The sequence below is a fragment of the Photobacterium sp. CCB-ST2H9 genome (genome assembly GCF_023151555.2).
In the GTDB taxonomy this organism is placed as follows: domain Bacteria; phylum Pseudomonadota; class Gammaproteobacteria; order Enterobacterales; family Vibrionaceae; genus Photobacterium.
This window is the reverse complement of sequence record NZ_CP100426.1, coordinates 173,014-229,318: the sequence shown is the minus strand read 5'-3', so window position 1 is coordinate 229,318 and position 56,305 is coordinate 173,014. Positions and strand designations below refer to the sequence as shown.

Annotated in this window: 61 protein-coding genes (2 of these 61 running past the window's edge); 32 read left to right on the top strand and 29 right to left on the bottom strand. The window is 51.0% G+C overall.

The window, feature by feature from the left end:
* Nucleotides 1-1,734, bottom strand: the 5' portion of a protein-coding gene (locus L4174_RS17590; protein WP_248142612.1) for a 3-dehydroquinate synthase. It extends 195 nt beyond the left edge of the window; 1,734 of the gene's 1,929 nt are visible here — the first part of the coding sequence; it begins with the start codon at nt 1,732-1,734; the stop codon falls past the left edge of the window.
* A 470-nt stretch (nt 1,735-2,204) separates the two neighbouring features.
* On the opposite strand from L4174_RS17590, the gene dgt (L4174_RS17585) reads away from it, so the two are divergent.
* Together dgt (L4174_RS17585) and L4174_RS17580 are read left to right on the top strand one after the other, a co-directional pair.
* Nucleotides 2,205-3,719, top strand: a complete 1,515-nt coding sequence (gene dgt / locus L4174_RS17585; protein ID WP_248142613.1) for a dGTPase — start codon at nt 2,205-2,207, stop codon at nt 3,717-3,719.
* A 173-nt stretch (nt 3,720-3,892) separates the two neighbouring features.
* Nucleotides 3,893-6,370 (top strand): M9 family metallopeptidase, encoded by a 2,478-nt coding sequence (locus L4174_RS17580; protein ID WP_248142614.1) that lies wholly within the window; start codon nt 3,893-3,895, stop codon nt 6,368-6,370.
* 91 nt (nt 6,371-6,461) lie between these two features.
* On the opposite strand, the gene L4174_RS17575 is transcribed toward L4174_RS17580, so the two are convergent.
* Genes L4174_RS17575 through L4174_RS17565 form a run of 3 tightly spaced genes read right to left on the bottom strand, consistent with a single transcriptional unit; the run spans nt 6,462 to nt 7,791 of the window.
* Nucleotides 6,462-6,773 carry a cupin domain-containing protein gene (locus tag L4174_RS17575; protein ID WP_248142615.1) on the bottom strand — a complete coding sequence of 104 codons (312 nt, stop codon included), beginning with the start codon at nt 6,771-6,773 and terminating at the stop codon, nt 6,462-6,464.
* Complete coding sequence (locus L4174_RS17570) at nt 6,770-7,315, bottom strand: GNAT family N-acetyltransferase (protein WP_248142616.1); 546 nt, start codon at nt 7,313-7,315, stop codon at nt 6,770-6,772. The genes L4174_RS17575 and L4174_RS17570 overlap by 4 nt, the downstream gene beginning before the upstream one ends.
* Nucleotides 7,312-7,791 (bottom strand): N-acetyltransferase, encoded by a 480-nt coding sequence (locus L4174_RS17565; RefSeq protein ID WP_248142617.1) that lies wholly within the window; start codon nt 7,789-7,791, stop codon nt 7,312-7,314. The genes L4174_RS17570 and L4174_RS17565 overlap by 4 nt, the downstream gene beginning before the upstream one ends.
* A 215-nt stretch (nt 7,792-8,006) precedes the next feature.
* Between L4174_RS17565 and L4174_RS17560 the strand changes: the two genes are divergently transcribed.
* From L4174_RS17560 to ureG, 16 genes are all read left to right on the top strand, one after another.
* Nucleotides 8,007-8,324 carry a hypothetical protein gene (locus L4174_RS17560; protein ID WP_248142618.1) on the top strand — a complete coding sequence of 106 codons (318 nt, stop codon included), beginning with the start codon at nt 8,007-8,009 and terminating at the stop codon, nt 8,322-8,324.
* Between the two features lie 107 nt (nt 8,325-8,431).
* Nucleotides 8,432-9,346: a pirin family protein gene (locus tag L4174_RS17555; protein WP_248142619.1), complete on the top strand. Its 915-nt coding sequence runs from the start codon at nt 8,432-8,434 to the stop codon at nt 9,344-9,346.
* Nucleotides 9,347-9,718: 372 nt separating this feature from the next.
* On the top strand, nt 9,719-11,215 hold the full coding sequence (gene dgt / locus L4174_RS17550; protein ID WP_248142620.1) for a dGTPase: 1,497 nt from the start codon (nt 9,719-9,721) through the stop codon (nt 11,213-11,215).
* 271 nt (nt 11,216-11,486) lie between these two features.
* Nucleotides 11,487-12,773: an urea ABC transporter substrate-binding protein gene (urtA, locus tag L4174_RS17545; RefSeq protein WP_371929423.1), complete on the top strand. Its 1,287-nt coding sequence runs from the start codon at nt 11,487-11,489 to the stop codon at nt 12,771-12,773.
* A gap of 72 nt (nt 12,774-12,845) precedes the next feature.
* Nucleotides 12,846-14,507 (top strand): urea ABC transporter permease subunit UrtB, encoded by a 1,662-nt coding sequence (urtB, locus tag L4174_RS17540; protein ID WP_371929439.1) that lies wholly within the window; start codon nt 12,846-12,848, stop codon nt 14,505-14,507.
* A gap of 83 nt (nt 14,508-14,590) precedes the next feature.
* Nucleotides 14,591-15,607 carry an urea ABC transporter permease subunit UrtC gene (gene urtC, locus L4174_RS17535; RefSeq protein WP_371929438.1) on the top strand — a complete coding sequence of 339 codons (1,017 nt, stop codon included), beginning with the start codon at nt 14,591-14,593 and terminating at the stop codon, nt 15,605-15,607.
* Between the two features lie 2 nt (nt 15,608-15,609).
* On the top strand, nt 15,610-16,482 hold the full coding sequence (gene urtD / locus L4174_RS17530; RefSeq protein WP_248143341.1) for an urea ABC transporter ATP-binding protein UrtD: 873 nt from the start codon (nt 15,610-15,612) through the stop codon (nt 16,480-16,482).
* Nucleotides 16,483-16,506: 24 nt separating this feature from the next.
* Complete coding sequence (urtE, locus tag L4174_RS17525) at nt 16,507-17,202, top strand: urea ABC transporter ATP-binding subunit UrtE (protein ID WP_248143342.1); 696 nt, start codon at nt 16,507-16,509, stop codon at nt 17,200-17,202.
* 47 nt (nt 17,203-17,249) lie between these two features.
* The gene (locus L4174_RS17520; RefSeq protein WP_248142623.1) at nt 17,250-18,095 is read left to right on the top strand and encodes an urease accessory protein UreD; all 846 of its coding nucleotides are present in this window, start codon (nt 17,250-17,252) and stop codon (nt 18,093-18,095) included.
* Nucleotides 18,096-18,113: 18 nt separating this feature from the next.
* Complete coding sequence (gene ureA / locus L4174_RS17515; RefSeq protein WP_248142624.1) at nt 18,114-18,416, top strand: urease subunit gamma; 303 nt, start codon at nt 18,114-18,116, stop codon at nt 18,414-18,416.
* Nucleotides 18,417-18,456: 40 nt separating this feature from the next.
* Complete coding sequence (locus L4174_RS17510; protein ID WP_248142625.1) at nt 18,457-18,843, top strand: urease subunit beta; 387 nt, start codon at nt 18,457-18,459, stop codon at nt 18,841-18,843.
* A gap of 2 nt (nt 18,844-18,845) precedes the next feature.
* On the top strand, nt 18,846-20,549 hold the full coding sequence (gene ureC, locus L4174_RS17505) for an urease subunit alpha (RefSeq protein ID WP_248142626.1): 1,704 nt from the start codon (nt 18,846-18,848) through the stop codon (nt 20,547-20,549).
* A gap of 36 nt (nt 20,550-20,585) precedes the next feature.
* Nucleotides 20,586-21,065, top strand: a complete 480-nt coding sequence (gene ureE, locus L4174_RS17500) for an urease accessory protein UreE (RefSeq protein ID WP_248142627.1) — start codon at nt 20,586-20,588, stop codon at nt 21,063-21,065.
* A gap of 57 nt (nt 21,066-21,122) precedes the next feature.
* Nucleotides 21,123-21,719 carry a HupE/UreJ family protein gene (locus L4174_RS17495; RefSeq protein WP_248142628.1) on the top strand — a complete coding sequence of 199 codons (597 nt, stop codon included), beginning with the start codon at nt 21,123-21,125 and terminating at the stop codon, nt 21,717-21,719.
* Between the two features lie 2 nt (nt 21,720-21,721).
* A complete protein-coding gene (locus tag L4174_RS17490) occupies nt 21,722-22,393 on the top strand; it encodes an urease accessory protein UreF (RefSeq protein WP_248142629.1) in 672 nt (223 codons plus the stop codon).
* A 12-nt stretch (nt 22,394-22,405) separates the two neighbouring features.
* Nucleotides 22,406-23,047 (top strand): urease accessory protein UreG, encoded by a 642-nt coding sequence (gene ureG, locus L4174_RS17485; protein WP_248142630.1) that lies wholly within the window; start codon nt 22,406-22,408, stop codon nt 23,045-23,047.
* Between the two features lie 66 nt (nt 23,048-23,113).
* On the opposite strand, the gene L4174_RS17480 is transcribed toward ureG, so the two are convergent.
* Nucleotides 23,114-24,016 (bottom strand): DMT family transporter, encoded by a 903-nt coding sequence (locus L4174_RS17480; RefSeq protein ID WP_248142631.1) that lies wholly within the window; start codon nt 24,014-24,016, stop codon nt 23,114-23,116.
* A gap of 92 nt (nt 24,017-24,108) precedes the next feature.
* Here L4174_RS17480 and L4174_RS17475 point away from each other — a divergent pair, with 92 nt between their 5' ends.
* The gene (locus L4174_RS17475; RefSeq protein WP_248142632.1) at nt 24,109-25,026 is read left to right on the top strand and encodes a LysR family transcriptional regulator; all 918 of its coding nucleotides are present in this window, start codon (nt 24,109-24,111) and stop codon (nt 25,024-25,026) included.
* A 77-nt stretch (nt 25,027-25,103) separates the two neighbouring features.
* Here L4174_RS17475 and L4174_RS17470 read toward each other — a convergent pair whose 3' ends face one another.
* A complete protein-coding gene (locus tag L4174_RS17470) occupies nt 25,104-25,595 on the bottom strand; it encodes a hypothetical protein (RefSeq protein ID WP_248142633.1) in 492 nt (163 codons plus the stop codon).
* A gap of 161 nt (nt 25,596-25,756) precedes the next feature.
* On the opposite strand from L4174_RS17470, the gene L4174_RS17465 reads away from it, so the two are divergent.
* Together L4174_RS17465 and L4174_RS17460 are read left to right on the top strand one after the other, a co-directional pair.
* Nucleotides 25,757-27,310: a bifunctional GNAT family N-acetyltransferase/carbon-nitrogen hydrolase family protein gene (locus L4174_RS17465; RefSeq protein WP_248142634.1), complete on the top strand. Its 1,554-nt coding sequence runs from the start codon at nt 25,757-25,759 to the stop codon at nt 27,308-27,310.
* Between the two features lie 21 nt (nt 27,311-27,331).
* Nucleotides 27,332-28,309, top strand: coding sequence for a DUF2860 family protein (locus L4174_RS17460; RefSeq protein WP_248142635.1), 978 nt, complete (start codon nt 27,332-27,334; stop codon nt 28,307-28,309).
* A 43-nt stretch (nt 28,310-28,352) separates the two neighbouring features.
* Here the strand turns inward: L4174_RS17460 and L4174_RS17455 are convergent, their stop codons facing one another.
* The 3 genes from L4174_RS17455 to L4174_RS17445 all read right to left on the bottom strand — a co-directional run bounded on the left by L4174_RS17455 (nt 28,353) and on the right by L4174_RS17445 (nt 30,827).
* A complete protein-coding gene (locus L4174_RS17455; RefSeq protein ID WP_248142636.1) occupies nt 28,353-29,006 on the bottom strand; it encodes a DsbA family protein in 654 nt (217 codons plus the stop codon).
* Nucleotides 29,007-29,109: 103 nt separating this feature from the next.
* A complete protein-coding gene (locus tag L4174_RS17450) occupies nt 29,110-29,934 on the bottom strand; it encodes an arylamine N-acetyltransferase (protein ID WP_248142637.1) in 825 nt (274 codons plus the stop codon).
* 134 nt (nt 29,935-30,068) lie between these two features.
* Nucleotides 30,069-30,827 (bottom strand): SDR family NAD(P)-dependent oxidoreductase, encoded by a 759-nt coding sequence (locus tag L4174_RS17445; RefSeq protein WP_248142638.1) that lies wholly within the window; start codon nt 30,825-30,827, stop codon nt 30,069-30,071.
* Between the two features lie 133 nt (nt 30,828-30,960).
* On the opposite strand from L4174_RS17445, the gene L4174_RS17440 reads away from it, so the two are divergent.
* Nucleotides 30,961-31,860: a LysR family transcriptional regulator gene (locus L4174_RS17440; RefSeq protein ID WP_248142639.1), complete on the top strand. Its 900-nt coding sequence runs from the start codon at nt 30,961-30,963 to the stop codon at nt 31,858-31,860.
* On the opposite strand, the gene L4174_RS17435 is transcribed toward L4174_RS17440, so the two are convergent.
* Nucleotides 31,829-32,392: a peptide-methionine (S)-S-oxide reductase gene (locus L4174_RS17435; RefSeq protein WP_248142640.1), complete on the bottom strand. Its 564-nt coding sequence runs from the start codon at nt 32,390-32,392 to the stop codon at nt 31,829-31,831. The two genes, L4174_RS17440 and L4174_RS17435, sit on opposite strands and share 32 nt — an antisense overlap.
* Nucleotides 32,393-32,620: 228 nt before the next feature.
* Complete coding sequence (locus L4174_RS17430) at nt 32,621-33,601, bottom strand: rhodanese-related sulfurtransferase (protein ID WP_248142641.1); 981 nt, start codon at nt 33,599-33,601, stop codon at nt 32,621-32,623.
* Nucleotides 33,602-33,822: 221 nt separating this feature from the next.
* Here L4174_RS17430 and msrB point away from each other — a divergent pair, with 221 nt between their 5' ends.
* Together msrB and def are read left to right on the top strand one after the other, a co-directional pair.
* Nucleotides 33,823-34,269 (top strand): peptide-methionine (R)-S-oxide reductase MsrB, encoded by a 447-nt coding sequence (gene msrB, locus L4174_RS17425; RefSeq protein WP_248142642.1) that lies wholly within the window; start codon nt 33,823-33,825, stop codon nt 34,267-34,269.
* Nucleotides 34,270-34,332: 63 nt separating this feature from the next.
* On the top strand, nt 34,333-34,848 hold the full coding sequence (gene def, locus L4174_RS17420) for a peptide deformylase (RefSeq protein WP_248142643.1): 516 nt from the start codon (nt 34,333-34,335) through the stop codon (nt 34,846-34,848).
* 45 nt (nt 34,849-34,893) lie between these two features.
* Here the strand turns inward: def and L4174_RS17415 are convergent, their stop codons facing one another.
* From L4174_RS17415 to hisC, 11 genes are all read right to left on the bottom strand, one after another.
* Nucleotides 34,894-35,463: an NADPH-dependent FMN reductase gene (locus tag L4174_RS17415; protein WP_248142644.1), complete on the bottom strand. Its 570-nt coding sequence runs from the start codon at nt 35,461-35,463 to the stop codon at nt 34,894-34,896.
* Nucleotides 35,429-36,337 carry a DMT family transporter gene (locus L4174_RS17410; protein WP_248142645.1) on the bottom strand — a complete coding sequence of 303 codons (909 nt, stop codon included), beginning with the start codon at nt 36,335-36,337 and terminating at the stop codon, nt 35,429-35,431. The genes L4174_RS17415 and L4174_RS17410 overlap by 35 nt, the downstream gene beginning before the upstream one ends.
* Before the next feature lie 213 nt (nt 36,338-36,550).
* Nucleotides 36,551-37,870, bottom strand: coding sequence for a DUF2254 domain-containing protein (locus L4174_RS17405; RefSeq protein ID WP_248142646.1), 1,320 nt, complete (start codon nt 37,868-37,870; stop codon nt 36,551-36,553).
* Nucleotides 37,871-38,008: 138 nt separating this feature from the next.
* Entirely contained in the window at nt 38,009-38,497 is a 489-nt protein-coding gene (locus L4174_RS17400) for an ASCH domain-containing protein (RefSeq protein WP_371929437.1), read from the bottom strand.
* Nucleotides 38,498-38,594: 97 nt separating this feature from the next.
* Complete coding sequence (locus L4174_RS17395; protein ID WP_248142648.1) at nt 38,595-39,434, bottom strand: patatin family protein; 840 nt, start codon at nt 39,432-39,434, stop codon at nt 38,595-38,597.
* Nucleotides 39,435-39,578: 144 nt separating this feature from the next.
* The gene (locus L4174_RS17390; protein ID WP_248142649.1) at nt 39,579-40,304 is read right to left on the bottom strand and encodes a cyclopropane-fatty-acyl-phospholipid synthase family protein; all 726 of its coding nucleotides are present in this window, start codon (nt 40,302-40,304) and stop codon (nt 39,579-39,581) included.
* A 24-nt stretch (nt 40,305-40,328) separates the two neighbouring features.
* A complete protein-coding gene (locus L4174_RS17385; protein ID WP_248142650.1) occupies nt 40,329-40,850 on the bottom strand; it encodes a GNAT family N-acetyltransferase in 522 nt (173 codons plus the stop codon).
* A 98-nt stretch (nt 40,851-40,948) separates the two neighbouring features.
* Nucleotides 40,949-41,464: a hypothetical protein gene (locus tag L4174_RS17380; protein ID WP_248142651.1), complete on the bottom strand. Its 516-nt coding sequence runs from the start codon at nt 41,462-41,464 to the stop codon at nt 40,949-40,951.
* 104 nt (nt 41,465-41,568) lie between these two features.
* Entirely contained in the window at nt 41,569-42,606 is a 1,038-nt protein-coding gene (locus L4174_RS17375) for a S66 peptidase family protein (protein ID WP_248142652.1), read from the bottom strand.
* A 221-nt stretch (nt 42,607-42,827) separates the two neighbouring features.
* A complete protein-coding gene (locus L4174_RS17370; RefSeq protein ID WP_371929436.1) occupies nt 42,828-43,583 on the bottom strand; it encodes an ABC transporter substrate-binding protein in 756 nt (251 codons plus the stop codon).
* A gap of 30 nt (nt 43,584-43,613) precedes the next feature.
* On the bottom strand, nt 43,614-44,720 hold the full coding sequence (hisC, locus tag L4174_RS17365; protein WP_248142654.1) for a histidinol-phosphate transaminase: 1,107 nt from the start codon (nt 44,718-44,720) through the stop codon (nt 43,614-43,616).
* A gap of 185 nt (nt 44,721-44,905) precedes the next feature.
* Between hisC and L4174_RS17360 the strand changes: the two genes are divergently transcribed.
* Nucleotides 44,906-45,793, top strand: a complete 888-nt coding sequence (locus L4174_RS17360; RefSeq protein ID WP_248142655.1) for a LysR substrate-binding domain-containing protein — start codon at nt 44,906-44,908, stop codon at nt 45,791-45,793.
* On the opposite strand, the gene L4174_RS17355 is transcribed toward L4174_RS17360, so the two are convergent.
* Both L4174_RS17355 and L4174_RS17350 read right to left on the bottom strand, forming a co-directional pair.
* Complete coding sequence (locus tag L4174_RS17355; RefSeq protein ID WP_248142656.1) at nt 45,785-46,864, bottom strand: hypothetical protein; 1,080 nt, start codon at nt 46,862-46,864, stop codon at nt 45,785-45,787. The genes L4174_RS17360 and L4174_RS17355 overlap by 9 nt on opposite strands.
* 56 nt (nt 46,865-46,920) lie before the next feature.
* On the bottom strand, nt 46,921-47,967 hold the full coding sequence (locus tag L4174_RS17350; protein ID WP_248143343.1) for a hypothetical protein: 1,047 nt from the start codon (nt 47,965-47,967) through the stop codon (nt 46,921-46,923).
* A 557-nt stretch (nt 47,968-48,524) separates the two neighbouring features.
* Between L4174_RS17350 and L4174_RS17345 the strand changes: the two genes are divergently transcribed.
* The 3 genes from L4174_RS17345 to L4174_RS17335 all read left to right on the top strand — a co-directional run bounded on the left by L4174_RS17345 (nt 48,525) and on the right by L4174_RS17335 (nt 50,228).
* The gene (locus tag L4174_RS17345) at nt 48,525-49,103 is read left to right on the top strand and encodes a glutathione peroxidase (protein WP_248142657.1); all 579 of its coding nucleotides are present in this window, start codon (nt 48,525-48,527) and stop codon (nt 49,101-49,103) included.
* Nucleotides 49,104-49,273: 170 nt separating this feature from the next.
* On the top strand, nt 49,274-49,804 hold the full coding sequence (locus L4174_RS17340; RefSeq protein ID WP_248142658.1) for a hypothetical protein: 531 nt from the start codon (nt 49,274-49,276) through the stop codon (nt 49,802-49,804).
* Nucleotides 49,794-50,228 carry a lysozyme inhibitor LprI family protein gene (locus L4174_RS17335; RefSeq protein WP_248142659.1) on the top strand — a complete coding sequence of 145 codons (435 nt, stop codon included), beginning with the start codon at nt 49,794-49,796 and terminating at the stop codon, nt 50,226-50,228. Before L4174_RS17340 ends, L4174_RS17335 begins: the two co-directional genes overlap by 11 nt.
* A 68-nt stretch (nt 50,229-50,296) precedes the next feature.
* Here L4174_RS17335 and L4174_RS17330 read toward each other — a convergent pair whose 3' ends face one another.
* Nucleotides 50,297-50,749: a GyrI-like domain-containing protein gene (locus L4174_RS17330; protein ID WP_248142660.1), complete on the bottom strand. Its 453-nt coding sequence runs from the start codon at nt 50,747-50,749 to the stop codon at nt 50,297-50,299.
* A 64-nt stretch (nt 50,750-50,813) separates the two neighbouring features.
* Complete coding sequence (locus L4174_RS17325) at nt 50,814-51,557, bottom strand: sulfite exporter TauE/SafE family protein (protein WP_248142661.1); 744 nt, start codon at nt 51,555-51,557, stop codon at nt 50,814-50,816.
* A 175-nt stretch (nt 51,558-51,732) separates the two neighbouring features.
* On the opposite strand from L4174_RS17325, the gene L4174_RS17320 reads away from it, so the two are divergent.
* On the top strand, nt 51,733-52,113 hold the full coding sequence (locus tag L4174_RS17320) for a PH domain-containing protein (RefSeq protein ID WP_248142662.1): 381 nt from the start codon (nt 51,733-51,735) through the stop codon (nt 52,111-52,113).
* Nucleotides 52,114-52,151: 38 nt separating this feature from the next.
* Here L4174_RS17320 and L4174_RS17315 read toward each other — a convergent pair whose 3' ends face one another.
* Nucleotides 52,152-52,817 (bottom strand): alpha/beta hydrolase, encoded by a 666-nt coding sequence (locus tag L4174_RS17315; protein ID WP_248142663.1) that lies wholly within the window; start codon nt 52,815-52,817, stop codon nt 52,152-52,154.
* A gap of 115 nt (nt 52,818-52,932) precedes the next feature.
* Between L4174_RS17315 and L4174_RS17310 the strand changes: the two genes are divergently transcribed.
* Genes L4174_RS17310 through L4174_RS17300 form a run of 3 tightly spaced genes read left to right on the top strand, consistent with a single transcriptional unit; the run spans nt 52,933 to nt 55,135 of the window.
* Nucleotides 52,933-53,685 (top strand): CPBP family intramembrane glutamic endopeptidase, encoded by a 753-nt coding sequence (locus L4174_RS17310; RefSeq protein ID WP_248142664.1) that lies wholly within the window; start codon nt 52,933-52,935, stop codon nt 53,683-53,685.
* Nucleotides 53,686-53,707: 22 nt separating this feature from the next.
* A complete protein-coding gene (locus tag L4174_RS17305; protein ID WP_248142665.1) occupies nt 53,708-54,343 on the top strand; it encodes an HAD hydrolase-like protein in 636 nt (211 codons plus the stop codon).
* A gap of 27 nt (nt 54,344-54,370) precedes the next feature.
* Nucleotides 54,371-55,135 carry a class I SAM-dependent methyltransferase gene (locus L4174_RS17300; RefSeq protein WP_248142666.1) on the top strand — a complete coding sequence of 255 codons (765 nt, stop codon included), beginning with the start codon at nt 54,371-54,373 and terminating at the stop codon, nt 55,133-55,135.
* A 47-nt stretch (nt 55,136-55,182) separates the two neighbouring features.
* Here L4174_RS17300 and L4174_RS17295 read toward each other — a convergent pair whose 3' ends face one another.
* Entirely contained in the window at nt 55,183-55,518 is a 336-nt protein-coding gene (locus L4174_RS17295; RefSeq protein WP_371929422.1) for a tRNA-binding protein, read from the bottom strand.
* Nucleotides 55,519-55,646: 128 nt separating this feature from the next.
* On the bottom strand, nt 55,647-56,305 hold the 3' portion of the coding sequence (locus L4174_RS17290) for an AraC family transcriptional regulator (RefSeq protein ID WP_248142668.1). The gene runs 49 nt beyond the window's last position; the window shows 659 of its 708 coding nt (coding positions 50-708); its start codon lies beyond the right edge, outside the window; its stop codon occupies nt 55,647-55,649.

The window sequence follows — 56,305 nt, the reverse complement described above, 5'->3', positions numbered from 1 at the left end:
AAAAATCAGAGGCTGTCCGTTCTGATCACAGAGATCGAGTGCCGGGTGCCACAACGTAAAACCCAGCTTTTCCAGCAAACCGGTCAGCCGTCTCAGGTCATAACGACTCAGCATTCCGGCCTCGCTGGCATAGTAGGCATCTAAAGCCATCCCTATCGCCACCGCTTCACCGTGCCGGACGTCATACTGCGTGAGTGATTCAAGCTTATGCGCGGCCCAGTGCCCATAATCGAGCGGGCGTATGTTGCCCGTTTCAAAAGGGTCACCGCCCTGAGTAATCTGCTGGATATGAAGTTCGGCACAACGTGCAATTGCATGTTGTGTCACCCGGCTGTCGAAAGCATTCAGGGCCGGTACATGCTGCTCCAGCCACTGGAAAAATCCGGCACTGCGAATCGCGGCCACTTTCACCGCCTCAGCCAGTCCGGCCCGCTTATCCCGCTGCGGCAGCGTATTCAGTAAAGCCAGATCATTCAGCACGGCGAAAGGCGGGCAAAAGGTGCCAATCAGGTTTTTACTGCCATAGGCATTGATACCGTTTTTCACCCCGACCCCAGCGTCATTTTGCGCCAGGACCGTACTGGGCATCCGCAGCAATTTGATCCCGCGATGGAAGGTTGCACAGACATATCCGACGGCATCCAGCAAGGCACCGCCGCCCATCGCGATCACCATATTGTGGCGATCGACTTGATGCCGCTGCAGGTAACGGTAAAGGATATCGAGCTGTTCCGGCTGCTTGATGGCTTCTCCACCCTGAACGACGAAGGGCTCAGCCATCAAGTGGATATATTGCTGATGCTGAGAGAAATACTGTGTAGCCTCATCCAGTACTTCAGGATTTCCATCAATAACCCCCTGATCCACAATCAAAACACAACCCAGTGACAGGACGTCCTCGCCTGAATTCATCCGTGATCGCAACAATATCGTGAGCAAATCTGAATTATTCCGGGCGAATACATGCCGGGTAAAACACACAGGGTATTGATGCTGAACACTAAATGCCGCTTTAATCGTCTGAATCTCCCCCGATGCAGCATCTGATTCAGCATCAGAAACTGACGCTGAGTCAGCCAGCTGTTGCCAGGTCCATTTCAGCATCCATCCCAGCGCCGGCACCACAATACTTCCAGCCACCACCAGCAAAAATGGATCCTGAACGCTGGCATAGGTGCCGACATAGGCATATGCCGTGGCCAGCCCGATATTGGCCAGAGACGTCATGAGCAGGAATTTGCCGAAGGGATACTGAATCATACCGGCAGCGATCACAGAAGTTTCTGCCAGCACAGGAACACCGCGCATCACCACCAGCGTACTGCCGCCTAACTGACCTGCCAGACGACGGGCTTTCTGGCGTTCCCGGTGACTGAGCCAGCGGGCACCCAGCAAGCGGTCTGAGCGAATACCCAGCCAGTAACCAATACAGCAACTCAGGATTAATCCAATACTGATATTCAATGCCCCCCACAACGGACCCAGTGAGGCGACTGCAAACATAGCAACCAGACTGGACGGAATCGGTAAGACGATATCAAACGTCAGTAACACAATGATGAACAGTGAGATCAGCCAGAAACCGGCTGGGGCTTTTTCAGACAGGAAAGTGATGGTAGAGGTAACGAAAGACTGGACATCCTGTTCGAACAGAAGAAATGAAAGAATCATCAGCGCCATCACGCCAACGACGTAAAACAACAGACCCGCGCCTGTGCGATGAAATGTATCCATATTGTTCAACCTTGCCCAACTGAAAATGTGTCTGAGATTCAACGACAACCCGCAGCTTCACGCATGACGGTTCCCTGTCTGCGAATGCAAAGTCAATAAACTTTTCATTCAAATCACAATTGACACTGAACAACGATGAGTATTTCCGTCAGGAATACTTCTACTGTTTTTTGTTGAATATAGTCTTGTCTGCAAGACACAAAGATTTATCTGCTTAACGTGCATCATACAAAGATTCATTGCGTGATTGACATCAATAAATACTATGTAAAAAACAAATGAATCAATTACCAAAATATTGATGACAGATAAATACGGCTTCTCATAATGAAACAACAGCTTATTTCACATGAGAAAGATCCCGCCTGAGCATTTCCATCTGTTATTGATCTCGCATTTTTAATTAAGCTCCTCCTTCACGAACGCCCGATCGAGTAAATTGAATCCGTTTGAATGTTGGGAGAATGGATATGGCGGTCAATTTTGAAGTAAAAATACGGTTCAACCGGGTTTACAAGACGGATGGTACAAAACATGGCTTACGACCTTATCGTGAAGGCGACGGAAGCCCTGAACTGAGAGTTTTTGAAAGCGATCGGGGACGTATTCTCAACTCGGCTGCCGTCAGACGGTTACAGCAAAAAACCCAGGTCTTCCCATTGGAAAGAAACGCTGCGGTCCGAAGCCGTCTGACCCATTCTCTCGAAGTTCAGCAAGTGGGCCGTCACATCACCCAGAAAATTTTTGAAACTTTGAAAAAACGCGAACTCATCAATCAATACGGTCTGAATGAGCTTGAAAGACAAATGGAATCGATTGTCGAAATGTCCTGCCTGATGCACGACATTGGAAATCCGCCATTTGGTCACTTTGGCGAAGCTGCGATCAATGACTGGTTCAGGAAAAATCTTAAAGCTATCGGTCAATCAGCCGGGATTCATTTACCTGATGCATTACAGCTTGATTTACAAAACTTCGAAGGCAACGCGCAAGCGATCCGGCTGGTTCACACTTTACTGGGATTAAACCTGACTTATTCTCAGGTTTCCGGGATCATGAAATACACCCGCCGGGGCGATCAGCCAAAACCCGAAAAAAGCAATGACCTGAGCTATTTAAAGAAAAAAGTCGGATATTACTTAAGCGAACATCAGTTTATTGAAGACTTAAAAACTTCGCTTCGTATTACAGACGGTTGCCGTTCACCTTTTGCTTACATCATGGAAGCAGCAGATGATATTTCTTACGGACTCGCAGATCTCGAAGATGCCGTCGAAAAAGGAATTCTGGATATTCAAAAACTCAGTCAGTTACTAGTCGAAGAATATCAAACCATCGCCCGGGATTTTGACATTGATGGTCAGGGTCTGAAAGAAATGGAAACCATCGTCGGCATTGCTCAAAACAGCGCAAGACGAGCCAGCATTTGCGGTGACAGCCAGTTTTTCATTTTCATGCGGGTTGAACTGAGCAAACGCCTGCCAGAACATGCCGCGAATAATTTTATCGATCATATTGAGGCCGTCTTTGATGGCCACTACAACGCACATCTCATCGAAGATCGTTCAACAAATCATGCTTTAGTTAAAACCTTAAAAAATATCGCCGTCAAACATGCTTTTGGCACCAAAGAAGTCGAATCCCGGGAATTGCAGGGCTATAAAATCCTCTCCGGTCTGCTGGACACATATCATGAACTACTGACACTCAGTGCCGGACAATTTCAGCAACTGGTCGAGGGCGCAGATAAACCCGATGTAACCGCTTACCAGCACCACCTCTACAAGAAATTACCCAATAAACATATCCGCGCCTATCAGGCTGCTCTAAGGCAAGAGAACCTGGGAAATCTCCCCCTGGCATGTGACCCTCAATGCTGGGAACTGTATTTCCGCATTCGGTTAATTCAGGACTATATCAGCGGCATGACGGATCAGTTTGCCTTTGATGAATACCGAATGTTGCACGTCATCGACGAATTATAATGCTCTGTTGCCACAATAGCCCGGTGAAACATCGGGCTACTTTCTTTCATTACTTATATACGCTTTTGTTTATTTGTGAACTGACCTCTGAATTTCATATTCAACCCAATGCATTTTGATATCTGATTGGTATAACGCCATTTCCTGTTCCATCAAAATCAAAGGGTTATCTAATGAAATACATTCACTCCGGTTTTCAGCGCTCTGCACTGACGCTGTTGATTGCTGCGGGTCTGTACTCGAATACCGCGGCGGCTGCACCGTTTTGTGAAATCGATGCACTTTCTACTTCACCTTCCCCTGTCACTGAGATCGAGAAAGCTGATATCGATTGCCGAAACGCCTGGTTTTCTGCACCGGCAGAAACGCTGAATTCGCTTTTCAGCGAAAACAGCATTCACCAAATCCAGCAACAACTGATGCTGCACATCAACCAATACCAGGGGGAAAAGCAGCAGGCCGTTGTCATTGAAAATCTGGGTGAATTCGTTCGTGCGGCCTACTACGTCCGCTACGCACACAAAGCGCAGTATGGTGATTTTTCCGATGCGCTTGATGTCGCTCTGGCAAATACCATCAATGCATTTCTCACCTCCCCCGGCGCCACGCAAAGCGGCCGCGAGCAGGTCGCTGCACTGAAAAGTATGACCATCATGGTCGATAATATCCGTCAGTTACCGCTGACCATGGCCAGTCAGTTACAGCTGCTCAATCACTTCAACGCAGAAACCGCGAAGGATCTGCAATTTGTCGATGCGCTCAACAACCTGTTCCGCGCCATGAGCGGTCATATCAGCCTCGACCCGTTTTATGACGATCTGGCAAAGCACCCTGAATATCTGGAACAACTGCACCAGTTTATTCTGGATAACGAATGGGCGCTGGGCACCGATGCCGATTTCATCGTGAGCAACACGGCACGTGAAATGGGACGGTTACTGGTGACACCGCACGAATCGACCCGCAAACAAGTACTTTCCATTCTGGAGTCCCTGCTGGAACGCTATCCGTTAGGCGGCAAGAGCGACAAAATGTGGGTCGGGATTGCAGAAATGATCAATTATTTTGCGCCCGATAAAGCAGAAGCACTGGGACTGAAAAATGCCAAAGCTCAGCTCGAAGCACGTGTCATGCCATTCCGTTATGAGTGTAACGGCCCGGCGATTGTCCGCGCTCAGAAGATGACTCAGGCGCAGGCGGCTGACGTGTGTGACGTGCTTTCCGGCAAAGAAGCTGATTTTCATCAGGTAGTTAACAGCGGTGACCAGCCCGTTGCGGATGATCTCAACAACCGCGTTGAAGTGGTGGTTTTCGATAACAATGCCGACTATGTCAGTTTCTCTAACTTCCTGTTCGGTAATAGCACCAATAATGGCGGTCAGTATCTGGAAGGAAATCCGGCAAACCCGGATAATCAGGCGCGCTTCGTGGCCTATCGCAATGAATATGCAGAAGGCTACAGTATTTTGAATCTGGAGCACGAATACGTGCATTATCTGGATGGCCGCTTCAATCTGTACGGCGATTTTAACGACGTACTGAGTCCGGGACACACCGTCTGGTGGCTGGAAGGTTTTGCCGAGTATATGCATTATAAACAAGGCTATACCGCAGCGGTTGAACTGGCCCGCGAGCAGACCTACACCCTGTCTGAAGTGCTGGCAACCACCTATGATCATGATCTGAACCGCATTTATCGCTGGGGTTATCTGGCCGTACGGTTTCTGATGGAGAACCACCCGGATGAAGTGAATACCCTCTTGTCCTATGGACGGCAAGGTCAGTATTCACAATGGACAGACACAGCGAAAAGACTGGGAAGTGCTTATTCAGCAGAATTCCGGGACTGGCTGCTGACCGTTGAATCCACCGGGAATGAGCCGGGCGAGCCGACGCCAGACCCTCAGCCGGAACCTCAGCCAAATCCGGATGAAGTCACATCACTGACCTTCGATCAACCGATGACACTGGCTGGCGAAGCCTACAGCGAACACTTGTACTATGTCGACATTCCGGCTAATACCCGTGAATTCTCACTGTCAATCACAGGCGATGGCGATGCCGACCTCTACGCCAGTTATGGCCGAATCGCCCATTACTATGATTTCGACTTCACCGATTTTCAACGTGGCAGCAACGAAACACTGGCGTTTACGCCGGAAGCCAACGGCTACATCAAACCCGGACGCTATTACCTGAGTGTGACGGGTCGTGAAGCATTCCGTTCTGTCACGCTGAAGGCTGCAGCAGACATTGCGGCACTGGATCAGGGCGATGATCATCACGATTCCAAACCTGCGGATGATTTAACGCCCATCGTTCTTGAAGCGGACAAACCACAGGCTGTCCGTGTTTCCGAACAGCGCTATCTGGCATTTTATGTGCCACAAGCCGGCCAGACACTGCGGGTCTGGGTCAACCCGACTCAGGAAGCAACCGGCACAGATGCATCCAACAGCAATGTGAGCTTATACGCGGCCAGCGCTCACTGGCCTACCGCAGAGAAGTACGACGTTGCATCAACTTACACCGGAAACCGTGAATTCATTGAAATCACCGCAGAACAGGCAGGTTATGTCCATCTGATGCTGAGCAATGAAGGCGAAACGGCGAATGTTGAGGTTTATGCAAGTGCGGCAAGCGCGTTCTGACACCCTGAACTAAAACCGTAAAATCTTCGTGCTTTCACCTTGGCGCCGCACGGTCACTCCCCTGACCTGCGGCGCCTTTTTCATTCTTCCATTAAACGCTGCCAGCAGTTTCAATGACCAGAACCCGCGCCTCCCCTAGCGGGTGTGCAACGTGCTCGGTACCCACAGAGGCATAGAAAATGTCACCCACGTTCAGCAAAACCGACTGCTCTGCCCCGTGTTCCCGGTAATACATCTCGACCTGTCCATCGAGCACGACGAACACTTCTTCACCGTCATTGACGTGCCATTTGTAGGGCTGATCCGTCCAATGCAACCGGGTTGTTATCCCATTCATATTGGCGATGTCCATCGCTCCCCATGCCCTGTCGGCCTGAAATTCATTGCTGCGGATTATCTTCATTTGGCTTCACTTCCCTGATGAACAACTGATTGATCAGCTTGATGAACAATACGTTCAGATTCACGGCCTGATGCAAATGCCTCAAGCACATCTTCAGCAAACCGGTAATATTCTTTTTCCTGAATCAGCGACGCACCAATGGCCCGGTAAAACTGCCCAGCAGATGGATTCGTAGTTTCTGCGGTCCAGTCCAGCCGACGACATCCTTTCTCCAGTGCCTCCCGGGCTAAATACCGCATCAGCGCCTGCCCTACTTTCTGGCCTCTGGCACTGGCCGACACAAAAAGATCTTTCATAAACATCTGGCCCGAAAGCTTTGGGGCCGGATAGAAAATGGAGTAAGTGGCAAAACCGACCACGTTTCCCTGCATATATGCCGCAATCACCCTGACACCAGAATGCGGTGCAAACAGGGAGCCTGACAGATAAGCTTCAATGTCATTGCGGGATGCCGCTGCATCACCAAAATAATACGTCTCCAGTTCCTGAAAAATTGGCAGTAATTCAGGGGCCTGCTCACATGTCACTGCTTGAATCTTCACGCGTGATCTCCCTGACGCTCCGGCTGACACACCATGTTGAACTCCGTTTCAGACTCGCTGATACAACGAAAACCAAGTTTTTCATACAATCGCTTCGCCGGATTGCCTTTCAGGACACTGAGCGCCACAGACTCATGATTTGCAAAGGCCCGCGTGATCAAATCACCAATCAGCTTTTTGCCGATACTGAGATTCTGAAATTGAGGATGAATCTGAATCTGGCTCAGATACCACTGTCGTTGCTCCGGCTGATGAAACGCCTTAAACAACCCGGCATCCTGACCATTCACTTCAATGATCTGAGCCGCATCGAATTGATATTGAATACGACTGAGAAAAGACGCTTGATCCGTCGGTTCTCCCGCTTTCTCAAGGTACCGTGTCATCGTCAGTTCACGCAGTAATAGCAAGAACGGCATATCCTGCTCACCCGCTTTTCTTAATCCGATCTGATGATCTTCCCTGATATCCATCATTTACCTGTCCTTCTGCCTGTCCTTTCGATAGCTATCGCAACCGGAATCATATCAGAAGCTTACGTTCAGAGATGCATACAAAAACCTGAAATTCAGTTGTTCAGTTTTTTAGAATGACATGAGCAACAAATCGCTATAGATAGTGACTCAGATCACGATTAATATCTCTACATGCTTTTCGAGAACAAAAAATTTTCCCTGAAGGAGTTAGAATCATGAAAACATTCATCGCTGCACTACTAGCTGGTACGTTCACATTTTCCGCTTCAGCCTTTGCAGATTTAACGAACACCTTATCTGTTGAAGTCACACCAATGCGAGGTGGTGCCTGGGTTTTCGTTGAGAAAAATGGTGTCCCACAGGCTAATGTTGATGTGACAGTTCCAAGTCAGAAATCAGCCTACAAAACAAAAGCTGACGGTCGTGTATTCGTCTACGCGCATCGCGAACACGCGCACACTTTAGCCATCAACATTTCTGAACAAGGTGGAAAACCATTCACTGTACGCCGCCTGATCCCTTCCAGCCGGTAAAATACAAAAGTGACAAGAGGCGCCATCACTGGCGCCTGATTTGTATCCCTCGCGAAATTCTTGTGTTCTTCCATACTTAATGACAAACCGTTACATGGAAGAAGCTCATGAGTAATGCATTGAAAGACGTGGAACAACCTTGTGACGCCATAGATGCCTGCGGCGCCATTCAGCTTGTTCTGACCCCCAAAGATAAAGATTTGGGCGGATTTTCAGTCCGTCGCCTGCTGCCAACCGCCAGACAAAAAATGGTCGGCCCCTGGATCTTCTTCGATCATATGGGCCCGGCACACTTCCCTGCGGGCGAAGGCATTAACGTGCGCCCTCACCCACACATTGGCATCGCCACCGTTACTTATCTGTTTGAAGGCGAAATACTCCATCGGGACTCTCTGGGCAACCTACAACCCATCAAACCCGGCGATATCAACCTCATGGTGTGCGGTCGAGGCATTGTGCATTCCGAGCGGGAACGGTATGAAGTCACCTCGGTCGACCATAACCAGCATGGTCTCCAGCTCTGGCTGGCACTGCCCGTTGAAGCCGAAGAATGTGAACCTGCGTTTTATCATTACCCAGACGACAACATTCCTGCCCTGAACGTTCACGGCGTCCCGGTTCGAGTCATGATGGGGACGGCATTCGGCGTCACTTCCCCGGTCAAAACCTTTGCAGAAACCCTGTATGTTGAGGCAGCACTCGAGCCCGGCCAGCGCCTGACGCTCCCCATGGCCGATGAACGTGCCGTCTATGTTGCACAAGGCCACTTAAAAGCCAAAGACACCGATTTACCCGAACACTGCATGGCCATCCTTTCACCTCAGGAAGGCGTTGAAATCGAGGCAACCGAACCCTCCCGGATCGCCATCATCGGCGGTGAAAATATCGGCCCGCGATTCATCGAATGGAACTTCGTCTCCAGCCGGAAAGAACACATTGAACAGGCCAAAGTAGACTGGCGTCATCAACGTTTTCCCCTGGTGCCCGGTGATGAAACGGAGCTTATTCCGTTACCGGAGTGAATAGAGCACCGATTTCATACAAGGTAAGGCAGTGAAATTTTTCTGCCTTACTCTAATTTTATTTTTCCTTTTAGAGTAAGGCGTCACTGAATTCAGTAAAAATGTACTGCGTGTTTTACATTTAAAAGTGGAATCGATCATAACTCAGCGCCATGACTTTTCGTTTAGGAACTTACATCTCAAACTTTTTGATATATTCATCCGCATTCGGCTCTTCCATCACCCTCAAAGATTATTCAAATTGTAAACATTTCCAAAAACAGCAACGCATCAAAGTCCATATGCACTTTATTTAACAGAGAACACAGCTATTTAAATCGGCGATTGATACGGGCCAGACCTCAACATAAAAAACTAAGCGGAGAATCAGAAATGACGAGATTTAATTTCAGAACCAAAATAAACATTACACGCCCAAACGACGAAACCACTTCATCAGAAATTAAATCAACAGCATTTGAAAGTGATCGTGGTCGTATTATCAACTCAGCTGCCATTCGTCGCTTGCAACAGAAAACTCAAGTATTTCCATTAGAACGAAATGCAGCGGTCCGGAGTCGGTTGACGCATTCACTGGAAGTACAACAAGTCGGGCGATTCATTGCTAGGCAGGTCAGTTATTGGTTAGACCGTGAGGAAACTGTTGAAAAAGATGAACTTCAATCGCTATTACCTGTAATGGAATCCGTGGTTGAAATGGCTTGTCTGATGCACGACATTGGTAATCCTCCGTTTGGTCATTTTGGTGAAAAAGCCATAGCTGACTGGTTCAGTTCAAATGTAGAACTGATTTTTAAAGCCCAGGACAAAGCCCCGGCTGAGCTAACAGCCGTGCTTCAACGCGACATTTCTAACTTTGAAGGCAATGCTCAGGCCATAAGACTGATTCACTCTCTGTTAAAGTTGAATCTCACTTATACACAAACGGCAGCAATTCTTAAATATACCCGCCCGGCTTACGAAGAGTATGATTCTCAGCATTCTGAGCATAATATGTTGAAAAAGAAACCAGGCTATTACTTATCTGAACAGCCGTTTATCGAAGAAATGCAAAAAATACTTGAGATGGATCCCGGCTGTCGACATCCTCTGTGTTATATCATGGAAGCCGCAGATGATATTTCTTATTGCCTCGCTGACATCGAAGATGCGGTAGAAAAGAAAATATTAACTGTCCCCGATTTAACCAAGCTCATCACGGAATCTTATCTAAGCTTAGGGAAAGACCCTGCAGCCGAAGAGCATTTCTATTTTCGAAAAAGAATTAGTCTGACCGATATCCTTAATAAAGCTTTTCAAAAATACGCAGATGAAGACATCGATAAAAATAATCAGTTCTTTATTGAATTGCGGGTGTATCTTCATCACATTCTTGTCAACTATGCGGCCAGACAATTTAATGAAAATTTAGAATCCATATTCCATGGTACCTACAACAGCAGCCTGCTCAATGAAGGCAGTTCAGCTCATTGTCTTTCTGAAGCTTTCAAAACCGTTGCTTTTAAAGAAGTTTTCAGCCATCCGGAAGTTGAAATGCAGGAACTCAGGGGACATCGCATTATTCAGGGATTGTTGGACATTTACAAACCTTTGCTGATCTTAAGTGAAGATGAATTTTCAAATTTGCTGAGCAGAAATAAAAAAATGATGAGAAAACTGCCACTTGAGACCCGTTTACTCAATAAACTGCCTGGAAAACACATACGCGCATACCTTGCAGCCATTGAAGATGCAAAAAATGACAGTCCGACCCTATATTTGAGCGCTTGGGAAAAATATTATCGATGCAGATTGTTGCAAGACTATATCAGTGGCATGACAGATCAATTTGCCTACGACGAATATAAGCGTCTGACGGTCAAGGATTAAATGAAACATCAAGCATAACGGGACTGGAACTTAATTTTCAGATAAATTTCAATCCCGTTTCTTACTGCCGCGACACCTGACTCTTAAGCGTGCACCACTCGCCCAAGTTGCACTAAAAATGAACGTCACTCAGGTTTTCTCTGCACCTTCATGAAAGAACGACCGCATAACACATTGTTTTTCAATCAATAAATTTAAAATCTAACCACACCTTACATCTGGCCTGCCCCTTGCTTCTGTGAAAACAAACAACACAATAAGGAGCAACCTCATGGTCCAAAAAGCAGTGACACTGAAATGGGCGGCCCTCGCAGCCACAATGATGTTTTCATTCAACGCCTTAGCCGCCGAGACGATTAAAGTCGGCATTCTCCACTCCCTCTCCGGCACCATGGCTATCAGCGAAACCACCTTAAAAGACACCATGCTGATGCTGATCGACGATCAAAACAAGAAAGGGGGCATCCTGGGTAAAAAGCTGGAGCCTGTTGTCGTCGATCCAGCGTCGAACTGGCCGTTATTTGCAGAAAAAGCAAGAGAACTGATTGAAAAAGACAAGGTGGATGTCGTGTTTGGCTGCTGGACGTCAGTTTCCCGTAAATCTGTCCTGCCCGTATTTGAAGAACTCGACAGCCTGCTGTTTTACCCGGTGCAGTACGAAGGGGAAGAGTCGTCGAAAAATGTGTTTTATACCGGTGCTGCCCCGAACCAACAGGCAATTCCTGCCGTCGATTATCTGATGAATGACATGGGCGTCAAACGCTGGGTGCTGGCAGGGACCGATTACGTCTACCCGCGCACAACCAATAAAATTCTGACCGCTTATCTCAAAAGCAAAGGGGTCGCCGATATTGACATCATGGTTAACTACACCCCGTTCGGCTATTCCGACTGGCAGTCCATTGTCTCTGACATCAAGAAATTCGGCGGGGCTGGAAAGAAAACCGCGGTCGTTTCAACGATCAACGGTGATGCGAACGTGCCGTTTTATAAAGAGCTGGCGGCTCAGGGCGTGAAAGCTTCAGAGATTCCTGTCGTCGCTTTCTCCGTCGGTGAAGAAGAACTGTCCGGGATGGATACTTCAGCGCTGGTCGGTCACCTGGCCGCCTGGAATTACTTCATGAGCGTCGACACCGAGCAGAATCATCACTTCGTTGAACAGTGGCACAAATTCATCAAAGATGACAAACGCGTCACAAACGATCCGATGGAAGCCCATTATCTGGGATTCAACATGTGGGTCAAAGCCGTCGAAAAAGCAGGTACTACAGATGCTGATGCCGTTCAGGATGCCATCATCGGGGTGACGGTCCCCAACCTGACCGGCGGCTACGCGACCATGATGCCAAACCACCACATCACCAAACCTGTCCTGATTGGCGAAATTCAGGATGACGGCCAGTTTGTGACCGTGTGGGAAACCAAAGACGTGGTCGCCGGAGACGCCTGGTCAGATTTTCTGCCGGGATCCAAAGATCTGTTCGCCAGTTGGGAAAAACCGATGTCGTGCGGCAGCTTCAATGTCGTGACGGGTAAATGTGCAGGCAGCAAAGAATAAACTGGCCTGATATCCCCTGCTGGTTCTGATCTCAGGACCAGCAGTAACTTTTCCCTCCTACGGACGACAATGATGATCAGACAGCAACAGCACAGGCGACAACTGACTCTGCGGACATGCTTTCAGAAATGTTTCACCCTGTTGTGCCTGCTCTGCCTGTTCGCCTCAGCACACGCCAGTGAGGTGAACAGCTTTGAGGATGTTGAACGCAGTTTTGCGCAGCGTAACTTTGCGCAGAAAGCGACAGCCATTGAATGGCTGATATCCGCACATCACCCGCAAACCAAACCGATTCTGCAAGGACTGCTGGACCGGGAGCTCGCCTATCAGAAAGGGACAGGCACTTTAGTGTTACTTCAGGGTGACGCCATTCTGACCTTCAACACTGAAGGAGCCGTGCCTCCGCACTCAGCACACAAACAGGATTACAAAAAAGTCACGATCAACAACAGCCTGCGAACCCTGATTCAAAGACGGCTGTCGACGCTGGACATCAGCGCAGCGGATCCATCTGTCCGCCTGAAGGCAGTGAAAGCACTGACAGGAAAAACGGAGCCTGATCTGATTGCAGCCCTGCAGCATCAGCTTGAGACAGAAACGGACCCGGCAAATCACAGTGCCTTAGAGACGGCCATTGCTATCGGTGAGTTTCATCAGCATATTCAGACGCCGGTGACTGCCGAAAACAAATCACAGATTCTGACGCTGATCCAAGTCCTGAACGATGCGGGACATCCGGCGGCTCAGCTCATTTTACAGCAGGCCATGCCGACAACAGATGATCCCGACATCCGTCAGCAAATCAGGCAGGCACTAAGCGACTATGAGCAGCGCCAGCGATTGTACAGCAGCATCGAAACCCTGTATTTCGGGCTGAGTCTGGGATCAGTCCTGGTGCTGGCCGGGATCGGGCTGGCAATCACCTTTGGCGTCATGGGCGTGATCAATATGGCGCACGGCGAGCTGATCATGCTGGGGGCTTATACTACCTATGTGATGCAGCAGCTGATGCCATCGCAACCCGGTACTGCACTCCTGCTGGCGATTCCGGCTGCTTTCATGGTCTCCGGACTGGTCGGCGTCGCGATTGAACGGAGTGTGATCCGTTTTCTGTACGGCCGGCCGCTGGAAACCCTGCTCGCAACATTCGGGATCAGCCTGATCTTACAGCAAGCGGTCCGCAGTATTTTTTCACCGCTGAACCGTTCTGTCGCAACGCCTGATTTCATGCAAGGCATGCTGGAAATCACGCCCATGCTCAGCCTGACCTGGAACCGCCTGATCATCATCGGGTTCAGCCTTCTGATTTTTACCATCCTCCTGCTTGTGCTGAAAAAAACTGCGCTGGGTTTGCAGGTCCGGGCCGTTTCGCAAAACCGCGCCATGGCACGGGCAGTGGGCGTTCGCTCTGAACGGGTCGACGCCATGACCTTCGGCTTAGGCGCCGGTATCGCAGGTATTGCCGGCGTCGCGCTGTCTCAGCTCACCAACGTGGGACCGAACATGGGCCAGAGCTACATCATTGATTCCTTCATGGTGGTGGTCTTTGGCGGCGTGGGGAACCTTTGGGGCACCCTGGTGGCCGGGCTGAGCCTTGGGATCTTCAACAAAGTCCTTGAGCCCTGGGCCGGTGCCGTACTGGCCAAAATCCTGGTGCTGATTTTCATCATTCTCTTCATCCAGAAACGTCCGCGCGGCCTCTTTCCGCAACGGGGACGCGCTGTCGAGAGTTAACAAAAGGATTCATAATGCTGACTTCAATTCTCCGGCAGGATCGTGGCGGGCAGGTGCTTCTGAGCATTTTGCTGGCTGCCGCCATGGTCGTGCCTGTCCTCAATCTGCTGGTGCCTCAGGGGCATCCGCTTCATCTGGAAACCTACACGGTTTCCCTGCTCGGGAAATATCTTTGCTATGCGCTGCTCGCGCTGGCGGTCGATCTCATCTGGGGTTATCTGGGGATCCTCAGCCTGGGACACGGTGCTTTCTTTGCACTGGGCGGCTACGCCATGGGCATGTACCTGATGCGTCAGATTGGCGATCGCGGTGTGTATGGCAACCCAGAGTTGCCTGATTTCATGGTCTTTCTCAACTGGCATGAACTGCCCTGGTTCTGGCACGGATTCGATCATTTCGGCTTCACCTGTCTGATGATTGTTCTGGTACCCGGCCTGCTGGCCTATGTTTTCGGCTGGCTGGCGTTTCGCTCGCGGGTCTCAGGGGTTTATCTGTCGATCATGACACAGGCCCTAACGTTTGCTCTGATGCTGGCCTTCTTCCGCAATGAAATGGGCTTTGGCGGCAACAATGGCCTGACGGACTTCAAAGACTTACTCGGCTTTGATTTACAGGCCGACGCAACCCGGATGGCGCTGTTTGTTGCGTCCGTGCTCACATTGAGCCTGAGTTATCTGCTCTGTCGCGCTATCATCACCAGCCGACTTGGCAGCCTGATCATCGCCGTGCGGGACGCTGAATCCCGGGCCCGTTTTCTGGGCTACCCGGTCGAACATGCCAAACTGGCGGTGTTTGTGATCTCGGCCGCGCTGGCCGGCATTGCCGGAGCACTGTATGTCCCGCAGGCGGGCATTATCAATCCGGGCGAATTTGCACCGCTGAATTCAATCGAAATCATCGTCTGGGTTGCCGTGGGCGGACGCGCCACACTGTATGGTACCGTTGCGGGGGCACTGCTGATCAACTATGCCAAAAGCTGGTTCACGGTCGAGTTCCCTGAGGTCTGGCTGTTTGCCCTTGGCAGCCTGTTTGTACTCGCCACCATTTTCCTGCCCAAAGGGCTGGCCGGTCTGCTGCAACGCCGGGAGGTTTCTGCATGACAATGTCCACCATCCCTGCCACCGAGACCTCCCGTCTGGACAGGCTGCTGGCACACAATCCGCTTCAGCCTTTCCTCCGTCGGGATGAAGTGTTCGGCTTTCTGAAGCCGCAACAGCATCCGGCCATTCAGACCCGCCACAATATGCTGTTGTACGTCGAAGGCGTCTCAGTCACCTTTGACGGTTTCAAAGCAATTGACGATCTCAACCTGTACATCAAAGAAGGTGAACTGCGCTGCATCATCGGCCCAAACGGGGCCGGTAAAACCACCATGATGGACATCATCACAGGGAAAACCCGCCCTGACACCGGACAAGTCTGGCTGGGTTCCAATCTCAACCTGCTCAACATGGATGAAGCGGCCATCGCTTCGGCTGGTGTCGGACGCAAATTTCAGAAACCGACAGTCTTCGAGTGCCTGTCTGTCCGGACCAATCTGGAACTGGCGATGGCTGGCCCCCGAAGCGTCTGGCAAACCTTCAGAGCGCGTCTGTCCGGTGAGCAGAGTGACCGGATTGAACAGGTGATGGCACTGACAGGTCTGGCGGATCACCACCAGCAAATCTCCGGCAACCTTTCTCACGGTCAGAAGCAATGGCTGGAAATTGGCATGCTGCTGATGCAGCAACCCAGACTGCTGCTGATTGATGAACCCGTGGCGGGCATGACGCATCAGGAAATGGACCGCACGGCAGAACTACTGACAGCGCTGGCAGGTCAGCACGCTGTGATCGTCGTAGAACATGACATGGACTTCGTTCGTTCCATCGCCAGCACAGTCACCGTTCTGCATCAGGGGCATGTCCTGGCAGAGGGCAACATGACCGAGATTCAGAACAACAACAAGGTCCGTGAAGTGTATTTGGGCCAGTGACCGGACGAATCAAAAGGAATCATGATGTTAGAGATACACCGCTTAAATCAATTTTATGGCGAAAGTCATACCCTGTGGGATCTGAATCTGTCTGTTCCTGAAGGTCAGTGCACGGTCCTGATGGGTCGCAATGGCGTGGGAAAGACCACCCTGCTGCAATGCATTATGGGGCTGAACAAAATCCAGAGCGGACAGATCACCTTCCACGGAAAAGCACTGCTGCCCCTGCCTGTTGAGGCTCGTCCCAGGCTGGGTATCGGCTATGTCCCGCAGGGACGACAAATCTTTCCCCTGCTGACAGTGGAAGAAAACCTGCAAATCGGCCTGCCTGTCCGGCCCCGCGGCGACCGGAAGATTCCGGACTTTCTTAACGATCTGTTCCCGGTCCTGAAAGAGATGCGGCATCGCCGGGGCGGTGACCTGTCCGGCGGCCAACAGCAACAGCTGGCGATCGCCCGTGCGCTGGTGCTCGATCCGAAACTCCTGCTGCTGGATGAACCCACAGAAGGCATCCAGCCCAATATTGTTCAGGAGATAGGCGACATTATTCGCAAGCTGAACCACGAGTTGGGTCTGACTGTGCTATTAGTTGAACAGAAACTCCCCTTTGCGCGCAAAACCGCAGACCGCTTCTGCCTGCTCGATCGCGGACGAAACGTCGCCAGCGGCGCGATGGACAGCCTGAGTGACACACAGATCAAGGAGTACCTCACCGTATGACCGCCAGCACTCACCTATCGGAGGCCAATCTGACGAGGACAGCAATATTGTCAGAAAACCAATCGGGCTGGCAGGCAGAGATCCGCCTCGGCTTTGCGGATCGGGGCGATAAGACCGTCCTCAGGGAACGCAGTCAGAAAGGGCCGCTTGCGGTGCAGCGCCCCCTCTATCCCGAAGGCCCGGTTTGCCATACCTATCTGCTTCACCCGCCGGGCGGCGTCGTGGGCGGTGATCAGCTCACCATCCAGGCTCAGGTCAGCGAACGGGCGCACGCGCTGGTGACCACCCCCGGTGCAACCAAATTTTACCGCTCAGCCGGACAGTATGCCCGCCAGCATCAGGTACTCCGTGTCGCGCCGGACGCCGTGCTGGAATGGCTGCCGCAGGAAAACATTCATTTTCCCGGAGCACAGGTCAGATTCAGCACCGATATTCACATTGCACCGGGCGGACGCTTTATCGGCTGGGAGATGCACTGTTTTGGGCGGCCTGCACTGAATGAGTGCTTCAATGTGGGGCATGTCTTTGGAAATTGCCGGGTTTTTCTTGGTGAAACCTTAATGCTTGCAGAAGGAATTAACCTCGAGACGCAAAGCGCCGATCCTGCCAGAGCCGCCAGTCTGCGGGATTTCGCCATGAATGCCACCTTGCTGATAGCCGGAGATACCGAAGGTTTGCTCACCGTGGTACAGGATTTGCTAAATCAACAGAAACTGGCCGGGAATCAAAGCAATACCATCGCAGGCGTGACGGAAATCGACGGCCTGATCGCCGTCCGTGCACTGGCGCAGGGCACAGAGCCGCTGTTCCAACTGTTCACCCGGATCTGGCAGCACACCCGTGCGCACTGGTATGGCACCTGGCCGCTGCCGCCCCGAATCTGGGCCACTTAATGGAATCAAGGACATCGAATGGAACTGACACCCAGAGAAAAAGATAAGTTACTGATATTCACTGCGGGACTGCTGGCAGAACGCCGTAAAGCCAAAGGGCTGAAGCTGAATTACCCTGAAGCAGTTGCACTCATCAGTGCCGCCATCCTGGAAGGCGCCCGTGAAGGCCAAACCGTGGCCGAACTGATGGATTACGGACGCACCATTCTGACCCAGGACGATGTCATGGACGGTGTCGCCGCCATGATCCACGACGTGCAGGTCGAAGCCACGTTTCCGGACGGCACCAAGCTGGTCACCGTTCACGAGCCGATTGTTTAAGCCACATTTTCTCAGGACTATTTTCAGGACAGGCACCATCATGACGAAGGACAGACACCCAACGACAACACCTCTGATCCCCGGTGAACTCCGGACTGCAGCAGGTGAAATCACCCTCAATGCCGGGCGGGAAACCTGCACCATCAGCGTCGCCAATCTCGGCGATCGTCCGGTACAAATCGGCTCGCACTACCATTTTTACGAAGCAAATGAATCCCTGCAGTTTGATCGGGAAACAGCCCAGGGATTTCGTCTCAATATCGCCGCCGGAACAGCTGTACGCTTTGAACCGGGTCAGCGCCGCACTGTAGAGCTGGTTGCTTTTGCCGGTGATCGCAAAGTGTTTGGTTTTCAGGGCAAAGTCATGGGTGAGCTGGATACTGCCACGTCCGTTGAAGTGTTCAATAAACCGCAGGGAGAGAACTGAATATGGCAAGGATGTCCCGACAAGCTTACGGGGAGATGTTCGGCCCGACAACAGGTGACAAACTGCGGCTCGCAGATACTGAACTGTGGCTGGAAGTCGAAAAAGACTTCACCGTTTACGGTGATGAAGTGAAATTTGGCGGGGGTAAGGTGATCCGTGACGGCATGGGCCAGAGCCAGCGCCCGTCCTCGCAGACTCCGGATCTGGTGATCACCAATGCCGTGATTCTCGACTACTGGGGAATCGTCAAAGCCGATATCGCCGTCAAACATGGCCGGATTCAGGCCATCGGCAAAGCCGGAAACCCGGATATTCAGCCCAATGTCGATATCATCATCGGCCCCGGCACAGAAATCATTGCCGGTGAAGGCCAGATCCTGACGGCCGGGGGCATAGATGCGCATATTCACTTCATCTGCCCCCAGCAAATTGAAGAAGCGCTGATGTCCGGCATCACGACCATGATTGGCGGCGGAACCGGCCCTGCAACCGGCACCAATGCGACCACCTGTACCCCGGGTCCGTGGAACATCCACCGGATGCTGGAATCTCTGGACAGCTTTCCCATGAATTTTGGCCTGCTGGGCAAAGGAAACGGCAGTCTGCCGGAAGCACTACACGAACAGGTCGCCGCAGGCGCAATCGGTCTCAAACTGCACGAAGACTGGGGCACCACACCTGCATCCATCGACTGCTGTCTGAACGTGGCTGAACAAACCGATGTCCAGGTCGCGATTCATACCGATACCCTGAATGAGTCCGGCTTTGTGGAATCCACGCTGGCTGCAATCGGCGATCGTGTCATTCACACCTACCACACCGAAGGGGCCGGCGGTGGTCATGCGCCCGATATCATCCGTGCGGCCGGGATTGCCAACGTGCTGCCTTCCTCAACGAATCCGACCCGGCCTTACACCATCAACACCGTAGATGAGCACCTCGACATGCTGATGGTGTGTCATCATCTCAATCCGTCGATTGCGGAAGATGTCGCCTTTGCGGAGTCCCGTATCCGCCGGGAAACCATTGCAGCCGAAGATATCCTGCATGATCTGGGCGCCTTTTCGATGATTTCTTCCGACTCTCAAGCCATGGGGCGTGTGGGCGAAGTGATCACCCGCACCTGGCAGACCGCCCATAAGATGAAAGTCCAGCGCGGCAGCCTGCAAGAAGATCCCGCGCAGCATGATAACTTTCGCCTGAAACGCTACATTGCCAAATACACCATCAACCCAGCCATTACGCATGGCATCAGCCATGAAGTCGGCTCGGTGGAAGTCGGCAAGCTAGCGGATCTCGTGCTCTGGAAACCGGCATTCTTCGGCATCAAGCCAAGCGCCATTCTCAAAGGCGGAATGATTGCCGCCGCACCAATGGGCGATCCCAACGCCTCCATCCCGACACCACAGCCCGTGCATTACCGCCCGATGTTCGGCAGCTTCGGCAAAGCCAGCCAGCAGACGTCCATGCTGTTCCTGTCTCAGCAAGCCTATAAAGAAGGCGTCGCACATTCACTGGGGCTGCAAAGCAAGATTGGCGTGGTCAAAGGCTGCCGCACCCTCCGTAAAGCAGACATGAAACTCAACGACTGGCTGCCGAAAATTGAGGTCGATTCCCAGACGTATCAGGTCCGCGCTGATGGCGAATTACTGGTGTGTGAACCCGCCACCGAATTACCGATGGCACAACGCTATTTCTTATTCTGACTCCTCTTCCTCTGATAAACATTGCAGGATGCAACCATGATTGAATTAACCCGCTTCATCCCGGCTGCTGAACGGCCGGACAGCCACTTTGATGTGACGCTGAGTCTGCCGATAGATGCCCGGATTAAAAGCCGTCTGAAAGTCACGCTGGATGATGGCCGAGACGCCGGACTCTTCCTGCCCCGCGGCTACATTCTCCGGGACGGTGATTTGCTTACCAATGACAACGGGATTGCGGTGACTGTCCTCGCAGCGCCGGAGTCGGTCTCGACCGTGTACTGCGCCGACCCTCACCTGCTGGCACGCCTGTGTTACCACTTGGGCAACCGGCATGTTCCGCTGCAAATCCAGCCGGGCTGGCTGCGGTATCAGCATGATCATGTGCTGGATGACATGGTTCATGGCCTTGGCGGCACCGTCACGGTAGAACAGGCACCGTTTGAGCCGGAATCCGGTGCTTATGGCGGCCAGCACGGTGGCCACAGCCATCATCACCACCCTGAACACGAACACTAAATTGCGCAGCCCGCAGCACCTTGTTCAACACCACCCAAATCAGAAAAGGAACTTCACATGAGCCAGCTTTCAAATCAGCACCGTCTTGTCATTTTTACTCTTGGCGCCTTAGTGGCAGCCCCCGCTTTCGCCCATGTCGGCCACGGTCAGGAAACCGGTGCCATCGTTGATTCTTTCATGGCGGGCGTGACACATCCCCTCACCGGGTTGGATCATCTCGCCATGCTGCTCGGGATCGGTTTCATTTCGGCTCAAACGCCGGGACTGAAGAAACAGCTTTCCCTGATCGTCAGCGCGCTGCTGAGTATTCTTCTTGGCCTGTCATTCGGCGCCCTGACCGGGGCTTTTACCGGGATGGAGAGCCTGATTCTGGGGTCAGTGTTTGTGGCCGCCGCCGCACTGGGATTCAAAGCTTCCGGACGCAGCCATCTGGCAACCGTCGGTGCAATCCTCTCGGTGGTGATGTTACTGGCGCACGGCTGGGCGCATGGGGTTGAAGCACCGGCATCCGCGTTATTGGCTTTCGCACCGGGAATGCTGGTCAGCGCCACCGGTCTGCTCATCACCGGCCACCTGATCGGTCGTGCAGTCCCGGCACGCTGGCTGAGCCCGGTCCTGGCATTCAGTGGCGTGATGCTGGCACTGGCTTCGTGAAGATGCACGATCCAACGGCCGAGTTCCGGCTTTTTCAGCTCATCAGCCCTTCCCTGCCGATTGGCGCTTTTACTTATTCGCAAGGGCTGGAGTGGGCAGTTGAACGCGGCTGGGTCTCTGACAAAACCTCGCTGGGGGACTGGCTGAAAGACATGCTCAATCAAAGTCTGGTGACACTCGAACTCCCCGTGCTCAGGCGACTTTATCGGGCCTGGAAATCGGAGGACCTGCCGGAAGTCGCCCGCTGGAATCAATGGTTGTATGCCAGCCGGGAAACCAGAGAACTGAGACTGGAAGAAAAACAGCGAGGAAAGGCAACGGCCACCCTGCTGCAACAACTGGACATTCCGTTGCCAACGCATGCGGGACTGGTGGAAGACAATCAGCTTTCCGGCTTTGCACTGGCAGCCACACACTGGGGCATTGAGATAGACGCCCTCTGCCGGGGATATCTGTGGAGCTGGCTGGAAAATACCACCATGGCAGGCGTCAAACTGATTCCGCTCGGCCAGACTGCCGGTCAGCAACTGTTGCTCGATCTCGCGACGGTGCTGACCGATGCTGTTGCCCGATCCGCCCTGATTCCAGATGACGCCGTCTGCAGCTTTGCACCAGCGCAGGCGATTGCTTCCAGTCAGCATGAAACCCAATACACACGCTTATTCCGTTCCTGAGGAGACAAGAACATGGATTACAAACAACCTTTGCGCATTGGTATCGGCGGCCCGGTCGGTTCAGGTAAAACCGCACTGCTGGAGGTCCTGTGTAAGGCGATTCGAGATACCTATAACATTGCGGTCGTCACCAATGACATTTACACCCAGGAAGATGCAAAAATCCTGACCCGGGCCGAAGCGCTGGATGCCGACCGTATTCTAGGCGTTGAGACCGGCGGCTGCCCCCATACAGCCATTCGTGAAGATGCCTCGATGAATCTGGCCGCGGTAGAAGAACTGGCCAAAAGACACAAAAATCTGGACGTGGTTTTTGTCGAAAGCGGCGGTGACAACCTGAGTGCCACCTTCAGCCCGGAGCTGGCCGATCTGACTATCTACGTCATTGATGTGGCCGAGGGTGAAAAAATTCCCAGAAAGGGCGGCCCGGGGATCACCCGTTCAGATCTGCTGGTGATCAACAAAATTGACCTTGCCCCTTATGTCGGCGCATCGCTTGAAGTCATGGAAGCAGACACACAGCGGATGCGTCCGAATAAGCCCTATGTATTTACCAATCTGAAAGAAAAACAGGGGCTGGAAACGATTATTGAATTTATTGAAACCGCAGGCATGTTGAAGCAGGCAAATGAACCTGATGCCCGGGTTTCCTGAGGAAAGTTCGGGGACAGGCCGTTTGCAATGCGGTCTGTCCCCTTTGATTGACTATCGTTTTCTCACTTAAGCCGTCTGCCCCTTCTGACGGATAAACGGCACCAGTGAAGTAAACAACATCCCGACAAGCACCGTCACCATGCCCAGCACCTGCACGGGGGCCGGGAACTGTCCCAGTGCCATGCCAATCAGCAAAGTACAAACAGGAACCAGGTTAAACGCCAGTGTGGTTTTCTCCGGCCCCAGACACAGATTCCCGTGAAGCCAGCTGTAGTAAGCCATCACCGTCCCTGCCACCGCCATATACACCAGCAACAAGCCGGACTGAATATTTAACTGCATCACCTGTGACACCACATCTTCTCTGAGCCAGGCAAATACGCCTATCATCAGCGCGCCTGAGGTGATCGTCCATCGTGTCAGTTGCCCCGCCGGAACTTCCGGCAGCCATCGCTTCACCAGTACGGTAAATAAACAGCCCGACAGACATGAGATGGCAATGAAACTATCCCCTGCGGATAACACGACACCCAGAACCTGCCCCTTAGTCACAACCAGATACACACCGATAAAGCCAATGAGTAATCCAAACCACTGCCAGTTTCGGATACGACTGCCAAAAACCAACCGAGACAGAATTAATCCGACAGCCGGGGTTGCCCCCATAATCAGTGCGCCATTCAACGCACTCGTCATCGTCAGGCCAATAAACATGGCTGAATTAAAAATGAAAACGCCAATCCCTCCCAGAATAATGAGTTTGAGCTGCTGACTGAACGTCAGAACCGACTCCGGCTTTTTCCGGAAGGCACGCAACAATAAAAGAATGACCGCGGCCAGCAGAAAACGAAAAGCTGCGGCACTGAGCGGCGTCGGGGAATGATTCAGCCCGGTGATCGCATGAAAATTACTGCCCCACAGAAAGACAGCTGAAAACACCATCAGCCAGGCAAAAGTTTGAGATTGCATCTGTATTTATCCACATCAGTTCAGGGTTGGCGTAGATTATCGATTTCACATATGGTAGTTAATGGTGATTATTCGGAAGTTTAATCCCATATATGAGAAGTAATTATTCCCTGGATGACATGCGGCTGTTCGTCAAAGCCGCTGCCTGTCAGAGCCTGACTCAGGCGGCCGAGATCACAGGCATTCCGCTGGCAACACTCAGCCGCAGGATCAAAAACCTTGAAACTCAGCTCCAGTGCCGCTTGCTGAACCGCAGCGCGCACTATTTCTCGCTGACCAAAGAAGGCAAAACTTATTTTTCGCTCTGTCAGCCCCTGATCCATGAACTGGAACAGGCACAGGTTCAGACAGACCATCAGAAACAAAGGTTAACCGGTAAAATTCGCATCACAGCGCCAGTCAACATGACACAGGAATGGCTCAAACGCTGTTTTTACGACTTTATGAAGCGTTACCCTGAAGTCCAGCTGGAACTGGTCCTCAGCAATGAGCTCGAAAATCTGGTGATGAAAGAATTTGATGTAGCCTTCAGAGCTGGTGAACTGGCAGATAGTGAATGGATTGCGAAGAAGCTGTGGCAAACCCCTTTTGTGCTTTGTGCGTCGCAAATGTATTTAAGTCAGCACGATCCCATTCTGCATCCTCGGCAATTAAGCAGCCACAGGCTGATCGCGGCCGGTCATACTCCCTCGTGGTTGATGACGAACGGCAAAAGCGGTGAACGCTTCAACCTGCCGCTTGAAGAAACAGCCCTGACCGTGAACGACATCCATGTTGCCCGCGACGCAGCAGCAGAAGGTCTGGGCATCACCTGGATGCCCGCTTACTACTTCGAAACCGATGCGTTAACCCGGGCAGGTCTGACCCGCCTGTTACCGGACTGGGCTGGTGAAGCAAAGTCGATTTGGATGATGTACCGGGACCGGACCATGCTGTCGGCAAGAATGAAGGCGTTCATTGAACATGTGCAGTATCTGGAGGTGCCGCCCGCTTTCAGAACAAGCCGTTGAAATGATGTTTCAGGCAAGCCGCCCCTGGCTCATCGTTCAGGAATCAGGGGCGATTTTTCACGTAGGAGAGGCCGAGACTACTCTTTCTCTTCTTCGTCACTGAACTCTTCACTGGCTTTCTGCCAGGCTTCACTCAGGCTGTCGTAAGCGCCTGAAAAACCTTCTTTGACATGTTCCCATGCCCCGGCAGAACTGCTTTTCATGCTGCCATACCATTCGGCAAGCTTCACACGCTGTTCCTGCATCAGTTTCAGGCTGTTGCGCGCTTTTTCCCGGGCCGCCTGATCCATATTGTCCCAGTCTTTATCAATTTTGGCCTGAAGCTCCTCAATATGCGCGTCCAGCGTGTCCAGACCGTCTTTGGTCGCCTTCATGGCTTCATCTTTCTGCTCAATCGAATAGTCTTTCAGCGACGTCAGCAATTGCTGGGTTTCCTGGCTGATTTCTTCGGCAGACGTGGTTGTTTTTTCTTTCTCTTGCTCAGCGGCACTCACTGAGACCGGAGCCAATCCCAGGAACAAGAAGAATGCAGCGACAGAAGCGTAACGTTGAATCATACGGGCTTTCATATTTCCTCCAAGCCTTATGTCATCAGTAAAAGTCTGATCGAATGAACCAGGTCGATCAATCAAACTCTGTTCAGATTGTGTCAATCATGTGTTTTCTGGCGAATCGCAATGATTGTTCCATACTTTATAGCATTGGTTTCAACAATGAAAAACAATCAGTTATGGAAGAGAATAATACAACATTACTGAACCTTCGTCCGATAGAGCTCACCGACTACAAAGAGCTGGCGACACTCATGGATCTGGTCTTTCCGGATGTCGGGGGTGCCTGGCCCAAGTCCACCATTCAGCAACTCATCAAACAGTTTCCTGACGGGCAAATCTGTATTGAAGACAAAGGCAGGCTGATTGCCGCCGCCCTGACAATCAAAGTCAGTTATAACCGCTATTCACTCAATCATACGTACCTCGATATTGTGGATGCCAACGATGTGGCCTGCCACAACCCCAATGGTGATGCTTTATACGGACTGGATGTGTTTGTGCACCCGGATTACCGGGGACTGAGATTAGGACGTCGTTTATATGAAGCCCGGAAAGAACTGTGCAGGGCCAATAACCTGAAAGCAATTCTGGCGGGCGGCCGCATTCCCGGATACCACAAATATTCAGATGATATGCCCGTTTCTGAATATATTGAGAAAGTAAAACGGCGGGAAATTCACGATCCCATCCTCTCTTTTCAGCTGGCGAATGATTTTGATGTCAAACGTCTGATGAACCGTTATCTTCCGGAAGATGCCAAGTCCAGAGGCTATGCAACGTTGCTGGAGTGGGACAATATCTTCTACGAAGAAGATATCTCCGTGCATCAGACGGAAAAAACACTGATCCGCCTGGGGATTGTGCAGTGGCACATGCGTCGGGTCGTTTCGGTCGACGACCTGATGAATCAGGCTGAATTTTTTGTGTCTTCGCTGTCGAAATACCAATCGGATTTCGCCCTGTTCCCGGAGTTTTTTAATGCACCGCTCATGGGACTGGCTAGAGACAAAGATTCTGTCGAGGCCATTCGTTTCCTCAGTCAGTTTTCGGATGAAATTCGACACCGGTTTTCACAACTGGCTGTCACCTATAACATCAACATCATTGCAGGCAGTATGCCCTGTCTGAAAAACGACAAGCTCTACAACATCTCCTATCTGCTGCACCGGGACGGAGATATTGATGAGCAGTATAAAATCCATATTACTCCGCATGAAGTCAGAGACTGGGTGATTGACGGGGGCGATAAAGTCAAAGTCTTTGAAACTGATGCCGGACGGATCGGAATCCTGATTTGCTACGACGTAGAGTTCCCTGAACTGGGCCGGCTTCTGGCGGATCAGGGTGTACAGATTCTGTTCGTTCCCTTTTGGACGGATACCAAAAACGGTTATCTGCGCGTGCGAATCTGCGGTCAGGCCAGAGCGATCGAAAACGAGTGTTACGTGGCGCTGGGCGGTAGTGTGGGTAACCTGCCCCGGGTCGACAATGTCGACATCCAGTATGCACAGTCAGCAGTATTTTCCCCTTCTGACGTCTATTTCCCCCACGATGCCATCATCACGGAAGCCGATGCGAACACTGAGATGATTATCTTCGCAGATGTTGATCTGTCCAAGCTAAAACTATTGCATAACGAAGGCTCTGTCACTAACCTAAAGCACCGTCGGCTTGATCTGTACAAAATGAAAAAGCCCAAAAAACGAAAAAAAATAAGTAACAATCACTGAGACTTATCACAGGAAGTGACGATGCAACGTACATTTTGTCAGGCAGCGCTCATGCTGGGAGCGCTGGCTGCATTTTCGGCTTCAGCAAAGCAAGCAGTCCAGCCTGGATTCTCAGGCAATGTCAGTCTCCACCTCACCTGGATGCAAAATGACTCTAACCTGAGCACAGAACAGCCCTCCGTGCTGAACTCACTGAATGATTCGGGTACGCAAGAAGAAAAGACACTCCCTTTGCCCATGTGGGATCTGCAATTGGGCTTGTCTCCTGCCACCGCCCTCTACTTCAAGACCGCGCTGGGCGGTATGGCCAGCAGTTTCTACCTGCAGGCTGGCGTCAATTATTACCTGAATGATGGTTCCAGCATCGGACTGGGTGTCATTCCGGGTTTTCTGGAGAACGAAGTCTGGGAAGATCCATTCCTGACCGCTTCTCCCCGAACTGAAACCGACCGGACGATTCGGGGAGGCGTGTTCGAGTACAACCATATCGGCGGCAGCAATGTGTCGTTTGAGTTTGCAGGCGGAAAACGCCGGGTCGAGAACGAGCAAAGCGGATCGGCGTATGATGCTGCCACGCAGGAAGCATTAAAGCGCGAGGGAGATCTGTATTACACCGCACTCAGTCAGAGCATTGATTTCAACCGCGGGTTCGGCATTGACTGGAAATTGCATTACATCAAAGACAAAGCTGAAGGCCAAGCTGTCGCGAACAATCGCTATGGTGTTGAACTGTCTGCCAAACATCGTTTTCAACGTTTTATCTTTATGCTGGGTGCCAGTACCGCCAAAGTGGATTATGAAGACACGCATCCGATCTTTGCCAAAACCCGGGAAGATAATCGCTATGGTCTGTCAGCAGCCATGATCTATCTGGCTCCCTTCCAGTGGCGGAATGCCAGTATCATCGCCAGGGCCGGGGTTGATGAACAGTCTTCAAATATCGACTTTTACGACGAAACCCAAACCCTCTACACCCTCGGAATGGCTTACCGATTCTGAAACGATTGGGGGGATATCCCCCCTGCATCCCGCTTGCATCAGACTATTGAGAAAACCATCCTGCTATGGTTGCTTTCGTTTTTACCCAACGCAGCTTATCGCTGATGTCATTGAGTGTGGTCAGTTCATTTTGATAGGCCAAAGCAACCGGCCGGCGCTGACCATTCACTTCCAACACCAGCGAGGGAAAACCTGAGACACCCAGTGCTGCGGTCAGCGCGAGCTGCTGTTCCAGTAATGCCTGGACAACTTCACTGGTCAGGTCCTGAGCAAACTTGGCGGTATTTAATCCCAGTTCTTCCGCAAGCTGCTCATGCGTGTCCACATCGGAAGGATTCATAGCCCGGAGATAATAGGCTTTTTGAATCGCCTCAGTCATGGCTTCCCCCTGCCCTTGCAGCTCAGCCGCGATCACCGCCCGGCAAGCCGGATAGGTCGAACGCCGGGGCCGACAATGCGTCCAGAAGTCATGGTTAAATGGAGTACCCAGTTGCCCTTCGATCCGGCGCCAGGTGTGTTGCAGCATCTGCTGCATCTCTTCCGGCATGGGCTGATCACTGTCTGGTGCCAGTCCGCCCAATACAAACCTCACCTCAATATGCTGTGGTAATTGCGCCCTCAGTCGCTGGAGGGCAGGCCGATAACCCCAGCACCAGCTGCACATGGGATCGTGCACGTAGTAGAGAATTGCATCCACAGAATATCTCCTGGTTTTCGTGATGAATATTTATAAACGATCATTCTAAATATTCTGTATTGGAAAACCAGCACCGAATCCGGTTTCCTTCTCCAGCTCCGTTTTATCGCTGCAACTGACGTAATTTTACGGACTGATGTGCATATAAGGTTGCCGCTTCCTGCTCAGACACCGGCAGCTTAAACTGAGTCGTCAGTAAATGGTGCAGCATGGTGCCGTCACTGATACTAACTTCTTTGTCATCGCGGGTTACATCATCGTATTCAAAAAAGGTCAGGTTACGAATCAGGTAGCGGCGTCCTTCCAGAATGCGTGACACCACCAGATGATTCACAAATGCGGCATCCGGGGCCTGGTGACTGTAAAAATGACTGATATTACAGTCTGATTCCAGGTATTCAGCAAAGTCAAAGCGATACAGAATCTGAGTTTCCTCACCGCTTTTGGCAAGGACCATCAGGCCACCCCGGCCATCCCGTTCCAGATAGTAGTCATAGCGCACACCCGGCTGAGCCTCGTATTCATCCAGCGAAATGATCCGGCGCGGCGTCATCACCCCAAACCCGCCATCAATCAGATACTGACCGTCGTTCAGCGTCAGCAAAGTCAGACGGTGTGAACGGCCATTCTCAGGATTTCCATTCAGCATCACCCGGCCAATCAGCGGCCGGACATCAAACCCCAGCTGTTTCAGGGTCAGGTAAATCAGTTTGTTGTGCTCGAAGCAATAACCGCCACGGCGTTCTGTCACAAGTCGTTCAAATAACGCTTCAGGTTCCAGGCTGAGCTCCCGGCCCAGAATGACATTGGTGCTGGAGAACGGATACCGTGCCAGATGAGCTGACTGCAACGACTGTACCCACGCCAGGGTATGTTGCGGTGAGGGCAGATCCAGGGTCTTCAGGTACTGATGAACTAATTTTTCCATTGCTTTGCTCCATAATCCGAAGTTCATGGCGCCACGATAAAACCTCAACTTAGCTTGAGGTCAATCGTTTATTTAATTATTTATCAAAATGTTCGAAAGCGGAGACAAAGCCCCGCCCTCTGAATGACTCCGCTTTACAAAAACATACCGCCGGATGCTTCAATACGTTGCGCTGTGACCCAGCCATTTTCCTCTGCAACCAGCGTAGCAATCATCCCGCCAATATCATCTGGCAGTCCCACTCTGCCCAGAGCCGTCTGTGCCGCCAGATAATCATTGACCTCACTAACATCACGAACCGTTCCCCCGCCAAAATCAGTCTCAATGGCTCCCGGAGCAACAACATTCACGCGAATCCCCCGGGAACCCAGTTCTTTGGCCAGATAGCGGGTATAGACTTCAATTGCACCTTTCATCGCTGAATAGGCACCGTAGCCCGGAATACAAAACCGCGTCAGACCGGTTGAAATATTCACGACCCGGCTGCCGTCTTTGAGCAGAGGCACGAGAGCCTGCGTCAGAAAAAAGACCCCTTTCAGATGAATATTGAATAACTGATCAAACTGAGCTTCGGTCGTTTCCATCAATGAAGCATGAATGCCAATTCCGGCATTATTCACCAGAATATCGAAGCTATCACGCTGCCAGTGCTGATTCAGGGTTCCTTTCACCTGCTCAGCAAAGTCAGGGAAATCCAGACTGCGTTCCACATCCAGCTGCAGTGCGACGGCATTACGACCCAGTGCCTGGATTTCGCTGACGACAGATGCAGCCTCACTCTCCTTGTTCCGGTAAGTCAGAATGATATCGATCCCCTTTCGCGCCATCGCTAACGCCGTATTTTTTCCCAGCCCCCGACTGCCGCCTGTGATGATTGCGATACGTTGTGCCATCTTTCCATCCTCTTTCAGTTGCTCTGAACTCAGTATTTGAATGTCTGAACTCAGTCTATTAGTCATTCAGAAAGAGATAAATATGATAAAAATGATTACACTGTTTATCAAATACGAACAATAGGGATACACCATGGACCGACTCAGTGCCATGCGTGCCTTCATCCGCGTCGCTGAACTTGCCAGCTTCACCCGTGCGGCAGATGAACTGCATTTACCCAAAGCCAGTGTTTCCAACTATATCCGGCTGCTTGAAACGCAGTCTGGAACACGACTGCTTCATCGTACAACGCGCAAAGTCACTCTGACTCAGGACGGAAAGGTCTACTACGAACGGTGTCTCGACCTGTTGTCAGAGTTTGATGAACTGGACAGCCTGTTCCGTCAGACCGGGGAACAGCTTTCTGGCCGTATTCGGGTGGATATGCCGACGGGCACCGCCAAAAACGTGGTGATCCCGCATTTGCCAGATTTCCTGGCAAGTCATCCGGGCATCTCGCTGGAACTGAGCAGCACCGATCGCCGGGTTGATGTCATCAGAGAAGGCTTTGACTGCGTGTTACGTGCGGGAAAGCTCGAAGACTCTTCGCTCATCGCCCGAAAGCTGGGGGAAATGACCCTCATCACCTGCGCCAGCCCGGCTTATCTGAAAAAACATGGGATTCCCCGACAGGTCGGGGATCTCAGCCACCACCAGCTGATCCACTACCATCAGGTTATCGGCAGTGAGACGGACTGCTGGGAATATGAGGAAAACGGAATCACCCGGGAAGTCAGTATGAAAGGGGCTTTAACCGTGAACAATGCAGAGTCGTATACTGCCGCTTGTCTTGCCGGCATCGGTCTGATCCAGGTTCCCGCTATGGGCGTACGGCATCTGACAGAACAGGGCAGACTGGTTCAGGTACTTTCCCAGCACAGCTCTGCGCCGTTACCAGTCTATTTGCTTTACCCGCACCGCCGCCACATGGCGAAAAGGGTCCAGATTTTCATGGACTGGCTCAGTCAGTTGCTGACGAAGTATCTGGACTGACAGCCAGCTCAGAATCCGGATCAATCGTCGACTGCTGAATGACATCCCGTTTATTGCCATCAACATAGGCACCAAACTGTTTCAGCAAATAGTTCAGCTTGGGACTGATACGTGCCTGACAAAATGGCCGCTGCGGATTGCGGTAAAAGTAATCCTGCAGTGCCTGCCGCGAAGGTTCAAATGTGTCGATACGTAAAGCCTCCGTCAGAACATGCTGGTCAAATTCAGACTGAAGTGCTTTCAGGCAAATCTGCGAGGCGCGCTGCTGCTCAGGGCTGAACGCATAAATTGCGGAACGGTACCGGTGACGTAGCGCATGATCCGAGGTACAGCTATGGGTATGCAGATGAATTTGGATCAGGGTATACAGGTCGATACTTGCAGGCTCAAAACGGACCAGGATACCTTCTGACATCCCTTCCAGCCCCTGCGCAGACAACCAGCCCTGCTCCACCTCACGAACGCCCTTCAATGACCGGAAAATTGCCTCCGTGCACCAATGGCAACTTCCGCCTAAGCCGACTGATTCCATCCGACATCTCCTCCGCTGTTTAATCAGTTGGACCCACACGGCGGAAGAAAGGTTTCGTGCCCCGCCGGAAATTCAGCCATTCACCGGGCTGAACCGAGCTAGCCATTTGAAATTTCAGGCAGGCAGAGAACGCAGAACGAACAAAGACAGCAAACGCAGGCGAAAAAAATCCCCGGCCAGACTGACCAGGGATGTTCTTGTTTTCAGACGAAAGACAGTGACAGCGAATTAACGCTGTTCGCGTTGCTGCTTCTTCCGCTCAATCTTTTGCTGGCGGCGTGATTCGATGGTTTTCATCGCATCACCACCTACGTGCTCTTCACCACGCTCCTGAGCCAGCTGAACCTGCTTTTCACGCTCACGGAAACGGGCTTTCTGTTCTTCCGTATGTTTGTCAAAACACTTCGGACAACTCACACCTTGCTCGAAGTGTGCATTTTGCTTGTCCTGCTCAGTGATAGGCAGACGGCAGGCATTACACAGGTCATAAGAGCCTTTTTCAAGCTGGTGGTTCACGGTGACCCGGCCGTCAAAGACGTAGCACTCACCTTCCCACAGGCTTTCTTCAGCCGGCACTTCTTCCAGATACTTCAGAATACCGCCTTCCAGGTGGTAAACCTCTTCGAAGCCTTGCTCTTTCATATAGGCCGTTGATTTTTCACAACGGATCCCCCCAGTACAGAACATGGCAACTTTCTTGTGTTTGGCTGGGTCCATGTTCTCTTTCACGTAATCCGGAAACTCACGGAACGTTTCAGTTTTCGGGTTCACCGCATGCTTGAACGTGCCGACTTCAATCTCATAGTCATTGCGGGTATCGACCACAAATACTTCAGGATCAGCAATCAGGTCGTTCCAGTCTTGGGGTTTTACATAAGTGCCCACCACATGGCGCGGGTCAATCCCTTCAACACCCATGGTGACGATTTCTTTCTTCAGCTTCACTTTTGAACGATTGAATGGCTGATGTTCGTCAAAAGATTCTTTATAGACGATGTCTGCGAGACGGCCATCTGCTTTGAACCAGGCCAGCAGTGCATCAATGGCTTCACGCTTGGCGGCAACCGTACCATTGATCCCTTCTCTTGCCAGCAGCAGGGTTCCGCGGATTTCTTTTTCTTCCATCAGATTCTGCAGCGGCTGGCGCAGGGCTTCAAAATCTTCCAGTGCAACAAACTTGTACATTGCACAAACTACATATTGAGACATCGTTTTTCCTCAGTGCGGGCTGGATCGTAAATCCAGAGCATTGTGATAAGAGCTTAGATCATTGAGCGCGGCATTATAGCGAAGACTTCCGCCGTGAAACACACAGGAAAAACAAGGTTATTTTCAGCCCGGGGGCCGGTCTGTTCCAAATGAAACACAATGCTTGAAATTCCGGGCATTCCCCCCTATGAATAACCAAACCCTGTTATTCGGAGAACACCATGCTCACTTGGGAAAACGTCATTGAACATGCGGCAAAAGGTAATCTGCCCGCTGACCGCCGTGTTGAAAAAAGCGAGGAAGAATGGCGTCAGATGCTCAGCGAAGACGCGTATTATGTCACCCGCCTGAAAGGAACGGAGCGGCCATTTGGCTCAGAAATGTGTGAACTGTTTGAACCGGGTGAGTATGCCTGCGTCTGTTGCGGGAACATGCTGTTCGATGCCGGTGAAAAATTTGACTCTGGCTCAGGCTGGCCTTCCTTTACCCAACCCGTCAAAGCAAATGCCATCAGCTATCATCTGGACACGTCGCATGGGATGCAACGTATTGAGACAACCTGCTCTGTCTGCGATGCTCATCTGGGTCATGTTTTCCCTGACGGACCAGCCCCCAGCGGCTTAAGATATTGTATGAATGCCGTTGCGCTGAAAAAAGTCAGTGAGTAGCCGCTTGCAGTGACTGACCATTAGCGATATAACGCCCATATCAACACAAAAGGGAGACACAGGATGAAGATTGCACAGCTCGGAAATCCAATTTTACGCCAGCAGGCCAAAGCGTTAACTTCGGCTCAGTGGAAAGAATATGCTCCCTTTTTCAGCGAACTGCAGGACCTGATGCTGTCTCATCAGGGCGTGGGGATCGCAGCGCCTCAGGTCAGTGAATCCGTTCGTGCCTTTATTGTGGCTTCCTCGCCCAATGCACGCTATCCGCTCGCCCCCGCGATGGAACCCACCCTCATGCTGAATCCGGAAATTTACTGGATGAGTGAGGACATTGAAAAAGACTGGGAAGGTTGCCTGAGTATTCCGGGCATGCGGGCACTGGTGCCCCGCTCGACCACAATCAAAGTGGGATATGAGCAACTGGACGGCCAGAAAATACAATGTGAATTGACCGGTTTCATTGCCCGGATCTTCCAGCATGAATTTGACCACCTCAATGGCATTGTCTTTCTGGACCGTGCTGACTCTCAGGATTATGCCACGGAATCAGAGTTCAGAAGACAGCTCGGACTCAACTGAAAAAAGCGGCAACAGCCGCTTTTTCTCAATTTCATCTTCTTCTCTTTATCGGTTCAGATGGGCCACGAACCTTCTGAGTTGCGTCTGAAGCAGTTCTGCCTGACGGTTATCTGTCAGTTCACCCTGCCCGTTGAAGGCCTGATTCGCAGCTGGAATCGCCAGCTGATCCGGCATCACCATCACCCCGATATTGCTCAACAGCATGCGCAACATCACCAGCCCCCGGATTCCCCCCAGTGAACCCGGCGACGTACTGAGCAGATAAGCCGTTTTCGAATGATAGGCTGCCAGTGCCGGCACATCCCCATCCGGGCGGGAAAGCCAGTCGATGGTATTTTTCAGTAACGGAGAAAAACTGCCGTTATATTCCGGTGATGCAATACATATTCCGTTGTGTGCCATCAAAATGTCCCGAAGCGCTTTGACTGTCCCAGGAATCCCCTCAGCAGACTCCAGATCGCCGTCATAGAGTGGCATCGGATAATCTGCTAAATCAATCAGCGTCACCTCAGCATCCATTTCAGCGGCCATCCGGTATGCCTGTCTGGCCAGTTGCTGATTCAGTGAGCCCTTTCGGCTGCTACCGGACAGAAACAGAATTTTTGCTTTGCTCATTCAGATCAATTCCTTCTTGATGATTCATTTCATGGTTCATTTTCCGGCCCTTGCCGGACGTTTTTTTCATCAGCAACAGTGCGACCAGAATCAAGCCAATCCCTGCCCATTGCAAAAGCCCTAAACTTTCACCGACCAGACCGATTCCCAGCATGACGGCAGTAACCGGATTCACCAGTGAGAGCATCGACATCACATTCGGACCCAGTATTTTCACGGAGCGGACCCAAGCCCAGTATCCAAATGCGGTATTCAGCAAAACCAGCCATAACAGTCCGGGGAGCGCGTCTACAGACAAAGCCACCGGTGCGCCAGCAACAAACCAGGCGAAAGGAATGAGCATGATGCCTCCCAGCACAAGCTGCCATGCAGCAAAACTCAAGGCGTCATTGACTGGCCATCGCTTCATCCAGATAGCCGACTGAGCCACCAGTGCCGTCCCGGCTAAGGCTGCGAGGGTCCCAATCGGGTCCAGATCAGCAGACGGATTCAGTAACAATCCCACCCCAATCAGACCCACCACTGCCAGCAAAACAGAACGGGGATCAGGTTTTTTTCCCTCCCCAACCCACTGTAACAACATCAGCTGCAGTGGCATTGTGGCGCCCAAAGTACCGGCCACCGAGCCTGGCAGGCGATAGGCTGCAATAAAAAGCAGAACAAAAAAAGCAGCAATATTGCAAAAGCTCAGGAGTGTCATGCGGCCCCAGTTGAGTGGCGGCAGCTTCGGACGAAGCATGAGCAGGACTAAACCTGCAGGCAATGCACGCCAGACAGCCACCCAATAAGGTGACATATCCTGCAGAAACAGACCGACAGCGGCATAGGTACTGCCCCACAGCATTGGAACGGATAGCGCAATCAGATAATTCATTTCCCTTCCCTCAGGTGACTTTCAAGAAAATATCTTTCCTGAAAGGTAATATAGCGGCACACATGCTCTTTATCAAGTATCTTTTTGGAAAGATATATAGTTCAAGTTTATCCTCTCAGGCTACTTTCTACCTCACCACGAACAACAAGCTCATCCGGGAAACTTTCACTTCCCGGTCAACGCTGACGAATCAAGCAATAAAGATGTCAGCCTTCAGCCAAGCTGACGCAATTCATCTTTCAGGGCCTGATATCGCTGCTCCACATCAGCGATATCTTCAGCTTCGGAGAGACTTTCCCGGCGTGTCTGGACAATCATATCCGCCTGACGCAGAACAGCTTCTTGCTGTTCAGCTGTCCGGCAGTGACTGGCAATCCGGGACAGACCTTCCAGCAAACGGATAGACACAGCAACATCGGTCTGACTGTGCTGTCTGATTTGATCAAAAGACGCATTCAGCATACCGGAATAATCCAGTGGCTGTTCCACCAGCTGCAGCCGCCCGTCATCGCGATACCAGCTGACAGGATGAAAAGCACGCCCGGTCAGCGTGCAGAGCACAGCACTTAACCGATCGATACAGGTCATCGCGGTAAAGGGATCATTTATCCCCGGTGATAACGCCCGGACGGCGACTTCCACCAGTTGATGGATGGCAAATTCCGGATCCTGTTCCGGCGTTCTGAGTTTGCCGATGATGAAACACGACTGCAGCTCCGAATCCAGCGACTCGTCCAGTTCCGTATCCGACAACACGACAGCCAGTGAACTGCCTTTGATCACAAAACTTCCGGCACGATGACTCAGGGCAATCTGACAGTCCAGCTGTTCAGACAAACGGCGCAGTGATGCTCTGTCCACCGCCTGTAAATAACCTTCATGATTAGCCGGGACGATCCGGTGAAACAGACCGGTCAACGGTTGGCCTGTTGTCTGATCACGTGCCGGGTGCGCACCCAGTTCATCCGGGAAAAACTGTGCGATATGCTGATTCAGTTCTTCATAAACACCATTCACTACATGATCCGCCTGAATTGATGTCGCGACATGATGGATGAAAAAAATCAGAACCCCCACATTCAGCAAAGCCAGCAACAGTGAGATGTTGACCGCCAGCCGGGGAACAAAGGCATTATCGTGATTACTGGTGACGCTGCTCAGGACCAGCAGGCAATAGATGAAGGTCGCAATAAAAGTACCCAGCACATACTGATTCCCGGGATCGCGCATAAAGTTCCTCAACAGTCTGGGACCAAACTGAGAAGACGCCAGTGTCAGGGCAACAATGGTGATCGAAAACGCTACCCCGGCGACAGTCACCATGGAACCGGCGATCGTTGACAGCACACTCCGGGCACCTTCTGCCCCGCCGGTAAAACCAATATCGGGAAAAGCAAAAGGAAATTGAGTCAGTTGGTGATCCAGCGTCACAGCAATGCGGGCCAAACCGACAGCGATCACCAGAAGCATCGCCGGAACAAACCAAAAGCTGTTTCGGATTGTTTCCCAGCGATTGAGCCAGTATGTTTTCATGTCCCGCTCTGCCATCACTGAATCGTCAATGAGATTAAAGATAGCAGAGCAGGCGCTCAAGTCCCTGAAATCAGGTCAGATGACAACAAGACAAATGAAAAATGGCAAGAGAAATGCCTCAATTCATTTTCATCGCATTCAGGCTGCCGCTTTCGCCCAAACGGTCTTGAACCGTTCCAGCACCAGAGGGATCTCTTCCGACATCTCGATGCCCAAAGCTTCACATTCTGTACTGAAAAACTGCCAGTGCGCCTTCCGCCACCAGCTTAATGACTGATCGCCCTCGCCTTCTGCGGCCGCAAAGTCAGCGGTGACATCTTTAAACCTGGCTTCTGACACTGAGGTAACCTGAGTAATTGCGACCGGCTCTCCATCCCAGTTCGTCACCACAAGTAAATGGCCTGTCTGAGGCATCGGCTCAGGGCCCTGTTCATCTCCGGTGAGGTACCAGTATTTCATACTGCACGTCGCTTGTTTCTGACCCATCCGAACCAGTTCGGCACAGATGTCGGCATTTTCTTTATCCGCACAAAAATAATCAGCACTCACACTTGGGATCAGCGGAATCTGAGCCTCCGGCAATGACACCAGATAAGCGGACAGACATTCCGCTGCCTGCGGTGTCAGGCTGAATTGCTGAGCCAGCGTTGCCGGTGCAAAATTTTCAAAAATCATTGTCTTCCCTGTTGATTCAACGCCTTCACTTCATTGAAGCCAGATAAACTCAGGCAGATTCCACCACAGCCGTTGCTGCCAGCCCCATCTGATAACCAGCATCCAGCCGCTTCTTATCTGTTGTGATTCGCCCGACATCAAATTCTGCAGGCGGAGCGATCACCCGGATTTTACAATCAGCCGGCGGGTTCTCGATAAAATCAATGGCCTGATTATAACTTTCAGCACGATTCATCATTGCGTGAGCCAGATGCGGCGTATCAGCCAGCATGCGACGCACCAGCCAGGAGGCCTTACTGGCTTTCTTTCTGTATCCTAAAGGACGTGACAGGATCACGGTAATCTCCCGGGCTCCCATCTCATAGGCTTTCATGACCGGAATCGAATCAGCCACTCCGCCATCGGTCATGGCAATACCATTCAGTTCAGGAAAATCCCGATAGGCAACCGGCACCGAACAAGACGCCTTTAGGAGCTGCTCCAGATTTCCCGCAGTTCCCCGGGTATAAACCGCTTCACCCGTTGTGACTTGAGTGGTCACCACATATAACGGGACAGGCTGTGCCGCGAACGCATCCAGATCCAAACGAATTTCGTTGATGGTAATCTTCCACAGCCAGTCCAGATCCAGCCAGTGCCCGCCCCGAACGAACCTGCGCAGACTGATAAATTCAGGTCGGCAGGAATAGTCGGTAATCACCCGATAATTACGTCCATGCTGGTTTGCCAGCCACGCAGCCAGATTCGTTGAACCGGCTGAAACACCAATGCAGAAATCAAACGGCCGGTAACCTTTTTCCAGAAACCCATCCAGCACGCCCGTCGCAAATATTCCGCGCATCGCACCACCTTCGACCACCAGAGCGCGTTTCGTGCCTTTGTGTTCCATGACAGTCTCCTTATCACCGTTTTCACTTCACGTTCGATAAAGCCACTTCCTATATCGAAACGATGAAGACCGCCTCACGGCGGCCATCTCATTACATTCAGTTCAAAATGCAGCATATCCAACGTCTGGCAGGTTGCTCACGCCTCATCTTTCATCCTGAACTTTGAACATCAGGTAAAAACCAAAACCCATCGTTTCACGGCCATAGCGATGGTAATAAGTATTCCACGCTCTCACCGCATCACGCTTTTTCATTGCTTCTTTATCTTCCGGATTGGCCATGGCAGCACGCTCTGCTTTTACACGAAAACTGCCTTCGAAATGATCCCATTCATCCTGATTACTGGTGGCAGTATAGGCCACGATGAAACCGTGAGACTCTGCCACTTCAACATTACCCTGATGGCTGTGATAAATGCCCACGGGCTCACCAATAAAGTCCAGATAAGCCTGAGCTGGTGTTTGTTTCCAGTAGCCTTCACCGACAAGAAGCTGACCATGGGGTTTCAGCCAGCGTTGCATTTGAGTCAATGCTTCCGGGTAAGCTGCCTGACCTGATGCAAACGCATAGACAGCCCCCAAACAAATAATGACGTCGAACTCAGCGCCAAACTGACGCTGGTTCACATCTGCAACTTCAAAACGAACACGCTCAGTCAGGCCCAACTGAGTTGCTTTGACGGCTGCCGCCTCAATATTTTCACCGGAAATATCTACCCCGAGACATTGGGCCCCTGTCGCCTGACTCAAACGGAGCAGAAATTCACCATCACCACATCCGATATCAAGCACTTTACTGTCTGGCGTGAGGTTTAAAATATGAATCAGGCGCTCGGCCTTTTCTAAGCTGTAAGGGTTATTAAATAACATCCAATGTCCTTCCCAAAAATTACATCAACCAGAAACTGGTTTAAGCGGAGTGTCGAGCGTCAGCTGATAAAAATCCAAATCCAGCCAACGGTCAAATTTATAGGCTGCCTGCTTGATGGTACCTGAATATTCAAAGCCTAATTTCTTGTGTAAAGCAATACTGCCTGTATTCGAGGCGTCAATGCCGCCAACCATGACATGATAATTCTGTGCCCGGGCAGATTGGATTAACGCTTCCATCAGCATTTTGCCTAATCCTTTCCCCTGATGTTCCGGATGAATATAAACCGAGTGTTCAACAGAATATTTAAAAGCTGCCCAGGCCCTGAATGTACCGTAGCTGGCAAATCCCATGAGTGCACCGGTTTCATTTTCTATTCCGATCACCGGAAATTCATTTGCTGTTTTAGTCGCAAACCAAGTCTGAATGACTTCCATGGAGCGAGGCTGATATTCATATAAAGCCGTGGTATTACAAATCGCATCGTTGAAAATTGCCTGAATGGCTGCGCCGTGTCTTTCAAAAGTACAGTGAACGAATTGCATCTTCCCTCCTGATGCTCACACAATCTGTCACATTCGCACACTGTATCACTAAGGCGCCGCCTGAGGATCGAAAACATTTCACTCAACCCGCGTGTTTATCAGTCCGTTCCTAAATATTTTGCTGCCAGCAGAAACAACAGCGCGATTGCAATTAACCAGGCGGAGAAAACAATCTCATGATATGCCTTTTTCAGCAGCGCATTTTTCTGCTGATTGTTCTGATTCAGCTTTTGCCAGACGGAGTAACACCGAACGATTGCCAGATGTGCATTCTGATTCGCACCCTGCTGTTTCATATCTTCAAGCCAGGTTTCCGGCAATTCAACACCGTAGGCGTCGGATGGCCGAAGCAGACGAAAAAGGAGACTCCAGGCGGATATCAGCCCCACATAAGTCAGCAAAACGAAGATGCCGGCCAACCAGCCAATCGCATGTTGTGGTGGCAGAAAGAGTGAGGATGCCATGAAAACCAGAATGGTGAAGCCCGCAATCACAGCAGAGTGCAACGCCAGCAGATGTGCCGCTTTCTCATCCAGGTGACGGGCATAGCCTTGCTCATCTGACAGCGCTGAACGCACATGCTGATACAGCACTGCCGTATTGTCATCTCTCATAACTCAGTACTTATCCGAAGCGATTGCGGTCGCCGAGACGCATTTCCTGAGAGTATAGACGTTCTGGCAAGCCAATTCGTATCAATCACTTGCCACAGTATGAGTTACCTGAATGTTTGAATGACCTGCCCCTTTCCGTCAGACAGCATCACTTCGGCGTACGCCCCATTCACCAGCGGCAAGTTCGGTGCCACATGTCCAATATCCGTATCCGTCAAGATCGGCACCGGTAAATCCCCCAGCACTTTGGCAATGACCTGGGCGTGTGAAATCGCTTTATCATGCGCCTGAGCCAGACCGTCCCGTCCAAACAGCACGCCGTCAACCGCATCAAAGACGCCATTGAATTTCATGGATAACAACAACCGGGCCATCGCCGTCGGGGACAATTCACCATTTTCCAGAAACAGGATCAGTCCGTCATGAGCATACGCTGATTTCATCTGTTGGATATCCAGATAAGACGTGCCTGACAGCAGACCGAATGTATCCAGGCATCCGCCGATCAAGCGCCCGGAGAATTGCACCGCCCCTGCAGTCTGTCCTGACGACAATACCTGCCATTGTGTCGGTTGGGTCAGTGACAGTGTCGCGTCTGGCACCTTCGAATAATCTGGTGCGGCGGCCTCATAGTAATCTGACTGAGTTAAGGTAAGGGATTCTCCTGCAGGTAAGCCCAGCAACGAAAAAACCGCACTATTCAGCACGTCATCCTGCGTCGGATGAAGCTGCATCAGATTAGCACTGTGCAAACTGGCCCAGCCGCACCGGGCCGTCAGTACTGCAGAAATGGTGCTGATATCTGAAAATCCGACGAGCCATTTGGGTTTGGCGTGTCGCAGCAGATCCCAGTCCAGCAGCGGCAGAATCTCCATCGCCAGTTCCCCGCCCCAGGGCGGAAAAATCGCATCGACCCGGTCATCCAGTAAAAAGTTCATGAACTCATTCGCACGGACTGCTGCAGGCGCACTGACATGCTCGTCACTGTCACGCAGGCATTGCCCCTCCAGCACTTTAAACCCGCGGTCCCGCAGGCCCTGAATCACCAAATCCAAACGTTCATGACAAGCTGCCGGAACACCCGCGGAGAATGCTGTCACCGCAACCGTACTGCCGGGTTGCAATGGAGATGGGTAATGCATGAGACCTCACAAAACAATATGAAACAGAGGGGGCAACACTACGACATCAAAAAAATAAATCAAGCAGATTCAACGCTGAGTACGAACAGCTCAGATAAAGACAATGGCAAGTTTTCCGGACACTGCGCTGTGTGAACAGCAGTGAAGCACAGAAAGCAGAAACGCCGGTCATCTGACCCGCGTTTCTGCTCCGGTATGAAAAAGACAATCAACCTGATCGATTATTCGCCATAAATGTCGAATTTAAAGTATTTGCCGGCAATCCGATCATAGGTTCCGTTCTCACGAATCGTCTGAATCGCTTTGTTAAATTTCTCGGCCAGCTGTTTATCGGTTTTCCGTAATGCCAGTGCCGTCCCTTCACCGATGTAAGCTTTATCCGTCACAGCGGCGCCCACAAATTCAAAGCCTTTCCCTTGCTCCTTATCCAGAAACGCCAGTGCCAACTGATCGGAATTACCAAAAGCGGCATCCAACCGGCCCGACGCCAGATCTAAATAGACTTCATCCTGTCCGGTATATCGCTGAATTTTCGCAACATCGCCGTACATATCAGTCACGTAACGATCGTGAATCGTCCCTAACTGAACCCCGATCCGCTTCCCGTCCAGCCCGGTTTTATCAATACTGAGTGCCGCATCTTGTCGGGCCACAAAACGGGCAGGTGTCTGGTAATACTTGTCGGTAAACAGGACGCGCTTTTTACGCTCTTCCGTAATGCGCATTGAAGCCATGATGGCATCTGATTTACGGGCCAGTAATGAAGGAATCAATCCATCCCAGCTTTGTGACACCCACACACATTCCAGCTGCGCTTCCTGACACAGTGCATCCGCGATTTCGATATCAAACCCTTTCGGTGTACCTTGCTCGTCTTTGTAGTTAAATGGCGGATAAGTAAAGTCAGATGCCAGACGCACGGGTCTGTCTGCTGCCTGAACATTGCTGATCAGCGCTGTCGCCAGGATCAGGCCCATTCCCAGTTGTTTTTTCATTCTCATTCCCTCTTACACCGTCGTTATCTTTGTTGGATCAAATGGATAATCTTTTAACGCCTGAAGTGTTTCCGCCATACTGGCCTGCGTTCCGATTGAAATCCGCACACAGCGAGCCAATCGTGGATCATGAGCCTGATTACGGGTCACGATGCCCTTTTGCAGCAAATAATCGTAAAGGCAGTCATCCGTGTTAAACCTGACCAACACAAAGTTGGTCGAAGACGGATAAACCTGCTCCACAAAAGGTAAGGCAGATACGGCTTCTGCAAACCAGTTTCTTGTTGTAATCAAGGTGTCAGCCTGTCTGCGCATGGCTGCAAGACCCTCTTCCTGCAACGCTTTTCTGGCAATCAGTGCACTTGGATCAGCAATCGGATATGGCGGAATTAACCGGGCCACATAATCCATCACACTCTTGTCTGCCAGCACAAAACCGACCCGAATCGATGCCAGACCAAAAGCTTTTGACAATGTACGAATCACAATCAGATTGGGATAGTCTGCAATCAGGTGCGACACACTGGTCTGAGGGGCAAACTCGATATATGCCTCATCAACGACCACCAGCGTGGAGTCCTTGCCGGCTTCAAGCAGAGCGACAATGTCTTCCTGCGGGATTACATTACCTGTTGGATTATTCGGTGAACACAGAAACAGAATTTTACTGTTTTTCAGGTGCGGTTGAACGGCTGCCACGTCCAGACCAAAATCATCCGTCAGAGGTACCTTCACCGTCGTCACCGCAATTGAATCCGCACAAAACTCATACATGGCATAAGTCGGCGGACATATCACGATTTGATCGTGTCCCGGCTGACAAAAAGTACGAATCAGTAAATCAATGGCTTCATCCGCCCCGCGCACGGCCATCGTTTCACACTGCAACGCAGGGGCGCCGAAGAAAGCGCTGTCACTATATTCCAGGTAAGCCTGCTCAATGATCTGAGGCAGAAAATCAGGGTAACGATTGTAACTTGCTGATTCACCATAGCGCTCACTCTGCTCGAGTTCATTGGCATTCAGCCAGATATGTCCCTGACCGCCAATGCGTCTTGCAGACTGATATGGTATGAGATTTTTTACCACCTCTGGAACTAGTTTCGTAGCTAACGACATCACAGCACACCTCTTCGCAATGCATGAATAGCAAGCTCAAGCGCTTTATTTCGATTAAAAATTCAACCTGAGCGTCTTTATATCTTTCCTTTACATAAATTAAACAAATTAATTTGAAATAAGAATCGAAAAGTCGGCATACTAGCCATGAGAAAAATGCATAGCTAACCGAAATGGTGTCACCGATGAGATTGCCTTCAACCCGAGAGCTCCACGCCTTTCTGATCACAGCAGAACACTTAAACTTTACTGCGGCGGCAAAACACCTCAACGTCACTCAGGGTGCGGTCAGCAGACAGATCCAGACCCTGGAAGAACAGCTCAGAGTCCGCCTTTTTCAGCGACATGCCCGCGGCCTCACCCTGACGCCCAAAGGACTTGAATTTCTGCCGCTGGTCCAGCAAGTCCTGACTCAATTGCAAAAAGCCGTTGATCAGGTCTCGAATGAGAAGCAACAGATCAAGCTCAAAGCACCAAGCTGTATCACCGCCTGGCTGTTACCCAAACTGATGTCATTCCAGCAGGCGCATCCGGAGATTGATGTGGAGCTGACTTCCGCCATCATGCACAGTGTCAGTTTTGCCTCTGAGCCTTTTGACGCGGCGATCTGTTATGCAGAGCAGCCCCCGCAGAAAGACACGAAAGCATTCAGACTCTTTGATGAGTATTTATCCCCCATGTGCTCCCCTTCGCTGTTCGGCCGGGAGTCACTCCCCGTCGAACTGGACGCATTGCACAGATACACCTGGCTGCATGCAACCCCTCAGCACTCTGACTGGAAATTGTGGCTCGAACATATCGGGTATCAGGGACAGGTTGCGGTCCAGAACCAGCGTTTCGCTACGCTCGATCTGGCCGTCAGTGCTGCAATCCAGGGGTTTGGCATTGCGGTGGGTGATGTGACGCTGGCGCAGCAGGACCTGAATGCAGGCCGGTTGATCCTGCCTTACCCGCAGCGTGTACCGTCAGGAAAGTGTTATTATCTGGTTCGGCCAAACACCGCACCGAATCCTTCCCTGACGCTACTGTTCGACTGGATACTCAGTGATGTGTCACAACAGGCATTAACCTGACGCAGCACTTTCCAGAAAATTCATCCGCTGCTGTTCTGCTTTTGTTGGCACATAAGGCTCATCCGACAGCAGCGAGGTATCAATGTAGCCCAAAGGCCAGCCCGGCTGCTGACTGATACCATACTGACTTTTCTCACCGGGAAAACCGGACATTTTTTCGACCTGAAACGTCCGAAGCTCAAATTCACCAGCACCAGCAAACACCTGATGATAAGCCTGCAGAGTCATTATCTGTTCCCCTGCAGCCAGTGTTTGCTTTGCTGTTAACACAGCAACCGGCTGACCGCTGGCCGTAAACAGGTTGGCCCGGATCCGGTAAATCCCGGCTTTCTTCACGGTTAACATGACAGGAATTTCGACGTTGGCCCCGGAAATGACAGGCTTGGCCACCTGGGTCACTTCAGCAACGGGCACAAAGAATTGAAAGTCTGCGGTCAGAATGTCTGTCCCGGTCGAAAAATCCACGGTGGCTTTCGCTCTGATTTCATCCGGCCAGTGCTCCTCAGACGGAAAAACAACCTGATTCTCCAAAGTCTTCTTCCCGGTCAATCGCTGATGTGTCTGCAGATCAAACAGTTCCACCGTCATGGCGGCTACAGGTAAACCACTCTGAATACTGAGCCGGATATCCTCAGGAAAAAAATGCCGGTACTTTTTCAGCACTAATGCCGCTGAATCCTCGCCGTCCAGCACCGGAGCTTTCACCGGCATATACCGGTTGGGTTCCAGCCATTGTTTGTCTTGCGCCGTGATCGGCCGGGAATATGCCGGATAGGCCAGCTCAGCCGCATAAACCTTCGATAAGACCGCAAACTGGGTTTTCATTTCAACCGGCAACCGCAACTCTGGTTCAGTGCTCAATTCGCTGTGTTCATGATTCTCCGAAATCGCACCCCGGGTCATGGTTTCCCCCCGGGGTCCTGCTTCCTGCTTCATCTTTTCCGGCGTACGCTCAGGTGTTTCATCCGGAGTGATCTGAGTCTGAAATTGTTTTTCCGGCCACAAAGCCGCAGCTCCCCATAACAGCACGCAGCCCCCGGTCAGCGCAGCAGCGATTTTCCTTTTCTTCATAGTCACGATTCACGAAAAAAGGCTTTGGTCAGAACCAAAGCCAGAAAAAGACATGATTAAAAGTTGTATGCAATTTCAGAGATCGTTTTCGAGTCTGAACCATCGACGTAACGATAGTAGTGGCCATTGAGCCAGTACCATTCATCCGTCGAGTTCATCCGGATCACTTTGCCGTCCAATAAAGTGGCCTGAGCTGCGGCGGTCGTTACCTCCCCCTCATGCTGAGAACTGATCACCCCCCGATGACTGTAGTCCTCACCCATAAGCAGCGGATAGTGATAAGGCATGAAACGGCTCACGCCTTTCGGCTGGGTTGCCAGCTTGCCGCTGTAGGCCACATGCACTGAGCAGCTGCTGAAACCCCCGGCTTCGCTGGCTCCACAGGACGAATGGCTGGCAACCACGCCATCATCATTGCCCGGCAGGAAACCTGATGTCGCCCCCAGGTAGTCACTGCTGTCCCCGGCAAAGCGTAATCGCGGCACCCGGCTGTCAGGGAGTGCTGCAAGCTGACGGGCATTTGCAACACGCAGATCGTTGAGCACCCCGGTATTTTGACTGTCCGGTAACTCACCAAGCCAGAGCGAGAGCGCATAGCGTAGCGTTGTGTTCCAGGCTCCGCCGCCTTCGGCGACATTCACGACCAGGTCACCTAACTCAGAGCCGCCGCCGGCACCGGCAAAGTCATACGTTGCAACAATATTTAAAGGTTCCAGCCCCGCATTTGTCAGCCAGTTCGCCTGATTATCAATTAAATAGCGTGTAACCAGATCACCCGTGGAATGGGTGACAAAAACACACCCGGGCTTACACGTCCCTTTTTGTGAGAGTTCCTTAAGTTTCGGCCACAGGTAATCAGTGGAAATTTTCCCTTCGATCCGCTCATGAGACGGCCAGTCGATCCGGGCATCTGCATGGGCAAGCCAAAAATCCTGCCAGTATTCTGCACCTTCCACACCAACCTGATCCCGGTCGGGTTTCGATTTTAACTGGTCAGGCTGGAAGCCATGCACCAGTACAATGGCATAATCGTTTAGTGCCGCTTGCGCAGAGCCTGTCATGAGGACTGCTGCCAACGAAAGGTAGATTGGATGTTTCTTCATCATCGTCATTCTTCTTAATTATTCATCTGCTCAATTTGGGAAACATGATGTGCATTACGCCTCATTGCACGCCTTGAGTATTTGCCAACTCGAGCATTTTTTTACATACAAATGTTAAATAAATTGATCAATATCATGACAATTTTTAACAAATGAAAAACAAAAAAGTGCGCTAATGCGCACCTTTAAAAGGAATTCTGTTTTATTGAATGAGCTAAACTTTTGTTTAGAGGCGGATTAAAACACAAGCGTCGTTTTAAACAAAAAAATCGATAAATTTCATCTGGATTGAGCAAAAAGTGAGAATTTTATGTCCCCGAACAGCGTAGACATTCCGTATGAGTCCCTTACACGAAAAATACCAGTCTTCATTCTTGGCGCAGTCAAGACACACCCGCTTCACAGTAAATCACGCACAAACTGCCTGTGAATCAGACAGCCACATCAGAAAAATCTGCTGAATTTACTCCGTGACTATCATTCAGTGCTTAAATTGAACACAATACTGATATGAATGGTCATCAATCTGAATTGGCCGCTATGGACAGGAAATGCATATGCAACGCTCAATTGCCAGATATCTCATTAAAGCAACGCTTTTCGCCTCGTCACTGATGGCCGTTGTTCCGGCTCAGGCAGCTCGTTCAGACTGCCCCCCGTTGCTGAATTATGAAATTGGCAAACTCAACAGTACGGATACCGTTAACTTGTGTCAGCAATATCAGGGACAGGTATTACTCCTGGTCAACACGGCCAGTCAATGTGGATTCACGCCGCAATTTGAAGGTTTAGAAGCACTTTACAAGACCTATAAAGATCAAGGGTTTGCTGTCATCGGCTTTCCTTCCAATGACTTTTTTCAGGACAGAGGCACTGAAAAAAATACCGCCAAAGTATGCTACCTGGACTACGGCGTTACTTTTCCGATGATGACCCGGAGCGCAGTGCGTGGCAGTGATGCGAATCCGGTCTTCCGGCAACTCGCCGAAGACTCAGGTGTCACACCAAAATGGAATTTCTATAAATATCTGGTCGATCGTCAGGGCAAAGTCGTGACCGTCTTCGCCAGCACCACCAAACCGGACGATAAAAAACTGACTCAGAGCATTGAACGACTGCTGACTCAGCCACGCTAACAATCGTGCTTCTGGCCTGTTTCAGCTATCTTTGACGAGATCACTCGCAACAGGCCGGATTATTGCTTCATACCCCTTGTTCTTTCACGAACAACCTGCGATCGTATCGGCACACTTTCCGATTCACCATACACCCGACTATGTCAGGACACGCCATTAAAGGTTTCTCTGTGAAGGCTTCAGCCCTTTCCCTGATCACACTATTTATTTCTCTGCCCTCTCTGGCCAATCAGTCGCCGGTAAATGTCAATCTCGATCCCGGCACGAAACAACTGTGCGCACAAGCCGGAAATCTGAAACCAGAAAACCTGACAGAAGCCGACAGAATGGCCTACAACAAAGCTGTTTCAGACAATTCGCTTTATCAGATATGGGAAGTGGCAGAACAGATATCCCGCAATACCCGATACCTGCAACAACCAAAAAATGAACAGACACTGCAATTGATCTGTCAGGGCGGTTTTGCCCCGGCTGAAGTGAAATATGCCGTTCTGGATGCCTACGATCACTGGCAGCATCAGAAACCGTTTCAATTCGACTTATGTCAGTACGTGACCAGCGGAGTTGGCACCGCCTTTTGTACCAATCGCTTTGCCGGCGAACAACAACTGGCCAGAAATAATCGTCAGGAAGGGGCCATCCGCCACCTTTTCACCTTCGCAACAAACTGCCATCAAAAATGCGGTTCAAATGGCGAATGATTTTTTTGAACACAAAGCAAGGCATGAAGAATTACACAGCGGGAGCAGCCATTCCGCTTTTCGGATTGAGTCCGTTTCTGTACAAAATGACAGGTATCTCTCACAAATTATCGACACACTGTCTGGTTCAGAACCTGAAGATATTCCGGCCCTGGAGGAAGCAGATTTAACGCTGGAACAGACTTTCAGCAACCTGACGCAACGATTAAAAGCTGAACCCATTGAAGATATCAATCTTGAGGTCAGCGCTGAAGATCTTGAGAGCGTGCAGCGAGCCTGGCGAAGTTATCGCGATCAGACGGCAGCTTTGCTGACATCACTGAATCCAAACCTGACGCAGGAAGACTGGCTTGGGATATTAGCTGCCGAACGCATCCGGCAGCTCTCAGAGTTACAGGAATATCTTGATTTATCAGAGGATTAACCTCGCACTACCTTTGCAGCAAACAGACTGAATACAGGCACAACATAAGAGTCTGTTTGCTGCGAATTCTATTTCACCGGCATGCAAAAGCTGGTATCACAGATATCCTTTTCTTCATCCACACTGTGATAAAGCTCAAAGCAAGGTCTTTCTCCATCAAAACTCAGCGAGGAAACAGCCGCTAATTCCTGATTCAGTTGCTGCCAGTAAGCGCCGTACTGAGACTTATCTGTGACTTTTTCCCGCAGGGTTGCATATTCCCCCCCCGGTAAATGCATCAGCGCAACTGCACCACCCGTTATCGTTCCTTCAGGAACAGTCATCCCCACTCGGGTCCGGCATTTCTGCGCAGGGGTCGTTTCGACGTCATCCAGATAAACAAAAATACACTGACCGTCTTCAACTCCGTGCTGACCTGCCCAGGAAAACAGGGTCTGTAAAGCTGGCTCATAATTCTCGCCATACGGACCCGTCACCTCAACATAGGCCAGCCAGGCAGCAGCCAAAGTTTCCTTTTCCATGTGTTCTCTCCCTTATTCATGTCATTCCAAGTTTATGTCATCAACTTGCAGTCACTGCTTGTGATCACAGCTCAGTAGCCACTGAGATCATCATGTGGACTGCCAGTGCACTCAGTAAGATTTTCATGGCAACAATCCACATCTCATCATCTGTTCGTCGGCGAACATGGGTTCCCAGCCAGGAACCCAGAATGGCCGAAAGCATCAGGACGAGCAGCAATGGCCACTGTTCAAGATAAGCAAATCCAATCCAGCCAAACATCAGCAGTTTCAGGCCATGCGCAATAGTCATCATCATTGCCGTCGTTGCCACCAGCTGATGCTTATTCCCGAGTTTTTTCATCACCATCGGATGAAACACAGGTCCGGGAGCCCCAACCAGCAGCCCCAAAGCGCTCAAGACAAAACCTGCCATAAACATAGACTCAAACCGACTGATCCAGCCCATGAATCCTTTGTGCCAGACATTGAGCAAAATATAACTGCCGATAAACAGCGGCAGGTAATTGGTGGCTAAATGCACCACAGTCAACCCAACCAGCAAGGTACCTGTTGCTGCACCAATGAAGTAGGCCGGCAACAAATACCATGCAACTTCACGCCAGGAGAAAACAGCCCGGCTGACGTTGCTGACCATTTGCGTGACACCATGGACCGGAATGACTGCAGCAGCCGGCAGAAACAGCGGCATAAACGCAATCAGCAGCATCCCACCGCCAAAACCCAGGATGGCGGCGATCACTGAGGTCAGAATCGCGATGCTGCTCAGGCCCAGCACCGAGAGCATCGAAACCGAAAAATCAGCCAATGAGCCTCCTCCATGAAACGTCAAATCCAAGCACTAAAATACTGTTTAAATATACAGTCAAATGCCTTTCTGTCAATTCGCAACTCTGGCATCTTCTGACAAAGGCGCGTATTGTTTAAACCACGTCACATATTCCTCACCTCGCGTGAGCACACTGATATTTAAGGAAAATGACATGGGACTTCTGGATAAGCTACTTGGTAATGCAGGTGAAATGGAAAATCAGGAAGCCACTGAAGAACTCAGTGCCATCCTCGGCCCCGGTGAGGAGATCGAGCTGGCCTATAAACTGATTCGGGACATGCTGATCCTGACTGACCGACGCCTGATCCTGATCGATAAACAAGGAATGACAGGCCGGAAAGTGGAGTACCGTTCAATTCCGTACAAATCCATCACCATGTTCCTGGTGGAATCAACCGGGAATTTTGATTTGGATGCAGAGCTGAAAATCTGGGTCTCGGGCCAGCATGAGCCATTAGGTATGGAATTTGGCAGCAAAACCAACATCTACAAGCTGCAAGGATTACTGGCTGGCAAAGTGGCAGGAAAATAATCCGGCTGCCATAGCGACAGCCGGGAATACATCAATCATCATTGAATTTGCAGGGTATGCTTCAGCCAGGCCGCGATGTCTTTGACTTGCTGCATGCATACCTGATGTTCCATCGGGTACAGACGCCAGTGCGGATGAAATCCGAGCGCTTCCAAATCATCGACTGCATCTTTCCCTAACGACGGCAATACAACCGGATCATAACTGCCATGCATCACTTCGATAGGCAGATGCTGATTGGCAGGTGAAACTTCAATGCGTCTGGACGTTGGGAAATACGTCGACAGAGCCAGCAGACCTGCCAGCGGGTGCGGATACGTCAACGCGGTCTGATATGCCACTGCGCCGCCCTGAGAAAATCCGGCCAGGATGATTCTGTTACTGGCAATCCCACGGGCACGCTCGCGATCAATCAATCCGGCTATCTTTTGTGATGATTCAAGCAACTGGGCTTTGTCCAGTTTACGACCGATGCCCATTTCCAGAATATCGTACCAGGCAGGCATCACCATGCCGCCGTTCACTGTCACAGGCATTGAAGGGGCATGTGGAAAAATAAAGCGAACCGGTGCATTTGCAGGTAACTTTAATTCAGGCAGTATGGCTTCAAAATCGTGTCCGTTCGAGCCGAGCCCGTGTAACCAGATGACCGACGCTGTTGGTTTTACTCTGGGGTTCACTTCCACGCAGTCGAGAAGAGGCATGAGAATATCCTGATGAATCAAATGTATTGCCACTGTAGCCCATTACACGGATTCATGACCAGTATTCTCTTTTCATCTACAATCATGCGCACTCAAATTCATAAGAAGGACAGCGATGAATCAGGCTTTCAATGGCTCATCCAAAGATGATTTTCCTTTTTACAATAACCAGCCGACAGCGATCCGGCCGGTGTTGTGGGGGATGATCCTACTGTCCGTGTTAGCCGGTTTTGCTGTGCTCATCGCGCCTTTGCCTTTATTCTCGACACCCTTCGGACAATTTATCCCTGCAATCCTGTTTTTTGCCATACCTCTGTTCTGTCTGTCCAAAATCACACCAACGCACTGGCGTGCTATTTTCCGGCCTGTGACCCGTAATCATCTGAAGTGGATGCTCCTCATCGGCTTCCTCAACGTCATCGTCAGTGTGGTAGTTGGGCTGCTTGTGCTGAAACTCTACAGTGCCAACCCCAATCAGGCGATGGCTCACCTGGCAGATGCCGGCACCTTTGAACGATTTCTGTTTTTTCTCAAAACGCTGCCCCAGTTGTTTGGAGAAGAAGTTTTTACCATCCTGCCTTTTCTTGCGCTGATGTATGCCTTTTACACGCATGGCGCACTATCGCGGAGCCAGTCCGTGATCCTGGCATGGTTTATCACTGCGGTGTGCTTTGGTCTGGCCCATTTACCAACCTATGACTGGAATCTCGTACAGTGTCTGCTGGTGATTGGAACAGCCAGACTCTGTTTATCACTGGCTTACATAAAAACCAAAAGTATTTGGGTATCCACAGGCGCTCATATTATCAATGACTGGACCTTATTTGGCCTGACCCTCATGTTGGGACTAAATACATCCGGTTCCTAACAGACCTCACAAGGAGATGAACATGAAACACGACCATCTGGTGTTCGACCTGGACGGTACGATCAGTGACCCCAGGGAGGGAATCGTCAAATCATTCAATTACGCCTTATCCCATCATGATCTGCCCGAGCTGCCGGAAGCAACAATTGCGGCTCACATTGGCCCGCCGCTGGATAAAACCTTCATCGCACTGACGCAAACGCACGAGAAACCATTTATCGCCAGCCTGGTCGCTAAATATCGTGAGCGGTACGCAGACATGGGATATGCCGAAAATACCCTCTATGACGGCGTCAAAGAAACGCTGCTGACCCTGCACGATCAGGGCGTCCGAATGGGGATCTGTACTTCCAAGCGTGCCGACTTTGCAAAAAAAATCCTGACGTTATTTGAACTGGACAGCTGTTTCGAATTCATTAACGGCGGTGATATCGGCATTGAAAAGTGGCAACAACTGGAAGGGCTGCGGCAGCGGTACACCATTACCCAGCACGCCGTCATGATTGGTGACCGGGCCGTAGATATGAGCGCAGCCCATCACAATGGCCTGCAATCGGCCGGGGTACTCTGGGGTTATGGCTCGCAGAAAGAACTGGAACTCGAACACCCTGAATATCTGTTTGACCGTCCGGAGCAAATACTACAGTTGAATCAGTAACATGAGAATCACTCAGGGACGAGAAGAATGACGCAACCGACAGAACGCTTTTCAGACAGAGCAGACGATTACCAGAAGTACCGCCCCGGATATCCTCAGGAGGTGATCACAGCACTTCTGACAATCACAGGGGTAGATCAACGGTCTTCAGTTACAGATGTCGGAGCCGGTACAGGGATCCTCACCCGCCTCTTACTGGACAGGGGGCTTCAGGTCTGTGCTGTTGAACCCAATGATGCCATGCGACAGACTGCGGACGAGTTATTGTCCGGAGAACCCGGTTACACCAGCCTCAAAGCGCCGGCAGAACATATCAGCTTACCGGATCACTCGGTTGACCTCATTACTGCCGCCCAATCCTTTCACTGGTTTTGTAACGAAGAAACCCGGCTTGAATTTCAGCGCATTGCAAAACCGGATGCTTATCTGGCTCTGATCTGGAACAGGCGTCGGCTGACATCACCACTTCAGCAAGAATACGACGCCATGCTTCGACAATTCAGTCCAGATTATGCCCGGGTGAACCACATGAACCTGAGCGATAACGATATCAGTCAGTTCTTTGCGGCGGGTGAAATGAAACGCCTTTCCTTTGACAACAGCCAAAGCATGGATCTGGAGGCACTGATTGGCCGGGTCCGTTCGGTTTCATACTGCCCTCAGGAAGGCTCCGCCCATTACACTCAACTTATCCGTTCACTCACTCAATTACATCAGACTTATCAGGTCAACGGGCGCATCGCATTTGAATACGACACACAGCTTTACCTTGGCCATATTCATTCTCAGTAAGTTTCCACCATCAGCGGGCAGCTTTGCCCGCCGAACGGCAACGCACATCAGCCCAGCCGCGCGCCAACCGGAATGTCCTGATCCGGCACTGCCAAAACCACAGCACCATCGTCCCGATAAAAACCGGTGACCAGACATTCCGACATAAACGGGCCAATCTGCTTGGCCGGAAAATTCACGACTGCCATGACTTTCTTGCCAATCAATTCGTTTGCCTCATACAAGTCTGTAATCTGAGCACTGCTTTTTCGCTGACCAATATCCGGACCGAAGTCCAGAAAAAGCTTATATGCGGGCCTTCTGGCTTCAGGGAATGCTTCTACTGCGACGATCTGCCCTACCCGTAAATCGACTTTTTCAAAATCCTGCCATTCAATCAACATCACCACTCCGTATTGATTTCTATGTTGTTAACTGCCAACAGCATAACGCAGACAGGTATTTCAGATTTTGCCCAAAAGCCGATTCACTCTTTTGAAAAGCCGGAGTTGAATCAGAAGTATCTGCAGGCCTAACGGTGACGGATCTGTCGCGGTGTCTCGCCCCAGTGCGCAGAAAAGCGGCGGCTGAACGCAGACAGGTCGCTGAAGCCAACCTGCTCTGCGATATGCGAAACAGGCAAATCAGAATGAGACAACAGTGCTCTGGCTTTCTGCATCCGTTGCTGTTGCAGATACTGACCCGTTGTCATCCCGAGTTGCGCCTTAAACAATGCCTTATACTGACTCAGGCTCAGGCAGGCCAAAGCAGCCAGTTCGCTCAGTGGCGGAGACAGACTGATATCCCGGTTCAGCGCTTCAACAACCCGGGCAATACGAAGGTCACGAACGACATTCATCTTCTGATCCGCCAATAAGCCGGTAAACAAGACCGACAGACTTTGCACCAGTTCCGGTTGCGCAGACCGAGACAGTTGTAAATCCAGAAAATGACAATATGCGGCTAACTCCGGAGAAACCGTAAAAAGCGATCTTGGCAATTGCAACATCTCTGCTGGCAGGCGCTCTGTGTCTGCCACCAGAAAACGGCTTTTTTCATCAGCTTTAAACCCGTGGCGACTTGTTGCCGGAATGACAATACACTGCCCTGGCCCAACCTTTCCCCTGAAATCAGACATTTCCATGGTGATGTTTCCTGCCAGAGGAAACACCAGCTGATGATAGTCATGCG

What these genes read in the sequence shown, in the direction of transcription:
- dgt (WP_248142613.1), top strand. Translation starts at nt 2,205, where the DNA reads ATGGCGGTCAATTTTGAAGTAAAAATACGGTTCAACCGGGTTTACAAG.
- L4174_RS17580 (WP_248142614.1), top strand. Translation starts at nt 3,893, where the DNA reads ATGAAATACATTCACTCCGGTTTTCAGCGCTCTGCACTGACGCTGTTG.
- L4174_RS17575 (WP_248142615.1), bottom strand. Translation starts at nt 6,773, where the DNA reads ATGAAGATAATCCGCAGCAATGAATTTCAGGCCGACAGGGCATGGGGA.
- L4174_RS17565 (WP_248142617.1), bottom strand. Translation starts at nt 7,791, where the DNA reads ATGATGGATATCAGGGAAGATCATCAGATCGGATTAAGAAAAGCGGGT.
- L4174_RS17560 (WP_248142618.1), top strand. Translation starts at nt 8,007, where the DNA reads ATGAAAACATTCATCGCTGCACTACTAGCTGGTACGTTCACATTTTCC.
- L4174_RS17555 (WP_248142619.1), top strand. Translation starts at nt 8,432, where the DNA reads ATGAGTAATGCATTGAAAGACGTGGAACAACCTTGTGACGCCATAGAT.
- dgt (WP_248142620.1), top strand. Translation starts at nt 9,719, where the DNA reads ATGACGAGATTTAATTTCAGAACCAAAATAAACATTACACGCCCAAAC.
- urtA (WP_371929423.1), top strand. Translation starts at nt 11,487, where the DNA reads ATGGTCCAAAAAGCAGTGACACTGAAATGGGCGGCCCTCGCAGCCACA.
- urtB (WP_371929439.1), top strand. Translation starts at nt 12,846, where the DNA reads ATGATCAGACAGCAACAGCACAGGCGACAACTGACTCTGCGGACATGC.
- urtC (WP_371929438.1), top strand. Translation starts at nt 14,591, where the DNA reads ATGGTCGTGCCTGTCCTCAATCTGCTGGTGCCTCAGGGGCATCCGCTT.
- urtD (WP_248143341.1), top strand. Translation starts at nt 15,610, where the DNA reads ATGTCCACCATCCCTGCCACCGAGACCTCCCGTCTGGACAGGCTGCTG.
- urtE (WP_248143342.1), top strand. Translation starts at nt 16,507, where the DNA reads ATGTTAGAGATACACCGCTTAAATCAATTTTATGGCGAAAGTCATACC.
- ureA (WP_248142624.1), top strand. Translation starts at nt 18,114, where the DNA reads ATGGAACTGACACCCAGAGAAAAAGATAAGTTACTGATATTCACTGCG.
- L4174_RS17510 (WP_248142625.1), top strand. Translation starts at nt 18,457, where the DNA reads ATGACGAAGGACAGACACCCAACGACAACACCTCTGATCCCCGGTGAA.
- ureC (WP_248142626.1), top strand. Translation starts at nt 18,846, where the DNA reads ATGGCAAGGATGTCCCGACAAGCTTACGGGGAGATGTTCGGCCCGACA.
- ureE (WP_248142627.1), top strand. Translation starts at nt 20,586, where the DNA reads ATGATTGAATTAACCCGCTTCATCCCGGCTGCTGAACGGCCGGACAGC.
- L4174_RS17495 (WP_248142628.1), top strand. Translation starts at nt 21,123, where the DNA reads ATGAGCCAGCTTTCAAATCAGCACCGTCTTGTCATTTTTACTCTTGGC.
- L4174_RS17490 (WP_248142629.1), top strand. Translation starts at nt 21,722, where the DNA reads ATGCACGATCCAACGGCCGAGTTCCGGCTTTTTCAGCTCATCAGCCCT.
- ureG (WP_248142630.1), top strand. Translation starts at nt 22,406, where the DNA reads ATGGATTACAAACAACCTTTGCGCATTGGTATCGGCGGCCCGGTCGGT.
- L4174_RS17480 (WP_248142631.1), bottom strand. Translation starts at nt 24,016, where the DNA reads ATGCAATCTCAAACTTTTGCCTGGCTGATGGTGTTTTCAGCTGTCTTT.
- L4174_RS17475 (WP_248142632.1), top strand. Translation starts at nt 24,109, where the DNA reads ATGAGAAGTAATTATTCCCTGGATGACATGCGGCTGTTCGTCAAAGCC.
- L4174_RS17470 (WP_248142633.1), bottom strand. Translation starts at nt 25,595, where the DNA reads ATGAAAGCCCGTATGATTCAACGTTACGCTTCTGTCGCTGCATTCTTC.
- L4174_RS17465 (WP_248142634.1), top strand. Translation starts at nt 25,757, where the DNA reads ATGGAAGAGAATAATACAACATTACTGAACCTTCGTCCGATAGAGCTC.
- L4174_RS17460 (WP_248142635.1), top strand. Translation starts at nt 27,332, where the DNA reads ATGCAACGTACATTTTGTCAGGCAGCGCTCATGCTGGGAGCGCTGGCT.
- L4174_RS17450 (WP_248142637.1), bottom strand. Translation starts at nt 29,934, where the DNA reads ATGGAAAAATTAGTTCATCAGTACCTGAAGACCCTGGATCTGCCCTCA.
- L4174_RS17445 (WP_248142638.1), bottom strand. Translation starts at nt 30,827, where the DNA reads ATGGCACAACGTATCGCAATCATCACAGGCGGCAGTCGGGGGCTGGGA.
- L4174_RS17440 (WP_248142639.1), top strand. Translation starts at nt 30,961, where the DNA reads ATGGACCGACTCAGTGCCATGCGTGCCTTCATCCGCGTCGCTGAACTT.
- L4174_RS17435 (WP_248142640.1), bottom strand. Translation starts at nt 32,392, where the DNA reads ATGGAATCAGTCGGCTTAGGCGGAAGTTGCCATTGGTGCACGGAGGCA.
- L4174_RS17430 (WP_248142641.1), bottom strand. Translation starts at nt 33,601, where the DNA reads ATGTCTCAATATGTAGTTTGTGCAATGTACAAGTTTGTTGCACTGGAA.
- msrB (WP_248142642.1), top strand. Translation starts at nt 33,823, where the DNA reads ATGCTCACTTGGGAAAACGTCATTGAACATGCGGCAAAAGGTAATCTG.
- def (WP_248142643.1), top strand. Translation starts at nt 34,333, where the DNA reads ATGAAGATTGCACAGCTCGGAAATCCAATTTTACGCCAGCAGGCCAAA.
- L4174_RS17415 (WP_248142644.1), bottom strand. Translation starts at nt 35,463, where the DNA reads ATGAGCAAAGCAAAAATTCTGTTTCTGTCCGGTAGCAGCCGAAAGGGC.
- L4174_RS17410 (WP_248142645.1), bottom strand. Translation starts at nt 36,337, where the DNA reads ATGAATTATCTGATTGCGCTATCCGTTCCAATGCTGTGGGGCAGTACC.
- L4174_RS17405 (WP_248142646.1), bottom strand. Translation starts at nt 37,870, where the DNA reads ATGAAAACATACTGGCTCAATCGCTGGGAAACAATCCGAAACAGCTTT.
- L4174_RS17395 (WP_248142648.1), bottom strand. Translation starts at nt 39,434, where the DNA reads ATGGAACACAAAGGCACGAAACGCGCTCTGGTGGTCGAAGGTGGTGCG.
- L4174_RS17390 (WP_248142649.1), bottom strand. Translation starts at nt 40,304, where the DNA reads ATGTTATTTAATAACCCTTACAGCTTAGAAAAGGCCGAGCGCCTGATT.
- L4174_RS17385 (WP_248142650.1), bottom strand. Translation starts at nt 40,850, where the DNA reads ATGCAATTCGTTCACTGTACTTTTGAAAGACACGGCGCAGCCATTCAG.
- L4174_RS17380 (WP_248142651.1), bottom strand. Translation starts at nt 41,464, where the DNA reads ATGAGAGATGACAATACGGCAGTGCTGTATCAGCATGTGCGTTCAGCG.
- L4174_RS17375 (WP_248142652.1), bottom strand. Translation starts at nt 42,606, where the DNA reads ATGCATTACCCATCTCCATTGCAACCCGGCAGTACGGTTGCGGTGACA.
- L4174_RS17370 (WP_371929436.1), bottom strand. Translation starts at nt 43,583, where the DNA reads ATGGGCCTGATCCTGGCGACAGCGCTGATCAGCAATGTTCAGGCAGCA.
- hisC (WP_248142654.1), bottom strand. Translation starts at nt 44,720, where the DNA reads ATGTCGTTAGCTACGAAACTAGTTCCAGAGGTGGTAAAAAATCTCATA.
- L4174_RS17360 (WP_248142655.1), top strand. Translation starts at nt 44,906, where the DNA reads ATGAGATTGCCTTCAACCCGAGAGCTCCACGCCTTTCTGATCACAGCA.
- L4174_RS17355 (WP_248142656.1), bottom strand. Translation starts at nt 46,864, where the DNA reads ATGAAGAAAAGGAAAATCGCTGCTGCGCTGACCGGGGGCTGCGTGCTG.
- L4174_RS17350 (WP_248143343.1), bottom strand. Translation starts at nt 47,967, where the DNA reads ATGAAGAAACATCCAATCTACCTTTCGTTGGCAGCAGTCCTCATGACA.
- L4174_RS17345 (WP_248142657.1), top strand. Translation starts at nt 48,525, where the DNA reads ATGCAACGCTCAATTGCCAGATATCTCATTAAAGCAACGCTTTTCGCC.
- L4174_RS17335 (WP_248142659.1), top strand. Translation starts at nt 49,794, where the DNA reads ATGGCGAATGATTTTTTTGAACACAAAGCAAGGCATGAAGAATTACAC.
- L4174_RS17330 (WP_248142660.1), bottom strand. Translation starts at nt 50,749, where the DNA reads ATGGAAAAGGAAACTTTGGCTGCTGCCTGGCTGGCCTATGTTGAGGTG.
- L4174_RS17320 (WP_248142662.1), top strand. Translation starts at nt 51,733, where the DNA reads ATGGGACTTCTGGATAAGCTACTTGGTAATGCAGGTGAAATGGAAAAT.
- L4174_RS17315 (WP_248142663.1), bottom strand. Translation starts at nt 52,817, where the DNA reads ATGCCTCTTCTCGACTGCGTGGAAGTGAACCCCAGAGTAAAACCAACA.
- L4174_RS17310 (WP_248142664.1), top strand. Translation starts at nt 52,933, where the DNA reads ATGAATCAGGCTTTCAATGGCTCATCCAAAGATGATTTTCCTTTTTAC.
- L4174_RS17305 (WP_248142665.1), top strand. Translation starts at nt 53,708, where the DNA reads ATGAAACACGACCATCTGGTGTTCGACCTGGACGGTACGATCAGTGAC.
- L4174_RS17300 (WP_248142666.1), top strand. Translation starts at nt 54,371, where the DNA reads ATGACGCAACCGACAGAACGCTTTTCAGACAGAGCAGACGATTACCAG.
- L4174_RS17295 (WP_371929422.1), bottom strand. Translation starts at nt 55,518, where the DNA reads ATGTTGATTGAATGGCAGGATTTTGAAAAAGTCGATTTACGGGTAGGG.